The sequence below is a fragment of the Desulfitispora alkaliphila genome, from assembly GCF_050433185.1.
Classification (GTDB): Bacteria; Bacillota; Desulfitisporia; order Desulfitisporales; family Desulfitisporaceae; genus Desulfitispora; species Desulfitispora alkaliphila.
Map to the genome: position 1 here is coordinate 1 of NZ_JBNPXS010000008.1, position 57,671 is coordinate 57,671.

Below are 57,671 nucleotides of genomic sequence, written 5' to 3' on the forward strand. Positions count from 1 at the left end.
CTGTCTTAAATTTGTTGGTTAATTCCTCCATGCGATCTGCAGCATAGGCTTTCCTTGAGCTCACTTTATCCCTAAGAGCTTCAATATCTAGTCCATAGTAAGCATTTTCCCGTGAAATAGTGTAAGCACGCTGAAATCTATCCAGTGCTCCCGTAAGATTCTTGTTTTCCAGAGCCTTATTAACCCCTTGTTTAAAGTCCTTACTCACTTTTCTCACCCCCATCAACAAATACAACTATTAGTCTCTCAGGACCGTGTACACCTATTGTTAAAACTCTTTCAATGTCTGCTGTTCTACTAGGTCCTGTGATGAATGCAACATATCCGGGAACATTTTGGTTTAGTTTTGTCAGATAGTCAGTTATATTTTCAACTAGGTTATTAGTGGATAATACCGCTACATGCACAGTTGAAAGTGACGAAACCATGCGATCTAACACATTGGTAGCATCCTGCCCCAAGGATCCACTCTCAGCTATAGCCACATCTAATTGGGATACCCCTACATATGATGACTCCGCTTCCTTAATAATGTCATCACCGAAAAAAACACCTTGCTCTGCTTCTACTTTTTTAAGACTGTCACCTAATAACTGCGTCTCACTCCAAACTGTTTTCATATCGGTACCTACATCGTCTTTTAGCTCGCTTATAAGTTTTAAAATAAAGTCCGTTGCCTCTTCTGGGCTTTTGCAACGATGCACCTCTGCCGAGACCGCTTCAGCTTTTTGCTTAAACTTTTCATAAAGCTTTTCTTTACTCAAGTTCTCCCCCACCCTTCTTACGAGTATATATTTTTTAAATTTAAAACCTTATTATTATTAAAATAATTTCAAAGAAGACATATTTAATTGATATTCAGTGTATGATTTGGAACTGTTTATATAATGAGTGTTTTAATGGTAGTAAGTTTAAGAGGTATGATTTAGCAGGAAGACACTGAGGTCCTCCTGCTTTTTTCTATTTATAAGCCATATCTAGTATTTCTATGGTGTGATAAACTGGTAGGTCCATTTTTCCTTGATGTAGTCCATCTTCTATTTGCATTCGACAAGATCCACAGCCTGTCACTACAGCGTCTGCTCCCGTAGCTTTAATATTATCATTCTTTCGCTGGTGAATTTTCATAGATAAATCATAATGTGTAATAGTGAATGAGCCAGCACTACCACAGCATTTGTCGTGCTCTTTCATCTCAATAAATTCTAGGCCAGGAATCATTCTGAGAATTTTTCGCGGTTCTGCCTTAACATTCATGCCCCTCACCAAGTGACATGGATCATGATAAGTTACCTTTAGGTTTACAGGCTTTAAGTCTTTTGGGTTTATTTTTAGCTTTTTAACTATGAACTGAGAAATATCGTAAACCTTTTCTGCTATCCCTTTTGCCTTTGGTCCATACACAGGGTCGTCTTTCAACAGATCCACATAATTATGAATGAATGCTTCACCACAAGTTCCACAGTTTACAATAATTGCATCATAATTATCCTTGCTAAAAGTATCTACATGAGATTTAGCCATTTCTCTAGCAGTCTTTCTATCCCCATGAATTAATACAGGTGCACCACAGCAGTGCTGTTTCTTTGGAACTGTTACTTCTATTCCATTTTTAGTTAGAACATTTACTAACGCATGGCCCACGTTGGTGTACATGTAGTTAGTTACACACCCTGTAAAGTAAGCTACTCTCATTTTGAGCCACCCCCTACTGGTTTGTTAACCTCTGAAATGCTATCCCTAAATGTTTTTTTAGCCAGAGGTGGAAATACTCTCTTCGTGTCAAGGCCAACTGGAAATCTAGGTGAGTAGCCCCTTTCAGTTTGTTTTTTTAGCGCTAACCCTTTGAAAATAGCTCCAGTCTTCATGCCAAAATCAAATAACTTAGGACTAGATACCACATTAAAAATAGATTTTTTCAATGGATGCAGTCCTACATCCTCTGCAAGCGCTGCTCTTGTGGCTAAAATAATTTCATCTGGTTTAACACCACAGGGACAAATGGCATTACAAGCTTTACATGTAAGGCAATAGCCAAATTTATTTTGCAGACTTTTGTTTAAATCCAAATCACCTTTAAGCACAGCTCTAGCCAATTGAATTTTACCTCTAGCCGAATTGCTCTCAAGCAATGTTTCTTTATATATTGGACATGCAGCCATACAGTTACCGCACTTCATACACTTTGCAATTTCCTCGTCCACATATTGCAATACTTCTGCCCTTTTACTCATTGCACTACTCCCCCTTCAAAGGTACCATTTTACCCGGATTGAGAATATAGTCCGGATCTAAAGCTTCTTTAACCGTTTTTAAAAGGGCCACCCCTGACTCGCCAATTTCGTCTTTTAAATACTTCATTTTAGCCATACCAATACCGTGCTCTCCTGATAAGGTACCGCCTAATTTTAACGCTGCTGCAAATATTTCATCTACAGCCTTGTGTACACGCTTCATCTCTTCTTCGTTTCTCTCATCACAAAGAATAGTCGGGTGTAAGTTACCGTCGCCCGCATGACCAAATGTTCCAATATTAAGGTTATAGTCCTTAGCAATACGCTGTAGCTCTATTAGCATCTTAGTCAGTTCACTTCTAGGCACTGTAGCATCTTCTAGTACAGTTGTTGGGCTCATCTGAGCTAATGCCGGAAGAGCTGCTCTTCTGGCCGCCCACAGGCCGTCTCTTTCTTCATCAGTTTCTGCAACCTTAATGGTTCCGTTGTTCTTTTTCACCAAATCTACAACTACATTGGCATCCTTTGCTACAACCTCTGAAATACCATCAACTTCTATTAATAAAATAGCGTCCGCATCTGTAGGTAATCCAACCTTTGCGTAATTTTCAACAGTCTTAATTGTGGCGTTATCCATAATCTCCAGTGTAGCTGGTGTAACCTTGTTTGCAACAATATCCACAACTGCGTTACCCGCATCCTCTAGCTTGTCAAATGTAGCAAGCATGCTCTTCTTGTCTTCTGGTGCTGGAATTAACTTTGCTACGATTTTTGTGATTATCCCTAGAGTACCTTCTGATCCCACAAATAGTTTAACCATATCATAGGCCGTCACATTTTTTACAGTTTTACCACCAAAGAAAACCACTTCACCATTAGCTAGAACTACTTCTAAGCCCATAATATAGTGTTTCATCACTCCGTACTTAAGGCCTCTCAAACCACCTGAACACTCAGCAGTAGCACCACCCATAGTTGCTGTTTTAACTGTCCCTGGATCTGGAGGGAACATTAAACCATGCTCTACTAATCTGTCATTTAAATCCTGGATGATTACTCCTGGTTGAACTACAGCATTTAAGTTTTTTACATCTAGCTCTTCAATATTATTCATTTTAACAGTTAGCAACACTATACCCTTTTTTGTAGGTATGGTTCCACCACTTAAATTAGTTCCTGCCCCTCTTGTATAAATTGGTGTTTTGCTCTCCTTAGCAACCTTTACAATAGCCTGCACCTGCTCAGTAGTCTCAGGCATAACTACCGCATCAGGAACTTGACTGGGCATATCAGCTGTAGCATCGTAGGAATATGACACTAGCTCTTCCTTTTCAGTTATTACATTTCCAGGGGGTAAAATCTTTTTCAACTCACTTATAACCTTCTCCATATCTAATAACCTCCAATTCTAATTTTTCATAATTGTCTTTAAATATCCACAAAATTTGAAACGAGGGAGGAGATTTTAGGATCTCCTCCCTCTTCACTTCAGACTAACTAAATAGCTTGTTTTATTTTTAACTGTTCTTTATATCCATATTCCTAAGCCTAGAACATAAATTGCTACTGTTCCTAGAATACCTGCCATAACTAGGTAATAGGTTAATGGAATTAATGTTTGTCTGATGATTTCACCTTCTCGGTCAACTAGCCCAACTGTAGCGCCTGCTGCCACAACGTTGTGAACTGTAATCATGTTACCAGCAGCTCCACCTACCGCTTGTAGAGCAACTACAATTGATTGAGATACGCCGATTTGATCAGCAACACCAAATTGGAATAATGAGAACATCATGTTACTAACTGTATTACTACCTGCAATAAACGCACCTAGCGCTCCAATTACTGCTGCAAAGGCTGGCCATGCTGATCCTGCTATAGCTGCAACCCCTGTAGCTAACTCCATAGGCATACTTTGCAGATTTGCTTCAGTCATACCTGAGTTAATGAATACCCGTACCATTGGAACTGCAAATCCGATTGCCGAAGCAGCACCAACTACTGTCTTAAATGAAAGTCCAATTGCGTCGCTCATTTCACTCCACTTCATACCCTGAATAAAGTAGGTACAGAACACCACTGCCACAAAAATACCAAAAGGCAAGTGTAATGGAGTAATCATATGACCAATGCCAGTACCAAATATATCTGGAATTCCAAAGGAAAAGCTCTGTAATGCTCCTGCAACTGCATCAACAGTTCTACTGATAACTAGGAAAACACCCACAAGAACATATGGCATCCAAGCCTTTGTTAAAGTCATTCCCGCTCTTTCTTCTCCTACTTCACCGGAAACAGTACCCAACCACTTTGGATCCCACTGACTCTTCTCTGGGAAATCCCAAGTCGTCTTAGGAGTTAAGAAGTTGTTCTTAGCTGCAGTTACAACTATAGCCAAACCTATAAGACCACCTAGTAGTGCTGGGAACTCAGGTCCCAATACATAAGCAACGAACATATATGGAACTGTCAGTGCCAAACCAGAGAAGATAGCAAATGGCGCTGCTTCAAATCCTTCTTTGGCAGACTTATTCTTGCCAAACATCTTAGTCAATAGCACTACCATGAATAGTGGAATAAGAATACCTATTAGACCGTGGAAAACTGCTATCTGAAATCCTACTGCATTGATGTAATCTGCAAAGGGCATTCCAGAAGCTACAATTGCCTCTTCAGCCGCTGAGCCCTGAAGACCTCCAGAAACACCTACTAGAACTGGTGTACCAACTGCACCGAAGGAAACTGGCGTACTTTGGATGATAAGCGCTGACACAACCGCTGCCATTGCCGGGAAGCCAAGTGCCACCAATAATGGTGCTGCTACAGCCGCCGGAGTACCAAAACCTGCAGCTCCTTCAATAAATGCACCAAACATCCAAGCTATAATAATTACCTGAACTCTTCTATCTGGGGAAATATCGATAAATCCTCTTCTAATTGTACTAACTGCACCGCTATTTTTAAGTGTATTTAATAATAAAATTGCACCAAACACGATAAGTAAAATCTGCAATGCGAGTAATAGTCCTTGAATAATAGAAGCCCCAACTATTGTACCTGAAACATCCCAAACGGTCAATGCTAACACTGACGTTACCACCAATGCCAGTGGCATAGCGTGCTTAGCTGGCCATCTCAATAATACCAAAAACACAAATACAGTAACAATAGGCGCCAAAGCTAATATTGCGTACATTATTTAACCTCCTCTTAATCTTCAAATAATTTTAAGTAAAAAATAATACCTCATACCTCTTCAATCTTTAATCCCAGCTCTAAAGTCCTATCATCACCTCCTGTAATAACATCTAGCTTGTGAAATTCCTCTACAAAGGTCAGTTGGGCTGATGGTCTGACCGCCCAATTATTAATAATATTCTACACTTTTCTGAAATTTCCTGTCGTTATTTAAAAAATTATCAGAAAACTCACAAAAGCCACAAATGTGTTACTATTAATAGTTGTACTATGCGACATAATTTAATTTTTACAAAAATTTAAAATTAAAAAAAAACTGACCTCAATTACATTTTAAGTTATGAAAAATAAAAAGTCAATCCATAATTTTGCGAACAATCTAAAAAAGCGCTCATATGAGCGCTTTTTCTTGGAAATAGATGTTACTAAAAAATCATGGCTGCAATAAAACCAAATATAATCAAGGGTATATTAAAGTGTAAAAATGTTGGTACCACAGTATCCCAAATGTGATCATGTTGCCCATCTGCATTCAACCCTGCAGTAGGTCCTAACGTACTATCTGATGCTGGCGAACCTGCATCTCCTAAAGCTGCTGCAGTTCCCACTAGGGCAACTATAGCAAGAGGGCTAAACCCTAGAGATAAACCTAGTGGCGCGTATATAACTGCCAATATGGGAATTGTACCAAAAGAAGTTCCTATACCCATGGTAATTACAAGACCTACTAAAAGCATCATAATGGCACCTAATGGCTGGTTTCCAGCAACTATGCTAGCGGTAGCATCTACTAACTCTTGAACACCACCTGTTTCCCTAATTACTGCTCCATAACCCGAAGCCACTAGCATGACAAATGCGATAAAACCCATTAAGCCAATTCCTGAGTTCATTAATTGATTAATCTCTGTCCACCTTATCGTCTGAGTAACCACTAAAATTGTAAGTCCTAGCAATGCCCCGAGCGGCAATGATTCGAATTGAACTTGAACACCAAAAGCTGCTACTGCTGCTAATAGTGCAAAGAAATGTTGCTTATTAAAACTTTGTATTTGTGCTGTTTCATCTTCCACAATATTTATATCACTGTACTGTCTCTTTTTGCTGTATGTAAACAGCACAGCCACTATCAGTCCTACTAGCATTCCTGCCGCTGGTAGCATTAATACTTTCCACACTGAGTTTAGTGCGACTTCTACTCCATTAAGTTTTAATTGTTCTTGAATAATCTCCTGGAATATAATTCCGTAACCTGCCGGTATCGCTATATAGGGTGCCTTTAAACCAAACGTTAGCGCTACAGCTGCCGCTCTTCTATCAAGCTGCATTTTATTCATAGCCCTAAGAAGTGGTGGAATTAGGATGGGAATAAAGGCAATATGCACTGGTATTAAATTCTGAGATAAAGAAGCTATAATTGCAATTATAAATAAAAAGAAATATGTGCGTCCCTTCACCTTTTCAATTATTAATCTTCCCAAAACGCCGGCTATACCAGTTTGGCTTATAGCTACTGCTAATGCACCTAAAAGAATATAGTTTAATGCTGTGCCAGAACCTCCTCCCATTCCACCTATAAGGATATCTATAACTCCATCTATGGTAACTGCTTCACCATCTACTACTGCTTCTGTTTTTACTAATGGGATTTCAGCTAAAAGTCCTGCAACTACAGCAGATACTAACAGTGCTACTATAACATTAAGCTTAGCAAGACTTAGTGCCATCATTACTACAACTGAAACTAAAACTGGATTTGTTAACAATTTTTCTTCCTCCTTTTTTATGTTAATGCTTTATCATAATAAAGCATTAACTAGATTATATGTCTTCTCTATCCATGTGTCAATGTAAAATTTCTACACTACTACCAATGCATACATTTGCTTCAACTGCGCAGAATACAATTATAAAAATTTTTAGGAGGTGTCAACTTGGACTTAATTAACGAAGTTAAATTAGGAGTTACTAAAGGCACTCCTTTAGAGCAGGCTGTAGACATGAATTTTAAAGGCGAAAATACTGAAGTAGGCTTATACCTTGCCATGGCAAGACAAGCTGAACGAGAAGGCTACCCAGAGATCTCTGAATGTCTAAAAACAATTGCGTGGGAAGAAGCAGTTCACGCAGCTCATTTCGCCGAGTTAAACGGTGCTATTTCCGAAAGTACCAAGGAAAACTTGGAAAAAATGTTAGCTGGAGAACAAGCTGCAAACAAAGGAAAGAAGGAAGCTGCTAAACAAGCTAAGGATAATGACATTGATCCAGCCCATGATTACTTTGATGAGTCCTCCCGAGATGAGGCTCGTCACGCTCGTTCCCTAAAAGGACTATTAGATAGATACTTTTGAGAACAGAATTTTTTTCTGTTCTCTTTTCTATTTTTCAGCATCCATGCATATTCATTTAAAAAGCTTTAAACACAAAGGAGGCTCTTCTCATGGAAAAGTTAGCCTTGGGCATGGGTGCCCTTAGAATGCTATCTGGGGCTATTGAAATTTCGGCCGCACTTTTAATTTTTCATTTTGCTACAGTTGAAAAAGCATTTAAAATTAATGCTGTTTTAGCTTTGATAGGCCCCTTAATCCTTATTACTGTTACTAGCCTTGGAATAATCGGATTAGCAGATCAACTCCCCCTCTCGAGAATGTTAATTATATTAGCCGGAGTTGGTCTTATCTTCTATGGAATGAGGGGCTTTTAAAAGAAAAATCTTCTTTCCTGTAACAGCTGTAGTTGCAAATGAATAAATTGAACAGTAACAACTACAACAACACAGGAAAGGAGTCGATTATTTTGGGTGAAACTATCACTAAGGCCTGGAAGGGGGTTTTTACTCCCCCCCTCAAAGATCGCAAATCAAAACTTAGAAATACTGGTATAACTATGCTTATGGACAAAGGGTTGAGTTTAGCCGAAACAGAAAATATCTTATCCACTGGAGCTGATTACATCGATTTTATCAAGTTCGGCTTTGGAACATCCGCCTTTTACTCAAGCCAACTGCTAAAAGATAAAATCAAACTTATACGCGATCACTTAGTAGAGCCTTACCCTGGAGGTACTTTTTTAGAAGTGGCTTTGATGCAGGGTAATTTAGATTTATACTTAGAACGCGCAAGAGATTTGGGCTTTAAGTACGTTGAAGTGTCAGATGGAACTATTAGCATTTCTGACGAGGTGAGAACGTATACCATTGGCAGAGCTATAGAATTTGGGTTTCACGTGATTTCTGAAGTAGGCAAGAAAAACCCTCAGGACAAACTTACTAGAAACAAAATAGTAAAACAGATTGAACAAGACTTAGAGAATGGTGCTAAATATGTGATTTTAGAAGGTCGAGAAAGCGGCAAGGGCGTTGGTATCTATAATCAGAAGGGTGATATTGATGAAAAATCAATGGAGGATATTGTAGAGGGTTTTGATAAGTTAGATAAGTTAATCTGGGAAGCGCCCCATAAAAGCCAACAGCTAGCTTTAATTGAACGTTTTGGAGTCAATGTAAGCCTAGGAAACATCCCCCCCGGGGAGGTGCTCGCCCTAGAAGCACTCCGTGTGGGATTAAGGGGCGATACTTTAAGACACGTGATACATTCTACAGATAATGAGTACAGTTGGAAACTACCTGATCAAGTTGTTTCTAATAAGTAGGTGACTTGACTAATGAATGTGAATACAATAGCTACCTTGGACTACTATAACCCAAAACTTTATAACAGTGACGTAGTTGTAGTTATTGACGTATTAAGAGCTTCCACTACAATGGTAGCAGCCCTCCAAGAGGGCGCAAAAAGTATTATACCATGCTCCACTATATCAGAGGCATTCCAATTAGCTAATAATTATCCTACAGATGTTATCCTTGGTGGTGAAGAAAACTGTGTAAAGCCCCTCTCTTTTAACTTGGGGAACTCGCCCAGAGAGTATACAAAAGAAAGTATTGATGGCAAACATATTATATTTACCTCAAGGAATGGTGCTAAGGCCGTGGTTAAGGCTAAATGTGCACAAAAGCTTCTTTTGGGAAGTATAGTAAATGGATCAGCAATTTCTGACTATTTAAATAATGAGCCTCATAAAAATATTACTATTCTATGCGCTGGCACCCGTGGAAGCTTATCCTATGAAGATACCTTGGCCGCAGGCAAAATTATCACTCACTTAAGCGAAGAGAATAATGTAACTCTTAATGATTTCGGCTCCATGGCAGCTCTTTTGTATCAGTATGCCAAAGGGGATTTAGTAAAACATATTATAAGTAATTCTGAAGCTGCTAAAAGGCTAGAACGTATTGGTTTAGAGCGTGACATCTCATTCTGTGCTTTAGAGGATTCTCATCATGTTATTCCAAAGTTATTTGATGGCAAAATAATTACTTAAATTCTTCTATTCCCTTGTCCCTGAGCATATATTTTCACAAATGCTTAGGGAGAGGGTTTTTTTCATGAATACACCAAATATTATTTTGTTAGTATTGCTTGTACTGGGGGTTGTTAGCAAATCCAATGTAATAGCTGCTGCTGCAGGAATACTTCTAGTTATAAAAATGGTCAATGTACCCTGGTTATTTCCTGTCTTAGAGAGGCGGGGATTAGAGATAGGGCTATTGTTCTTAGTTCTCTCAGTTTTAGTCCCTTTTGCCACAGGTCGGATTCCCTTAAAAGAAATTTCCCTAACCATGACTAGCATTACAGGTTTAGTTGCCGTTTTAAGTGGTATTATTGCAACTCACCTTAACGGAAAAGGACTTGATCTGTTAACCTTAGAGCCTCAGTTGATGATTGGGCTAGTTGTAGGATCTATTATTGGCATAGTCTTCTTTGGAGGCGTTCCAATTGGCCCTCTTATGGCTGCAGGTGTCACCGTTGTGTTATTACAAATTTTGCGATTGTTCGGCATATAACTTTTAATTTGTAAAAATTCTAGTATTTTCTGCGGTATTTATGGAATAATATTGACATAGTGAGTAGAAAAGGATAAGATATTCAGAGAGCAATATGGGGATTTTTAAGGGGGCTTATAATAATGAAATCACTTTTGAAAAAGCTGGGAAATATCAACAAGCTAATCCAGAATCCTTCCGGCGATAAAATTAGCTATTCAGAAATGGCAAAAGTGCTAAGCGATAATATCCAAGCAAATTGTTATATCATCGGTAACACAGGAAAAATCTTAGGTTTTGCTTTCATGGAGGACTTTGGTTGTAGTCAAATGGAGGAAATAGTTACTGAACAACAATTTCCAGAGAGTTACTACAGCGAGCTAGGTCAATTTGATGAAACAAAGGTTAACCTTAAACGACCTGAAAACGACTGTGTTTTTACAATGAACGAAGCATGTATATTTGCCCAAAAGGTAACTACTGTAGTACCTATTACAGGTGGCGGTAGACGCTTAGGCACACTAATCCTAGCGAAGTTTAATGTGGACTTTACTGATGAAGACGTTATTCTTGCTGAGTACGGTTCTACAGTTGTCGGAATGGAAATGTTTAGAAAACACGCTGATCAAATCGAAGAAGAAGCTCGACAAAGAGCCACCGTACACATAGCCTTAGGTGCCCTCTCTTATACAGAGCAAGAGGCTGCCGAGCACATATTTGATGCAGTAGAAGGAGAAGAAGGTGTTCTTGTAGCAAGTAAAATTGCAGATTCTGCAAATATAGCACGATCTGTTATCGTTAATTCACTCCGAAAGATTGAAAGTGCAGGAGTTATAGAAGTTAGATCTTTAGGAATGAAGGGAACATTTATAAGAATTTTGAACCCTTTCTTGAAAGATGAATTGAAAAAATTGCGTCGCTAAAGAAACAAAAAAGCACTAACTCAAAGCTAAAACTTGAGTTAGTGCTTTTTTAATAGGTTATATTAATCCATTGACCACCAGGGATCAATAGATGGGACTCCTGGAACCGATGGAAAAAAGAGCATTATAGAAATAATAATAACCGTTAATATCATTGTAGCTAACAGAATAATTAAGCCCACATCTTCACCTTTTAGTTTTACCAAAAAGAACACCTCCCAGCCAGCAATATATGTTATTATTTGTATTAAAACAAGTAATATACATTAATAAGTCTTTTTATAAAAGCAGGATTCACATCAACTAAATAGAATAATAAACCAATGCATAACTATATTAATGCCAAAGGAGTTATTTATGCACAAAGTACATATTAGTGACGTAAAACCTGGTATGATTGTGGGTAAAACTATATATAGCTTTGACGGTAAGGTCTTATTAGCAAAAGGAGTAACCATTAGAGAAAGTTACATCAAGAAACTACAGCATTTAGGTCTCCCTGCTATTTATATCTCAGATCCAAATAGCCCTGCTGAAGAGGTTTCTGATGTAATCTCTGATAGTACGAGAAATGAAGCAAATAAAAATATTAAAGATTTCTTTTGCAACCTGCAATTCAATGACAAAGTGGATATTAAAAAAATTACATCCTCTGTAAATAATATTATCGACGATCTTCTCAGTCAGAAAAAAATGGTGGTTAATCTTAATGACATAAGAACTTATGATGATTATACCTTCGGCCACTGTGTAAATGTAGGTGTCCTATCTATCATTACGGGCATTACTCTAGGATTCAACCACCTCCAGCTAAAGGAGCTTGGCATCGGTGCCATACTTCATGATTTAGGAAAAACAAAAATTGAAAAAAATGTTTTAAATAAACCTGGAAAGTTAACAGCAGATGAGTTTAATGAGATTAAAAAACACAGTAAATTTGGATATGATTTAATGCGCCAATTAGAAAACGTCTCTGCCCTTTCTTCACATATTGCCTTTCAACACCATGAGCGTTGGGACGGAACAGGTTATCCTCGTGGCTTAAAAAAAGAAGAAGTTCACCTTTACGCTCGAATCGTGGCAGTGGCAGACGTTTACGATGCTCTAGTAGCTGATCGCATATATCGCAAGGGTTTTCTTCCTCACGAGGCAATTGAAATCGTAATAGGTGGTACGTATACTCAGTTTGATCCAAATATTACTGAAGCTTTTTTTAAAAACATATCAGCTTTTCCCATTGGATCTTTAGTGAAGCTGAACACAAATCAAGTAGGTGTCGTAGTAAATGTGCCAAAGGGTTTACCTACCAGGCCAGATGTCCGACTGATTAGCGACAAGGACGGAGCCCACCTACGAGAATGTAAACCTTTAATACTATCTGAGCATCCTACAATCTTTATAACGGAAGTTCTAACACCAAAAAGCTCATCTCAAGTTAATTTAAATGTAAATAGTGGGAGGTAATTAAATTGCTTTTTGAGAACAAAGGACCCGAAAATACGGATCAGGTTATTGAAGCAGTTTTAAAGCGAGCTAAAGAACTAAACATAAAACATGTAGTGCTTGCAACTAAAACAGGCGATACTGCAAAAAAGCTCTTAGGACATGATTTAGACATAACTTGCGTTACCTATCATGTGGGCTTTAAAAACCCCGGAGAAGACTTGTTACCTTTGGAGAATCGCAAGGAATTAGAAAAATTGGGAATGAAAGTCCTCACTACAACTCACTTGTTCGCTGGACTGGATAGAGCTGTAAAAAACAAGTTCAGTGGCATTTACCCAGCAGAATTAATGGCTCATACTTTGAGAATGTTTGGTCAGGGTACAAAGGTTTCTATCGAAGTAGCTGGCATGGCATTAGATGCAGGATTGATTCCTTATGGAGAAGATGTAATTGCCCTAGCCGGTTCCGGCCGCGGTGCTGATACTGCCATTGTCATTCGCCCTTCTCATTCAAATAATTTTTTTGATACCAAGATTAGAGAGATAATATGTAAACCACGGGAATTTTAAAGAGGAGGGCCGGAGCCCTCCTCTTTCGTAATCTTCTATACTATTTATAATTTATTCCACTGTGCAAAGCTTTTCTGTTCAATTCTAAGAACTTTTCAGGTACTACATCTTCCAGTACAGTCTCCCATAATGTTTTCGGTATATCCAAATAGTTAGCTAGAACACCCAAAAGAACAACATTTGCTACTTTCGCACTACCTACATCTTTAGCCATATCCAGTGCATTTACTATAACAGCATTATCTACTTCTGTAGCTATCCTTGAACTTATTTCTCCAGGGTATTCGGCTTTTCCTATAGCAACTGGACTAGGATGAATTTGTTGGCTATTTACGATTATGGTCCCCCCCTGTTTTAAATAGGGCAACCACCGCATTGCTTCAAGCTCTTCAAAGGCAACAATAACATCCGCTTCACCCATATCAACTATAGGGGAGTACACTTTATCCCCAAAGCGCACATGGGTAACAACACTTCCACCACGCTGAGCCATTCCGTGAATTTCATTCATTTTAACGTCATATCCACCAGCCACAGCTAAACGAGACAATATTTTACTTGCCAAAATTGTTCCTTGACCACCTACACCTACTAAAAGAACATTTTTTATATTATTCATTGCCTTCACCTACCTTTATAGCACCAAACTTACATACCTTAATACATAGTCCACAACCTATACATTGGGTTTCATTACACACTGTTTTCTTACCAGAAACAGCTAACCCAGGACACCCTAGTCTTATGCATTGTCTACACCCTACACAAGCATCAGCATTAATACTTATTGGATTAGTCCAACTTCCTTTATCGATTAATGCACATGCCCTCTTAGCAATAACAACTGATGGTTCTTCCGCCTCCAGTTCTTCCTTCATTATCTCCTCTAGCCCTTCTAGATCGTAGGGATCTACATTACGCACACGCTTTATTCCTACAGCTTCAACTAGTTTTACAAAGTCGATTTGAGGAGCAGGTTGCTCAGTTACGCTTTTGCCCGTTCCTGGGTGATGCTGGTGGCCAGTCATAGCTGTGGTACTGTTATCCAGTATCACCACTGTTCCAATCCCCTGATTGTAAACCATATCTATAAGCCCCGTAACACCTGAATGGAGAAAAGTTGAGTCCCCTATAACTGAAATTAGCTTTTTAGCAAAATCTTTTCCACGAGCTTTTTCCATCCCAAGAGCATTTCCTATACTAGCCCCCATACAGATACATGTATCTATACTCTCTAAAGGCGCCATAGCTCCTAGGGTATAACAACCTATATCCCCAGCCACTTTTAGTTTTAGCTTTCTGAAGACATGGTAAGCTCCTCTATGAGGACAACCAGCACACATAACAGGTGGCCTAATTGGAGCATTCCCCTCTATTTGATATCCAACTTCTTCAGTAGCTACAGCTGCTTCTGCTTGAGTCAAATCATCGCTACCAATTTTTATTTTCTCTTGTAACATTTTGGCACTTAATTCACCTACTGTGGGAAGCAACTCCTTGCCAGTAACTTTAATTCCCATAGCTTTAATCTCATTTTCAATAAAAGGCTCCAACTCTTCAGCCACATAAACCTGTTCACAGGTTTCTACAAATTTTGAAATCAAATTTTTAGGCAATGGGTAAGTCATCCCAAGCTTTAATACAGAAACTTTTTCCCCAAAAGCCTCTTTTGCATATTGATAAGAAATTCCATTAGTTATTACTCCAACCGCTTTATTTTCTGCCCACTCAATGGTATTCAATTCTGAACCTTCGGCAAACTGAGCTAGCCTCGCCTTTCTATCCTCTACCACAACATGGCGAGCTCGTCCGTAAGCAGGTACCATTACGTACTTCAACGGATCCTTTTTGTATTCTTTTAGCTCAAAGTTTTCTCGTTCGCCTAATTCTACTAGTGTTTGTGAGTGAGCAACCCTTGTTGTAATTCGAAAAATTACTGGAGTATCAAAATCTTCACTTATTTGAAAGGCCAGTTTCAACAATTCCTTTGCCTCACTGCTGTCACTAGGCTCTATTACTGGCACTTTAGCAGCTCTAGCCAGGTGTCTTGTGTCTTGTTCATTTTGAGAGCTATGCATCCCGGGGTCATCTGCACTCACTAGCACTAACCCTCCGTTTACGCCTGTGTAAGCAAATGTGAATAGTGGGTCTGCTGCAACATTAACTCCCACATGCTTCATACATACTAGTGTTCTTGCACCAGCAATAGATGCTCCGATGCCAACCTCAAGTGCTACTTTTTCATTAGGAGACCATTCAGCGTAAATGTCACTGTAAGTTGCCACATTCTCAGTTATCTCAGTACTGGGAGTACCTGGATATGCAGCGGCCACAGTTACACCAGCCTCCCAGGCACCCCTAGCTATTGCCTCATTGCCCGTTAATAATTTTTTCATCTTCACTCCTCCTAGTACTGCACTTTATCTATATAAGTGCTATTGTAATTATTATAGTTTATATAAGATGCTAATAACAATGAAAATAAGTGGTATTGTTGTCTATGATGTCTTGCGGTAGTCAAAGACTCTCTTAGCTTTCCCTGTGCTACGCTCTATTGTGCCTGGCTCAACCAGGCGTATACGAGGCCCAATTGTAAGCACCGACTGCAATTTACTAGCTATTTCACGCTCTAGATTTTCTAACTCACTAAATTTATCAGTAAACCTGTCTTCAGAAACTTCCACCGCTACTTCAAAGTCATCAAGGTAACCTTTTTTCTTGAGAGTTATTTGGTAATATGGTTCTACACCATTGATTTCCATAAGTACAGACTCAACCTGAGAGGGAAAAACATTGACCCCTCTAATGATAAGCATATCATCAGCTCTTCCGGAGATCTTTTCCATCCTCGCTGTTGTTCTCCCACAGGCACAAGGATCTTCTGTAATTTTAGTCAGGTCCTTTGTTCTAAACCTAATCACAGGAAATCCCTCTTTTGTGATCGTGGTAAACACCAACTCGCCCTGTTGATCAAATCCCAAGCTTTCACCTGTTTCTGGGTCTATTATTTCGGGAATGAAGTGATCTTCACTAATATGAAGCCCATTGTCACTATGGAAACATTCTCCAGCAACACCAGGTCCAATGATTTCACTTAATCCGTAATTATCAGTGGCTTTTATCCCCAATCTACTCTCTAGCTCTCGGCGCATTCCCTCTGTCCAGGGTTCTGCGCCAAACAAGCCTAATCTCAAATTGAGGCTCTTAGGATCTACCCCCATCTTTTCTGCCACTTCCGCAATGTACAATGCATATGAAGGAGTACTCACCAAAACTGTAGTGCCAAAGTCCTTCATTAACATAATCTGCTTTTCCGTATTGCCACTAGATGCAGGTACAACTGTAGCGCCCGCTTTTTCTAATCCGTAGTGAAGACCAAACCCTCCAGTGAACAGGCCGTAACCCAGAGCTACTTGAACCACGTCATCAGCTGTTACTCCTGCCTGAGTAACTACTCTTGCGATTAGATCAGACCATGTATCAAGATCTTTACTGGTATAGCCCACAACAACAGGTTTTCCAGTTGTTCCTGATGAGGCATGGACACGAACTATATCCTTCATGGGAACAGCAAATAATCCATAGGGGTAATGATCCCTTAAATCATTTTTTGTAGTAAAGGGTAGTTTTTCAATATCCTCTAAGCTCTTTATATCCTCTGGCTTAACTCCTACCCTATCAAAAGATTCCTTGTAGAAGGGAACATTTTCATAAACTCGCTTGACCGTCTGTTGCAACCTCTCTAATTGAACACGCTTGAGTTCTTCTCTTTTCATGCATTCAGCTTTATCCCAAATCACTTGTTACCAATCCTTTCTCGCCTTTAGCATTATCTTCATGGCTATTATCTTCGCCAAATACTTTGGCCAAATGAGCTTCTGAATAGCCTTGTGTAACCAAACTAACTGCAGGTACTACTATAAGTGGTATTAGTATTGCAGCTGATCCTATTAAAGGAATATGAGGTGAATTTACCCCAAAGTAAAAGGATAGCGTTACAGATATAGTCAACCCTGAAATCATCCCAGCAAAGGCTCCTGCCTTTGTTGTTTTTGACCAAAATAAACCGTATAGATAAGGAGCCAAAAACGAACCTGCTATAGTCCCCCAAGAAATTGCCATTAGTGAAAGAATAGGTGTAGGTGTTATCGCCAAATACAAAGAAAATCCGATAAATATAAAACATAGAACACGCATTAATAACATCAATTTATCTTTGCCAATCTTAGGCATTAGCCCACCTCGCACTATATCAATGGCTATGGCTGAGCTAGATACTAAGACTAGAGAAGCCAATGTAGACATAGATGCTGACAGTACTAACAACAATATAATTGTTGCTACAAAATCAGGCAATGCAGTTGCTATAATCTCCGGTACAATCAAGTCTGTACTAGGCTGACCGTTAACCATAGGCAGACCCTCCGGAAAGAAAAGAGGACTAAGCGAGCCTGTAAAGTACGCTCCAAAGGTCATAATTATGGCAAAAATAGTTGCCACCGTTGTTGCTATTGGAATATCTTTTTCACTTTTAATGCTGTAAAATTTTTGAACCATCTGAGGCAACGCCCATGTACCTAAACTAGTTAATACCACCAGTGACAACAATGCCAGCCACCCAGGAGGCCCAACTGGTGAAACTAATTGTGGGTTAACCTCAGCCAAACGACTCATTCCCTCAGATAATCCTCCTACTTGAGGACTGTTGATTACAAAAAATAGCATCAAAGCTACTCCAACTATCATAATTAGACCCTGAACAAAATCTGTAAGGGCAATGGCGAGATAACCTCCCATGATCAAGTAAATTGCCGTCAACGCAGTCATCATAAATAGAGCAGCTATATATGGTATGTTGAAAACCTGTTCAAAAAGGTAACTAAGCCCCATGTAGACTGAAGCCGAATAAGGAACCATAAACACAAATATAATCAATGCACTTAGAAATTTTAAGGATTTGCTGTTATATCTAGCTTGAAGAAATTCAGGCATGGTAAGAGTGTTAAGACGAACTGTCATACTTCGCGTGCGTTTCGCCAATACCTTCCAGGCCAAAAAACTCCCTATAAAGGCATTGCCAGCTACCACCCAAAGTGATGAAATACCAAAGTTCCAACCTACACTACCGGCATAGCCGATGAAAAGAACTGCAGAAAAATACGATGTTCCATATGCAAAAGCAGATACCCAGGGACCGATAGCTCGGTCACCTAAAAAAAAGTCATTAACAGTTTTGGCCTTTTTCATGGCTACATAGCCCAGACCAATCACCATTAATGCATACAAAGAAATAATCACAAACTTCATATGCTACCATCCTCCCGTAATACATTTGTTTAATAAATAACCATTCTCCGTCCTACCTACCATCCTACAATCCTACAATCCTACAAAACTTCTTATTTTTAATCATATTCGTCATGACTTCAAAAATTCCTTCTCTTCCAAAAAAAAATAAAAAAATAACCCTTAAGGTTTTACATAAACCTTAAGGGCCAAAGTGCTTATTTAGCTTCCATAGCTGTCCTTACTATTTCAGCTACATCTAATACTTTTACTTCTTCACTTACTCCTTTAGACTTAGTTCCATCATCAATCATTGTTAAACAGAATGGACATCCAGTAACAATTACATCTGGCTTAGTCTCTAAAGCTTGATCAGTTCTCACTTCATTGATTCTATCACCGATGGTCTCTTCTTCCCACATACGACCTCCACCAGCACCACAACAGAAACCTCTCTCCAGATTGCGCTCCATCTCGTTTAGCTTTGTACCCGGTATTGCTTGAATAATTTGCCGTGGCTGCTGATATACGTTATTATATCGGCCTAGATAACATGAATCGTGGTAAGTAATAGCTTTATCCATGCTGTTCTTCATTGTTATTTTACCCTGATCTATTAGTTCTTTAATAAATTCAGAGTGGTGCACCACTTCAAAGTTTCCTCCTAATTGAGGATAATCATTTTTCAGTGTATTGAAACAGTGTGGACATGCTGTAACAATTTTCTTAACACCATACTCATTCATTACTTCCACGTTGGTCTCAGCTAGCATCTGATAAAGGTACTCATTTCCTAGTCTTCGCGGAGAGTCCCCACAACAGGTTTCCTCAGCACCCATAATACTAAAGTTGACGCCAGCCTCTTGCATAATTTTCGTAAACGCTTCACTAATTTTTTGATTTCTTGCATCGAATGACCCAGCACATCCTACCCAATATAGTATGTCTGAATCCGGGTTCTCATCAAGGGTTTTCACACCTAAGTCCTTTGCCCAATCTCCTCTTGTGGCCTTACCCATACCCCAAGGGTTACCTAACTTTTCAATGTTACTTAACGCCCGCTGAGCCTCTGCTGAAACCTCTCCCTCTTCCAAGACTAAGTAACGGCGCATATCAAAAATTTTAGGTAGATGTTCAACCATTACAGGACATTGCTCCATACAGGATCGACATGTGGTACAAGAAGATATAACATCTTTATCAATTACATCGCCAATCATCTCTTTTTCTAGCACTTCTGCTCCCTCTGCGGTTGCAGCTACTTCTTCCTCTGCACCTTCACCTTCCTGTTCTGTAGAAGCCGGAGTTATAAATGGTGCCTTCTCCTTCAAGTGCTCACCAATATCCTGTACCAGCCCTTTTGGCGTCAAAGGTTTACCTGTTAAGTGGGCCGGACAATTATCTTGACATCGACCACACCTAGTACATGCTTCACTGTCATATAACTGTTTCCAAGTAAAGTCCTCAACTTTACTTACTCCATATGCCTCTAACTCCTCATCTTCAAAATCAATTGGCGTTAAAGTTCTGTCATTTTCTAAGTTTGTGAAATATTGATTTGCTGTAGATGTTATTATGTGAAGTAGTTTAGAGTAGGGTAAATAAGCAATAAATCCGAAAGCTAATATCATATGGGTCCACCAGAGGGTTTTATGTAGTGACAATAATGCTTCAGTTCCCATCATACCTCCTAGCATTCCCGCTACTACCATTCCCACAGGAGTCCAAGCTATCCAGTCTACAGGATTTGCAGCTAATCGAGCACCTTCTATCCCGAAGCCAGTTACTAAGACTGCTAAGATTAGCAACAGCCCCCAAAGGTCATCAGGTTTATTGTCTAGTCTATCGGGCTTCACTATGTACCTGCGATATAAGGCCATCAGCACTCCTATAATTGCCAACAAACCGAACAGATCCATTAATAGTGAGTACCCCAAGAAAAACTGAGTTTGCATAATTTGTATACCTAAGTACTTTTGCAACATTACTAATAGGGTTCCTATAAATAAAATTGCAAAGCCATAGAAAATCATTGCGTGCATTAACCCCGGAAAACCATCTCTTAAAATTTTCTTGTGACCTAAAGCGTTTACTAGTACTACCTTCAACCTTTCCCCCATTCGGTCGAAGCGGTCTTCCTCTCTCCCTATTTTCCAGAAATTCCACTTTTGATAAACACCGTAGGCAAAGACCCCCATGGCTATTATCATAAAAACATACAACAGATAATCGCCATCAATGTTCCAGTAAAGTTCACGCACTTCCACTTTACATACCCCCCATTTTTTAAATGTCTTAATATTCATATTAATTCTATTTCTTTAGCGATATTCCTCCTAACTATAGGTATTTTTTTCTATAAACCAACAGACCGACAGTCCAAAAATGAGTGTTGGAACCAGTAACAAAAAGCTGGTTTGCTCATCTATTGATATCTTGTTTAAATCTCCAAATATAAGTATCCCATTATTAATAAGGTGAATAAAACCACCAAAAAGCAATCCCTTTATTTTAATGTATTTCATATCAGTTAGCTTTAAAACTAAATATATAAGTACTCCTAAAAAAGCTGCATAAAAAAAATCATTAATTACAGCATTTAATAAGACTAAAAAATTTTCCAACCCCTTGCTTTCAAAATATCCCCCAGCAATGTGAATATATGTTTTGTTTATTAGCCCTAAATAATAGAGAATAAAAGCCACTACCAACTTAGCTACATTCCCAATCATACCTGCCATTGCGCCAAATATAATTATATCTTTCTTCATATCTGAAAACCTCCATTATTTAAATTGTTAATCTAATTTAAGCAGTTTGAATCTAATAATTAGTGTTAAGCAAAAGTCAATTCCCTATTCAAGAGCATAAAAAAATAGGACGCCTTTACGTCCTATTTTTTAAGAGTAATTTCTCCTTTACCCTTTTCACTTATTTCACCAATAATCGCTGCTTTACTACCTTTATCTGTGAGCTTCTCCATTAATTCTCCGCTTTTCTCAGAGGGAACAGAAATTAATAATCCACCAGATGTTTGAGCATCAGCTAGAAGAAGTCTCTCCCCTTCTTCCCATTGTCCTGGGTTAACAACCGCCTGTTCTACATAGGAAAGGTTTTTCTTTGTCCCTCCAGGGCAAACTCCCTGTTGCAGGAGCTCTCTTGTCCCCTCAATTACTGGGATTTTTTCTGGATATATATTAGCTTTAACCCCACTAGCTCTGGTCATTTCCCATAAGTGCCCCAAAAGACCAAAACCAGTAATATCTGTACAAGAATTAACCCCCACTTCCACCATGACTTGGGAAGATAATCGGTTCAGTTCTGTCATTACTCTGACAGCTTCTGCACTTAACTCCTCACTAGCCTTGCCCCTTTTAATTGCCGTAGCTATTATGCCTAACCCTAATGGCTTAGTCAGTATCAGCTTGTCGCCTACATTAGCTCCCGCATTTGTAATAACCTTATCCGGGTGGATAAATGCGGTCACTGCCATACCGTACTTAGGCTCTTGGTCACTGATAGAATGTCCACCAATAATAACAGCTCCCGCTTCCTTAACTTTGTCAGCTCCACCTGCTAGAATTTGAGCTAACTTTTCCATGGGAACTGATTTTGTGGGGAAGGCTACTATATTGAGCACAGTAGCTGGGACTGCACCCATGGCATATATATCGCTCAAGGCATTTGCAGCTGTGATTTGACCAAATACAAACGGATCATCTACCACAGGTGTAAAATAATCTACTGTCTGCACCAATGCCAAGTCTTCATTAATTTTGTAAACCCCAGCATCGTCTGCAGTACTCGTTCCCACTAGAATATTAGGATCATCAAAAGTGGGAATCTGCGTTAATACTTGTTGTAAGTCCGCCGGACTTATTTTCGCCGCTCACCCTGAGCATTGAACCATTTCTGTAAGTCGCTTTTCGCTACTCATATGACTCACCTCCATCCATGCTTACAATGAACTGCTAGGTTGTTTCTGCTCAACCTTTTTCGCCATTAATGCTATCGCCTCTGCAACAGCTTCTTCTGCTGGGCCACCAGTTACCCTTCTTTCATTGACACAAGTCTCTAAGGTAATGGTACGAAACACATCCTCTTTAAACGCCTCTGAATGAAGCTTGTATTCCGCCATGGTCAAGTCGTCCAAGCCCACTCCTTTGTGCAAACAACAGGCTACCATCTTCCCTACTATCTCATGAGCTTCTCTAAAGGTCAAGCCCTTTTTAACAAGGTAATCAGCCACGTCAGTAGCATTAGTAAACCCGCCTTTAGCCCCTCTCTCCATGTTATCACCATTTACTTTGAGAGTGCTAATCATAGGGGTAAATACCACAAGTGCTTTTTTCACCGTGTCAACGGAATCAAATAAAGGCTCTTTATCTTCTTGCATATCTTAACCAAGGTATAATAATTGACGTGTCTAGTCCGCCCTAATATGCTAGAATTATTTTTTACATTATTGCAGCCATAATCGCCTTTTGTGCATGTAGTCTATTCTCTGCTTCATCAAATATAACATTTTGATATTTCTCTAAAACCTCAGCAGTTATCTCTTCACCTCGGTGAGCAGGCAAGCAGTGAAGTACAATAGCATCTTTCTTTGCACATGCCATCAGTTCATTATTCACTTGATACGTAAGGAATTTTTCCATTCTCTCTTCTTGCTCACTTTCCTGCCCCATACTAGCCCATACATCTGTATATAATACATCCGCATCTTCCGCTGCTTCTTTTGGATTGGATATTAATTCTATTGTGCCACCATTTTCAGCGGCAATGCTCTTAGCCTCTGCTGTTATTTTTTCATCGGGAAAATATGCTTCTGGAGCCGCAATAACCACATTCATGCCCATTTTTGCCCCACCGTACATGAGAGAATGGGCCATATTATTGCCATCACCAATATAGACTAGCTTCTGACCTTCTAGTTTTCCTTTATACTCTTTTATAGTCAATAAATCCGCCAACACCTGACATGGATGTAGTAAATCTGTTAAACCATTAATAACCGGAATAGTTGCATAATGAGCTAATTCTTCCACATCAGCGTGACTAAAAGTTCTAATCATGATTCCGTCAACATATCTTGAAAAGACCCTAGCTGTATCGCAAATAGGTTCTCCTCTCCCAATCTGCAAGTCTCTACTGCTCAGAAATAACGCCTGTCCCCCCAATTGGTATATACCCACTTCAAAGGACATTCTAGTTCTAGTAGAAGGCTTTTCAAATATCATTCCCAGTGACTTTCCCTGTAGCAAATTATGCTTTTCTCCGCGCTTTTGCTTATCCTTTAAGTTAGCTGCAAAGCTCAATAAGTAATTTATTTCACCCTTGGAGTAATCTTTTAGGGATAAAAAGTCTTTACCTTTTAAATTTATGTTTTCTTGCATGGAACGCACCTCCTTTAATTTAAGTATAATTATACACTATGTTGCATAAAAACACAATAAAAAATGACCTCTTCCTAGAGGTCAAAGTACTTTTAGCTGGGATTTTATCGATATTCCTTTTTTACACACTTATCCATAACTACTTGAAGCCCAGCCTGTTCAGCTATCTGTGCAGCTTCTTGGCTTACTACTCCCTCTTGCATCCACAGAACTTTCGCCTTGCGCGCAACTGCCTCTTCAGCTATGGGAGGCACATCTTCCGACTTTCTAAATACATTTACCATATCAACTTGAACATTGTCTGGAATCTGCGCCAAGTCGGGATAAGCCTTTTTTCCTAGAACTACATCAACTCTAGGGTTTACAGGGATAATGTTAAACCCCTTCTCTTGCATGTACCTTGCCACTTGATAGCTAGGCCGCTCTGGCTTGTCTGATAAGCCTACCACAGCTATTGTCTTTATCTTTTTAAAAATCTCATCCATATTTCATCCCTCCGTTTAATGCATTATTCTCTTCTTATTTATATAATATTATATTCTATAAAAACATTTCTAGTCCTTCCACTTTAACCCTGCTCCATTTAAATAGTTGCATTTCTTACCTTGATAGGTATCCCTTTGAAAAAGCTCCTGCTCAATTAGTGAAATTATTTTCCAGCCACTAGTACTCCAGTTTGAAAAAACTGTGCTTTCCTCTGGAGCTCTACCTACAAGCCGTTGAACTGCTATTTGCGGATCTAAATACTCTAGAAAGGTTATTACCCGCTCAATGTACTCATGGCGAGATATTAACTTTAGATCCCCACGATTATAGGCTTCTTCTAAAGGTGTTCCCTTAACTATGTACAAGGAGTGGAGCTTAACCTGAGTAATCCTCAATGCCGACATGAGCTTGGCAGTCTCTACAGTATCTAGCAGGTTGTCCCCAGGAAGGTTTAGGATTAAGTGGGCACAGGTAGAAAAACCCCTTTGCCTGCAGGCTAAAGCTGCATCAATAAATTCTGCAAGTGTATGACCTCTATTCACATTGGTCAATGTGTGATAGTTAACTGTCTGTAAGCCCATTTCAATGGAAATATTAATGTTATGCTCTTGAGACAACTCTTCAAGAAAATCCAAGTACTTATTATTAACACAGTCAGGCCTTGTAGAAATCGCTATTTCCACTACATTTGACTCACATACGTCTCTCATAACTTCCTTAAACTGCTTTAATGGCAAATAGGTATTTGTGTAATTTTGGAAGTATGCTATGAATTTTTTAGCGTTATACTTTTTTGCTACAGCCTCTCTATTAATAGCTAGCTGTTCTTTTACAGGTGTACCCAAATCAAGTTTCTCAAACCCAGCTCCTTCATCTCCACAAAAGGTACAGCCACCAGTGCCCACAGACCCATCCCTATTAGGGCAGGTTAGGGGCAAATTAATTGATATTTTATATACTTTTTCTCCATACTTCTCCCTTAGGTATCTGGAATATTTGTAATACCTTTGTTCTTTGTTATTCACTGTACTCAAATCTATCTTCCTTTCTCTAGGGCAACAGGTACTTCAACTGTAGCTTGCACTTCTTCTGAAAAATAGTTAGTACCCCAGACACCCATAATTATTAGCATTCCTCCCATGCCGTGAAACCAATAAAATGGTTCGCTTAGAATCACCACTCCAGCTAATATAGCTACAATAGTAGTAAGATTTAAGAATACTGATGATTGAACTGCTTGAATCCTGGATAAAGAATAATTTAACAGGAAGAAAGCTATACCCGAAGACAAAATTCCTAAATACAAAATCCCAGTATACGCTTGGGGTTGGAAAATGGCTTTAAAGTATTCAGTTAGATCAGCACCCCCAATAATAGCTTGACCTATTCCTATCGCGTTAAACATTATAGCTCCAAACCACATCATTACAAATGTGATTTCCATTGGCTTAAATTCTTTAGAGTTATGTCTGGACAAAATATTAAAGGCTGCGCCAGCTAAAACTGCTATTAATAATATCATTATGCCCATAAAGTGACTTCCGCCAGTTTGGGCGCCTTGCATAACCACAATCAAAATAACCCCTGTTACCGACATAGCTGTAAACATCACTTGAACTTTAGTAGGATATTCTTTTAGAAAAATAGCTCCAAATATAACTACTGCAACTGGTATCACTGCTAGCATCATCCCTGCTTCACTTGAAGAGGTTAGCTTAACTCCCACTGTCTCCGCTGTAAAGTATAGAAATGGCTGGAACATAACTAATAATCCCAATTTTTTTATAGGTTTTCCCTTTAGGTCAATTTTCAGCACACCTGTGTACTTCAATCCTGTTAAAAATAAGGCTGCAGTTATAAACCTAAAACCCAAAAGCTGAAATGGATTTAGAACCTCAAGGGTTCCCTTAGTAAACATAAAGGAAAACCCAAAGATTAAGGAAACTGCTAAACACGCAATCTGAGGTAAATATCTGTTAAATGTCATTATGCTTCATCTCCAATTATTTTAATGCATAACTAACATTATAACACTTGAAGCTTTAAGAGGTCTATATTTTTTCACTATGAAAAGACTGCCTTTTTTGAAAGGCAGTCTTTTAAACCCTACTATTTAGTTAAATAATATTGTAATGAATTGCACTGAGTTTCCCGCTCTTCCCCCTTTAATACCTTGAGCAGTGCTTTTGCAGTATCAAGAGAAGTCAAACAGGGTACATTGTAATCGGCTGCTGCTCTTCGTAGCTTAAAGCCCATTCGTTCAGGGAGTTTGCCTTTAGTCGGGGTATTGAGAACTAGATTTACTTCTCCCTCTTTGATAAGTTGAATTATCTCCTCTATCCCCTTATCGTCCCCTACTGTTTTACTTACCTCCACACCGCGAGCTTTCATATAATTAGCTGTTTCAGGTGTGGCCATTATTGTAAAGCCCATCTGGACAAATTCATTTATTAAGGGCACCACTTCTTCTTTATCCTTATCAGCCATGGAAACTAGTATCTTCCCACTAGTTGCTATTTCAGTTCCTCCTGCCACCATGGCTTTAAGTAGCGCATTGCCAAAGCTTATATCTAACCCCATCACTTCTCCCGTTGATTTCATCTCAGGACCCAAGGATATGTCCACCTGTCCTAACTTCTCAAAAGAAAATACAGGTGCCTTAACTGCAATAAACGGTATTTCTGGGTATAGCCCTTCCGAATAACCCTGATCTTTTAATGTGGCTCCTAGCAAAATATTAGTTGCCACCTTCACCATAGGAATTCCGGTAACTTTGCTTATAATCGGCACCGTTCTAGAAGCTCTTGGGTTGACTTCAATTATATAAACGCTTCCTTTTTCAACTACAAACTGAATATTGAGAATCCCACGCACTTCCAAAGCCAATGCTATCTTCTTGGTATAGTCCACTATTAGTTCTTGTTCATCCATAGTTAAACCTTGAGGCGGATAAACCGCCATACTGTCTCCAGAGTGGACACCTGCTCTTTCTATGTGCTCCATAATTCCCGGGATAAGGATTTTATCCCCATCAGAAATAGCATCCACTTCAACCTCTTTACCTCGGATATACTTATCTATCAACACAGGGTGTTTAGGAGATACCTTTACTGCATTTGAGATATAATTCTCCATATCACCTTTATCAGAGACCACCTCCATGGCTCTCCCACCAATTACATAAGAGGGTCGTACTAGGACTGGGTAACCTAATTCTTCTGCAATTGCAATGGCTTCCTCTGTCTTTGTAGCAGTTCTCCCCTCAGATTGAGGTATTCCTAGTTCCCCTAGCATCTTTTCAAACCTTTTTCTGTCCTCTGCCCGATCTATGCTGTCTACACTAGTACCCAGGATTGGCACTCCATACTCGCGCAAGCCTGCTGCCAAGTTAATGGCAGTCTGACCACCAAACTGAATTATCACTCCCATGGGTTTCTCCACATCCACAATATTGAGAACATCTTCTAATACTAGTGGCTCAAAGTATAATTTATCTGAAGTGTCAAAGTCAGTACTCACAGTTTCCGGATTGTTATTGACCACAATTGATTCAACCCCCGCACTCTTCAAGGCCCACGCACTATGAACAGAGCAGTAGTCAAATTCTATTCCCTGCCCTATTCTAATCGGGCCAGAACCAAGTACTAATACTTTTCTGTTATGCGAGATAAGGCTTTCTGTACTTTGGTCATAGCAAGAATAATAATAAGGAGTGACTGCTTCAAATTCACCTGCACATGTATCTACTACTTTATATACAGGGGTAACACCCATTTCTAATCTCCAGTTTCTCACATCCCTGGCTTTAACCCCTTTAATATTAGCTATTTGCTTGTCAGAGAAGCCTAACTCCTTGGCTCTCTTTAGCAATTCTCTGCTCATTTCCTCCCTAGCTAATTCTACTTCCATCTGGACTAAGTTCTGAATTTTCATCAAGAACCATCGATCAATCTTCGTCAACTGGGCAATCTCTTGCACAGTCCACTGGCGCCTAAAGGCCTCTGCAATGCAAAATATTCTCTCATCATCAGCAAATTCAAGTTTATACTCCAATTCCATCTCTGTCCAATGAGTTGAATCAAAGGTTTTCAAGCCATAAGCTCCAATTTCTAATGATCGGATAGCTTTCATCAAACCACCCTCAAAACTCCGATCAATAGCCATCACTTCTCCAGTAGCCTTCATTTGAGTTCCCAAGAATCTATCTGCAGTTGCAAATTTATCAAAAGGCCAGCGTGGAGCTTTGACAACGATATAATCTATTGTGGGCTCAGCTGCAGCACTTGTTTTCTCAGTTATAGGATTTTTTATTTCACTTAGCGTCAACCCAATGGCTATCTTTCCTGCCATCTTAGCTATAGGGTATCCTGTAGCCTTTGACGCCAACGCACTAGATCTGCTAACTCGAGGATTAACTTCAATTACTATATACTCCATGCTCTTTGGATTTAAGGCAAACTGAATATTACAGCCTCCCTCAACCTTAAGCTCTCTAATAATGCGCAAGGAAGCATTTCTGAGCATTTGGCATTCCTTATCACTTAAGGTTTGAGTGGGAGCCACCACTATGCTGTCCCCTGTGTGGATTCCAACCGGATCAAAGTTTTCCATATTACATATTGTTATACAAGTATCCGCTGAATCCCGCATAACCTCATATTCTACTTCCTTCCAACCTGCCACACTTTGCTCCAGTAATACTTGACCAATAATACTTGCCTTAATTCCTTTACCTACTACCTCTCTGAGGCTAGCCTCGTCAGTTGCAATTCCCCCACCTGTTCCCCCTAGGGTATAAGCTGGTCGAATAATAAGGGGATACCCAGTCTTTCGGGCAAATTGGAGGGCGCTTTCTACATCACTAATAATTGCTGATTCTGGTATGGGCTCTCCTAGGTCCAGCATAGTTTGACGAAACAACTCTCTATCTTCAGCCTTCTTGATTGCGTCCACAGAAGTACCTAAGAGTTCTACATTGTATTTTTCTAAAACACCTTCTTCTACTAGCTTTATGGCTAGGTTAAGGCCTGTTTGCCCACCTAAACTAGCTAGAATTCCGTCCGGGTGCTCCTTGGCAATTACACGTTCTAGAGTTTTCACGTTTAACGGCTCAATGTATACCGCATCTGCCACATCTGCATCAGTCATTATAGTAGCAGGGTTGCTGTTTACAAGAACAACTTTGACGCCTTCCTCTCTCAGGGCTTTACACGCCTGAGTACCTGCGTAGTCAAACTCAGCAGCTTGACCTATAACAATTGGTCCCGAACCTATAACCAGCACTTTCTTTAAGTGTTCTTTTTTCGGCATCTCTTATCCCCCTAAACTTTAATAACTATTTCATCAAATCAAGGAACTCATCAAAGAGATATCTAGAATCCTCCGGTCCTGGATATGCTTCAGGATGATATTGTACAGAAAAAGCTTTATAACCCCGGTGGACTATTCCCTCAACTGTATCGTCATTTAAGTTCTTGTGTGTAACCACAACCTCTGTTCCCTGGATACTGCTCCAGTCTACTGCATAACCGTGGTTTTGAGAGGTTATGCAAACCTTACCTGTACGCAAGTCCTGGACTGGATGATTTGAACCCCTGTGACCAAACTTTAATTTATAAGTATTAGCCCCCAATGCCAGTCCCATAATCTGATGCCCTAGACAGATACCAAACATGGGCACTTTGCCCATAAGTTCCTTTACAGTTTTAATAGCATCAGGTACATCCTTGGGGTCTCCCGGGCCATTGGATAAAAATAATCCATCGGGTTTTTCTAGCATTATTTCCTCCGCAGATGTATGGCTGGGCATGATTACCAAATCAAATCCAGAGGCCTTTAGCTGGCGAATTATATTCTGTTTAACCCCTAAGTCTAAAACTACCACCTTGGGTCCATCTCCTGCTATCTGATAGGACTTTGGTGTAGTAACACTGGCTACTATTTCGGGCCCACCTAGAATTGCCTTTTTGGCTTTTTCAACAAGAACTTCTAAGGGCTCATCCCCACAGGTTATGACTCCCCCCATAGTACCACTGCTTCTAATAGCCAGAGTTAACGCTCTAGTATCTACTCCTGCAATGCCTACAATTTTGTGTCTTGTCAGATAATTATTCAATGTATCTTGACTTCGCCAATTACTGGGATCACTGCTGTGATGCTTAACTACCATTCCCCCAATCTGAGGCTTGGCAGACTCCACATCCTCATCATTAACACCGTAATTTCCTATTAAGGGATAGGTCATAACCACTATTTGACCGGTATAGGAGGGATCAGTTATTACTTCTTGGTATCCAGACATTCCAGTGTTAAATACTACTTCTCCCGCAGTCTCCCCAGCATAGCCCATGGCCTCTCCTGTAAATACCTTGCCGTTTTCTAAGACTAATACTGCTTTCAAGTCAAATCCCCCCCTAGTTGAATTTTTCTAGTAAAACTTGATACATTATGTTAACTGCTTCATCCACAACACTCTTGGAGATATTTAATGCGGGCAGTAACCTAAGTACGTTACCTGCGGCACAGTTTATTAATAGTCCTTTTTCTTGACAAGCAGTAACTATCTCCTGCCCTGAACAGCTTAACTGGATTCCCCAAATCATGCCTTTTCCACGCACCTCTTCAATTATTGAAAAGTCTGCCGCCAACTGCTTTAGTTTTGCCTCCATATACTCCCCTACTTTTGCCCCATTTTCCAAAACTCCATCCTCTAAAAGGGCATTTACGGCAGCTATCCCAGCTGCTGCAGCCAAAGGATTGCCCCCAAAGGTTGTGGCATGGTCTCCTGGCTTAAAAGCTGCTGCCACTGGGTCCTTGGCCAGAAGTGCCGACATAGGGACACCACCAGCTAAAGCCTTTGCAAGTGTCATAATATCAGGTTCAACATCAAAGTGCTCATAGGCAAACATTGTACCTGTTCGCCCCAAACCTACTTGTACTTCATCAAAAATTAATAGGGCATCATGCTGCTGGCAAAGTTTTTTTACGCCTGTTAGATATTCTTTTGTAGCAACATTTACGCCCCCTTCTCCTTGGATGGGTTCTAGCATCACTGCACAAGTTTTATCTGATATTAGGCTCTCTAATGCTTGTAAGTCGTTTAAAGGCGCATACTTAAATCCCACTGGCAACGGTTCAAACCCCTGATGAAACTTCTCTTGCCCTGTGGCAGTTAAAGTTGCTAATGTCCTACCGTGAAAAGATTTATCTAAGGTAATAATTTCATACTTCTCAGGGTCAAAGTGCTCCTTTGCATATTTTCTAGCCAATTTTATTGCACCTTCATTGGCTTCAGCTCCACTGTTAGCAAAAAACACTTTATTCATACAGGAGTTTTCCACTAGAAGTTGCGCTAAGTCTACTTGGGGCTCGATCCAATATAGATTTGAACAATGCAGTAATTTTTCACTCTGCTCTTTTATAGCAGCAGTTACTTGTTCTGGGCAGTGTCCTAAAGAGGTGACTGCAAGCCCCCCTACAAAATCAAGGTACTGATTCCCCTCTGCATCCCACAGTATAGATCCTTGGCCCTTAACTATAGCCATGGGTAGTCTCCCATATGTGTTCATAACGTACTTTTTCCCTTTATCCATAATCTGTTGGCTATTTGCACTCATAGTTTATTCTCCTTTCTTAAGGCACAACCATTGTGCCAATCCCCTCGTCCGTAAATATCTCAAGCAGAATGGAATGAGGTATGCGTCCGTCAATTATGTGGGTTTTATTGACTCCTTTACCCAAGGCCTCTACACAACACTGAACCTTAGGGATCATTCCCCCAGAAATAATTTCCTTTCGAATGTATTCTCCTACCTTGCCCACCTCTAAAGAAGAAATTAATGTGCTTTTATCATTGTAATCCAAAAAAATTCCCTCTACATCTGTTAACAATACTAATTTATCTGCTCCTAAAGCTTGAGCCAATGCACCAGCTACGTAATCTGCGTTAATATTATAGCTTTCGCCATCAGCACCTACACCTATTGGTGCTATTACCGGAATATATCCTTCCCTAATAACTGTATCTATAAGCTGAGGATCTATCTTTTCCACTTCTCCTACAAAACCCAAGTCCCCATCCTTCTTTCTAGCCTTGATAGTGGCTCCATCCTTACCACAGATACCCATGGATTTCCCCCCATTTTGGTTCAAAAGGGAAACTATTTCTTTGTTTACTTTACCAACTAAGACCATTTCCACTATTTCCATAGTTTCTTTATCAGTTACTCTTAAACCGTTGACGAATTCAGGGTTTTTATTTAAACGCTTCATCATATCTGAAATATCAGGGCCCCCTCCATGAACTAACACTGGATTCATCCCTACAAATTTCATCAAGATTACATCTTGCATCACTGCCCTCTTTAATTCACAGTCAGTCATTGCACTGCCACCGTATTTTATCACTACTGTTTTGCCCTGAAATTTTTCAATATAGGGCAAAGCTTCAATTAAAATACCAGCTTTCTGTAGCGGTGAAATCATGGCAATCCCCTCCATTAAGTACGATAACTTCCGTTTATTTTTACATAGTCATAGGATAAATCGCATCCCCAAGCAGTAGCTTTTTGGTCTCCATCCTTAAAATTCACAAAGACTTTGATATGGTCTTCCTTTAATATCTCTTTTGCTCTATCTTCATCAAATGCTAATCCCGTTCCATCTATGGCCATCGGTTCATCTCCAATGCTGATATCTACCTTTTCCGGATTAAACTTAGCTCCCGAGTAGCCTACAGCACATATAATCCGTCCCCAATTGGCATCTTCTCCAAATATAGCTGTTTTAACTAAACTAGATTTCACCACTGCCATAGCTGCTTTTTTAGCGTCCTCTTTAGTTTTAGCGTTTTTCACTTCTACTTCCAGTAGCTTTGTGGCACCCTCACCATCTCGGGCAATCTGCTTAGCCATCTCTACACAAATGTACTCAAGAGCCTCATAGAATTTTGCGTATTCAAGTGAGTCTAACGTTACTTTTTCATTATTAGCAGTTCCGTTAGCCATTATGGCTACCATATCATTAGTACTGGTATCCCCATCTACTGTTATCATATTAAAGGAATTACCTGTAGCGTCTTTAATAGCTTCCTCTAATGCAAAGGCATCTATATCTGCATCGGTTGTTATAAACCCTAACATTGTGGCCATATTGGGATGGATCATACCAGATCCCTTGCTCATGGCTCCAATCTTTACAAGCTTCCCTCCCAACTCAAACTCTATAGCTATTTCTTTTGAGTAAGTGTCTGTGGTCATTATAGCTTCAGCAGCCTTACAACTACCCTCTTTCGACAAGTTTACAGAAGCTTGCTCTATCCCCTGCTCTACCGCATCCATAGGGAGAGATACCCCAATAACACCAGTTGATGACACAATTATCTCATCTTTGGCGCAACCTAGCTTCTCTGCCGCCAAAGCAACCATCTTCTCCGCATCCTGATACCCCTTCTCACCTGTACATGCATTGGCATTCCCTGCGTTTATAACAAAGGCCCGAGCCATTTTATTTTCTTTCATATTCTTTTTCGTAACCAAAATCGGGGCAGCTTGTACTGCATTAGTTGTGTAAACACCTGCTGCTACTGCTTGTTCTTGAGAGTAAACTATAGCGAAGTCTAGTTTTTCTTTTTTTATTCCGCAGTGTACACCTGTGGCAGTAAAGCCATTAGGTGCAGTTACTCCCCCTTGAATTTTCTTAAATGATGTATTCATGTGAATCTAAATCCCCCTTTTATATGCTATAAATATCTGCTAATCATATTTAAACCTTGATCCTCTGGTAACCCCATCATAATGTTCATATTTTGAACTGCTTGCCCTGCCGCACCTTTAATCAGATTATCAATGGCAGACACTACTATTAATCTATTAGTGCGCTGGTCAACAGTTATACTTATTTGGCAATTATTAGTACCACTGACCCAATTTGTCTGAGGGTTAATTCCCTCAGGTAATACTTGAACGAACTTTTCTTCTTTGTAATACTCCTTAAAAACCTCGCCTATTTGCTCGATATTACTACTCTCGTTTAACACAGCATATGTAGTAGCCAGGATTCCCCTATTCATAGGAACTAAGTGAGGTGTGAACACTACTTTTATTTCGCTGTTTGCAAGACCTGATAACTCCTGCTCTATTTCTGGTGTATGCCGATGACTTGCTATTTTATATGCTTTAAAGCTTTCGTTCACCTCAGCAAATTGACTTCCCAAACTCAGGCTGCGTCCAGCTCCCGATACACCAGACTTGGCATCAATCACAAGCCCATCCATTTTAATCAAATTGTGTTCCACAACTGGTGCCAAAGCTAAAATAGCACTAGTAGGATAACACCCTGGATTGGCAATCAGTTTTGCAGTTTTTATTTTATCCCTATACAACTCTGGCAAGCCATATACAGCCTGCTTTAGCAAATTACTTACAGGTGGCTCACTTTGATACCACTCTCTGTAAATTTCCCCGGATCCTAATCTAAAATCAGCACCAAGGTCAATTGCCCACTTTCCTTTGGAAATAACTGCTTCAACTACATTTGCGGAAAGGCCATGGGGCAAGCATATAAAAACCACATCTGCTTTTTCAGCAACTTCCTCTATATTTTGTGGTTCACAAACTAAATCAGTTTGCCCAGATAAGCTTGGAAATACCCGATCCAACCTCTGACCACTGTAACTTCTAGATGTAGCTGCCACCAACTCTACATTAGAGTGGTGTAACAGAATTCTTATCAGTTCTATTCCAGTGTACCCAGTAGCCCCAACAACTCCTACCTTGATCATAATTTAATGCCCCCTACTTAAATGTTGTTTATAATTATACACATGTTTGTATATTAATTCAACACTTAGTTTGTTTTTATTTCAGTTTACCCCTTTAAAGTTTGTCTAAAATGTCATACTCTATATATATAAGTAATTTAAAAGGAGGAGATAATATGCTACAAGTAGCAGCTATTCAAATGACTCCCATCATGAACGACATAGAAAGCAACTTAAAGCGAGGTCTTCAGCTCATTGACCAAGCTAGTTACCAAGAGGCAGATTTAATCGTCTTCCCTGAACTTTGGACTACAGGCTATTATTTATCCAAAGAAGCATTTACCCATTTAGCTGAAACCCCAGATGGTCAAACCATCACTTCAATTCAAGAGGCAGCATTGAGCGCCAACGCTTCAATAGTTTGTCCTTTTGTTGAACAAGGCTACGATGACAATCTGTACGTATCTGCAGCAATTATAAGCAACAGAGGAGAACTACAGGGTATTGTTCACAAGAGTATGCTCTGGGGGCGAGAGCAACATATATTCACTGAAGGTAAGCTCAACTACCCAGTATTTGACACTAAGATCGGTAAGATTGGAGTGCTAATCTGCTATGAAATGGAATTTCCCGAAACCTCGAGATTGTTAACTCTAGGTGGTGCTGAATTAATCGTATGTCCATCTGTATGGAGTATGGCTGCATCTCACCGCTGGGATATTCAGCTTCCCGCTAGAGCATTAGATAATACTGTTTACGTGCTAGGAGTTAATACAGTGGGCAACAACAGCTGTGGTAAAAGCAAATTGGTAAGTCCATTGGGTGATATTTTGGCAGAGGCGTCTGACAAAAAGGAGGAGCTGCTAGTCAGAGCAATTGATAAAGAGGCCCTTTACTGGGCAAGAGAAGAGGTTCCTTATATATCTGATTACAGAAATAAGCTAACACCTGGCGGCGAAGGATATCCATGTGAGATGGAAAACATAACAAAAGAATAATAAATAATAAAGAAAACAGATAATCCAGCTTTGGATCATCTGTTTTCTTTATTTGATATTTTCACAACTTAGAATATTACTCCAGAATAAATATTTACTGCAAAAAAGGTAAATATACCCACAGCCACAGCATATATAGTAGCTGGAATAAAGTTCTTTTTAATGATTGTTCCTTCTACGCCAACTAACCCCACTGTGGCGCTTGCAGCAACTACGTTGTGTACTGCTATCATGTTTCCAATAGCACCACCTACATTGTGTACACCTAAAATAATGATCTTAGATATATCTAACTGCTCGGCCACACCAAATTGAAATTGTGAGAATAATATATTTGAAACTGTATTAGAACCAGACATAAAGGCACCAAGTACTCCTACAAAAGGTGCAAATAGCGGCCATGTGTCACCTGCTAATCCTGCAGTTGCCGTGGACATGGTTAACATCATACCGTCCATATTGTTCATATTTACATTAGATTGAACCATTACCTGAACCATAGCAACAGCAAAAACTAATGCGATGGTAGCTGGAACTAGCTGTCTAAATGTGCCTACCCAAGCTTCTTTCACTTTGTTTGCTGGCATTTTGTGAATAAATATTGTAATTAGCGCTACTAAAGTAAAGGGAACAGTTCCCGGTAGATACAAGTACTGCAAGGTGTAATCTATTCCAGACCCTAAAATATTGTTCCACTCCAATACATAGCTGGTCAATACGTTCTGGAGCCCTAACTGAGGAATTCTGGTGAACACTAGAATTAAGGCAATAAGCATATAGGGTGTCCAAGCTAGCCATAATGGCATATTGCTCTCTTCTTCTTTATCCTGCTTTACAATCCCAACCCATGTCTTTTCCCATTTTTCTCTAGCTGGGAAATCCCATTTTGTCTTCGGCACTAAGAAGCCCTTTTTAGCTGAAAATAGGATTATAGGCAATGCAATTAATGCTCCAACTAATGATGGAAACTCTGGCCCCAAGTAAACAGCCGTAAGAAAAAATGGAATGGTAAAGGCTAGTCCACTAAAAATAGCAAAGGGCGCAGCTTCTAAAGCCGGTTTAATTGAACGCTCTTCTCCAAAAAATAAAGTTAAAATACCAATTGCTAACAACGGTATAAATGTACCCACCATAACGTGAGGAACTGCACTCCAAATGCCTACTTGAAAAATAAATTCAGCAAAAGTCATATCCACCGGTAATTTTTCAAGTATCTGTGGTGCATTCATTACTGATGCTGTACCACCCACAACAGGAGTTCCCACAGCTCCAAAACTAACAGCTGTACTGTCAAAAATTAGTGCACAGATAACTGCCGCTAGCGGAGGAAATCCTAATCCCACTAAAAGTGGTCCCGCAAGAGCCGCTGGTGTACCAAATCCTGCTGCACCCTCGATAAAGGAACCAAATATCCAACCAACAATTATAGCCTGTATTCTTCTATCAGAGGTAATTCCATAAAATCCTCTGTTGATGGTAGCCATGGCTCCACTCTTTTTAAGAGTGTTTAAGATCAAAATTGCTCCAAATATAATAATTAAAATGTTAAAAGCAGAAAGGAATCCAAATACTGTTGCTGCTACTAGTCTTGTGGTTGTCATGCCCCATACTATTGCACCTACAAGACAAGCAAGAACCCACGCTACTGGCATAACTCTCTTGGCAGGCCAAGAAAATACGGTCATCATTACAATAGTGAATACAATTGGGATAAATGCTGCTGCTGCCAATAAAAATAACTCCATTTTTCTGTTACTCCCCTTTTCTGATTATTTTGCAAATAAAAGCTTACCATGAGAACTGTCACAAAGTCCATCTTAACACGATAAGTACTACAAATATTAAAATTATCAATACTGACAATATTGTGTCTTGAATTAATTTTAACAAATATTAATTAATTAAAAAAAATAGCACTTAAAGAGCTATTTTTATTTTCCCCTCAAATTTTAAATTTTTATTTTGATATTTGTCTCAATTTCATAATAAAGCCAACTGTGAAAACTAAAAACATTAGACCATAAGAAATTAACAAAAATCTGTTATCTACAACTCCTGGATTAAATACCATCCAAACTTGACCACTAATAGCCGCGGTAGGTATGGCATAAAATTGCGATAAAGCAGCTAGATAAATATTTCGAGCTTCTTCAGAAACTATAAAAAATGACCAATAATATACAAGTCCTGAGATAACTGTCAAGCTATTTCCGAGAAAGTAACTAACTCCCTTACCTATACTCATATCGGCAAAAAGCATCCCAACCCAAAACCAAAAAGCTAAAAATAAGCCCGACAAAAATATGGGGAAATTATAGCCAAAATAGGGAGAGCTTACTATAATTCCTAGAGCCATTGGTACAAATATCAATAAAAGAACTTTTAAGTCGCCACTTCTCATATTCCCTTCTCCTCTCGTTTTTACTTCTTTTAAAGTACATTTTACCATCTATTGCTTTAGGGTACAAGAAAAGAGTCCAGCCATAAAGACTGGACTTAAGGACATAAAATCAATTTTCTAGACCACAGACAATCTGCACAAGTGGGACTGTTTCCCCAGCAGTCTAGCTGATTATCATCTACCATAGAGCATCCATCTAAGTATTTACAGTCAGTACAAGATGGAAAGTGGAACTCATTTACTGTAGTTCTGAACTTAAGAAATTCATCACCCATCCATATATCCTTTAATGCCTCATAATCTATATTGCCAAAGTGGTGGGGCTTAACCTCTTTTTTCCGCCCGTAAACAAAGCAACTATAGTGATGCATGGCTGAATAACAAGGGCTTACATTACCCTCCCAAGTTATACTTACAGTTTTGTCATCTACAAAATCACATTTTCTAGTAGTTCTTAGCTTCATTTCCGGTACCTTGGCTCTAAACAACAAGTATGATGAACCAGGGCCAATCATTAGGTCATCCTCTTCCCCATCATAGAGTTCTTGCCCTACCATATCTTCACTGTAGGGAAGCAAGTTTGTTACTATAACAAATCCTGCTCGCAGTTTATCAGCTAGCTTTAACAACTTGGGCAATTTGTGGATATTTTGTTTCATAGCAACAAATTCTATCCCCAATTCCAAGCCTGTAGCCTTTTGCTCCTGCTTCACTCGATTTAGAGTTTCTATGTTTTGAATAACCTGTGAAAATTCAGAGCCTACTCGAATTTTATTGTACTCTTCCTCATCAGGTCCATCTAAAGAAATCACTAAACGGCTTAAGCCAATCCTAGCTAACCCCTTGCACATTTTTTCATCTAATAGATATCCATTAGATATCATTTCTAAGCGCAAACCCTTGTTCTTCAAAGCCTCCAAAAATTCCAGTATTTTCGGATGACTCATAGGCTCTCCAAACCCTCCAAAATGAATTGTCTGCAACTGGGGAAGTTCATCAATTTGTTCTAAAAAATTTGCAAAGGTTTGCTCAGACATGTAACCTTGGTCATTCTTCCATGAGTGTCTTATACAAGTAGTGCAATCGAGATTACAGCGGTTGGTAACTTCTAAGTAAATTTTTTTTACATCTGGTTTCTTTTCAACAACTTTAATAATGTCTCCCTGTTTTATCCTTATCTCCTCTGCCATGAATCAGGTTTTACCCTCCTCCCACAGGCGGAAAAAATCCAATTCTGTCGCCATCTTTTATCTTATGATCTAAGTTCCCTTGAATTCCATTTATCATAATTAGATGAATTTGTACAAATGGAAGTTCCAAGCGCTCTGCCAACTCTCGCACTGTTTCCTCTCCCTGGGGATTATACTTATATACTCCATCAACTGTATCCGGTGGATAATAATCCCTTAGGGTTGCAAAAAGCCTAACCTCTACAGCCATTTTCCTCACCTCTTTGCCTTTATAAGTGGGAAAAAAGAGAGGTCAGACACGTGGCTAACCTCTCTTTTTTGCTTATTTAAACTAAAATCTGTTAACAGTATCCATTTCTTCCTCTGAAACATCGAACTTCACACCGTGAGGTAGCAGCTCCTCTTCCTGGAAGAATTCTGGCAATCTGTCGTGAGCTTTTGTGAACCCAGCTCTATCGTTGAACGCTTTTTCTGCAGTTAAGATTGCCTTTCCTAGCTCAGTTACGTCATCTCCAGTTAAGCTTAAACCATACTGAGCATTTAACATTTCCACTATTGCTTCTAGAGCAGATGCATTGTCCAACACCGCAAAGGCCACAAACAAGCACAATCCAGTTGCATCTACAGCAGCAGTGGCAATTTGTAAATCTTGAGAAAGCTTAACTTGATTGTCAGCTTTCAGTGGGTCAATCTCCCCTCCAACTTTCAGGATGTTTGCAGTAACACTGTATCCCGCAGTATGGTCTGCACCCATAGGTGTTGTGGCATATGTAACACCAACACCTTTAACTGCTCTCGGGTCATAGGCAGGAATACCTTGTCGCTTAACAGTTGGTACTCTTGTCACTCCATAAACTTGACCAACTACCTCTGTTCCACAACCTAACAGCCTACCTAAAGGTGTACCCTGCTTGATGTCCTCAAATAATCTCAATACGCCTTCCTTATCACCAAAAGGAATAATATTGGCTTCCATAGCCACTCCCATGGTAACACCCATCTCTATTGTATCTACACCAATGTCATCACAGTATCTGTCCATCTCTGCGATTGCATCTAAATCGTCAATTTCACAGTTAGAACCGAATGCCCATATTGTCTCATACTCAAATCCAGCTGTTAAGTACTCACCTTTAGCATTGTTGAAAATCTGTGAGCAACCCATAATACACCCTGGGTGACATGCGTGAGAAACCTTTCCACCTCTCTCTTTAATCAAGTCAGTCATGGTCTCTCCGCTAATTTTTTGTGCTGTATCATATCGTCCTGTAGCAAAGTTTCTAGTTGGAAGTCCCCCTGCCTCATTCAAAATATTTACAAGTACTGCAGTCCCATAGTTTCTCAAAGCCTCACCAGAAACTGGGTGTTCTAGAATTGCTTTAGAGAATTTCTTACTAGCTGTTTTAAACGCCTCAGGGTCAGCTAATGGGAGCTCTTCTGTTCCTGCATCGTCAATAATCATAGCCTTAATCTTCTTAGAGCCCATTACTGCTCCTAAGCCACCACGACCTGCATGTCTTGCAGGACGCCCTTCAGTATCTGACACGGCAATACTTGCTGCAGACATCCTGAACTCTCCTGCCTGACCAATAGAAACTATAGTAACTTTTTCGCCGTATTTGGCTCTCAGCTTGTCACCAACTTCGTAGTTGCCAAGGCCTATTAGTTCCTTATCCGCAACTTCGATTTTTACGCCATCTTTATTTACTACTATTACGTAAAAATCATCTCCTGCTGGAATATCTTCAATTACAAGACCGCGAATACCAAGTTTAGCTAGCTTTTGAGCAGCTGTTCCACCTGCGTTACTCTCCTTGATAGTCTTTGTTAACGGAGCCAAGCCTCCTACAGAAAGTCTACCAGAGCTAGGTGCTCTAGTTCCTGATAATAAACCTGGAGCAAAAATCAATTTGTTGTTCTTTCCTAATGGGTGGGCTGTTGCCTTAACCTCATCATTGATAAAAGATGAAGTCATTGCCCTTCCTCCAAAGGCCTGATAAGCCTGTGGCACATCACCAATATTTACATCTAGAATACTCATATTCACTCTCACAAACTTCATTCACTTACCCCCTTAAAAAAATTAGTACGTCCAATTATAATTATAAGAGTTTGTGCTTCCCAGTTCAATAGATATTTCTAAAAACGTTAATATATTACATGGAATTTTTGAAAATTTGAATAACATCTTCTAGTGTTGCTTTTCTTGGGTTAGTCAAGCTGCATGCGTCCTTCATTGCATTTTCAGCCATTACCTTTAAGTCTTTCTCTTTCACATCCAACTCTGCAAGCCCTGCTGGAATGCCAATATCCTCTGAGAGCTTAACAATAGCTTCTAACGCTACATCTGCCGCATCTCTCACCGATAGACCTTCAACGTTCTCACCAAAGGCTTTAGCTATTTCTACAAATCGCTCTGGATTACTTATTAGATTAAATCTTTCCACGTGGGGAAGGAGAATTGCATTGCAAACACCGTGAGGTAAATTATAGAATCCACCGAGCTGGTGTGCCATAGCGTGTACATACCCTAGACTGGCATTGTTGAACGCCATTCCACCCAAAAACTGCGCGTAAGCCATTTTATCCCTAGCCTCAAAGTCATCTCCATTGGCTACTGCTTTGCGGAGGTTTTCTGAAATTAACTTTATGGCCATAAGTGCTGCGGAATCAGTTACCGGAGTTGCCGCTGTAGATACATATGCTTCTATAGCATGAGTTAACGCATCCATGCCTGTAGCCGCTGTAAGTGCCGAGGGCTTTTTCATCATTAGAATGGGATCATTTATGGAAACATTTGGAGTACATCTCCAATCGACTATTGCCATTTTGATATGTCTATCTGTGTCTGTAATAATACAAAAGCGAGTCATCTCACTAGCAGTACCGGCAGTTGTATTAATTGCCACTAGAGGTGCCATGGGCTTTGTAGACTTATCAACACCTTCATAATCTCTGATATTGCCGCCATTACCTGCTACAATTCCAATTCCCTTGGCACAATCGTGGGCAGATCCCCCGCCTAGGGAAACAATAATATCGCAGCCATTTTCTTGAAAAGCTTTTAGTCCTGCTTCTACATTTTTATCTGTAGGGTTAGGCTCTGCTCCATCAAATACCACTACTTCTATGTTTGCTTCTTCAAGAATAGCCTTTATTTCGTCAGCCATACCCATTTTATTTAACACTGCATCAGTTACAATTAATGCCTTCTTCCCACCTATTCCCTTTACCTGCTCTCCCACCTGCTTTACAGCTCCAGCTCCCATTAAGTTAACATTAGGCATAAAGAAACCATACACTTGTTCCATAGTCATTTGTCATTCCTCCTTTTGATTTTACTTACAACAACTATATATAAGCAATAAATATGCCAACTTTCAGTCAAACTGGCTAAAACCCATAATATCAAAGGGAATTTAATAAGTTAAAATTAGAGCACTACTGAATATTTTGAATAAACTAAAATAATTGTTCAAAAAAAGAACAGTTGTCCTACAAATTCGGACCAACTGCTCCAATTATGAACAATTAATACTCATACTAACTTTCATTAATATTCAATTTACTCATTTTTCTATAGAGGGTATTTCTCCCTATACCTAAATCTTTCGCTGCATTTGTAATATTACCTCTACAGCGCTCCAAAGTACTAATTATTAACTGTCGCTCCATTTCTGCTAATGTAATGGGTTTAGTAGCTAACTCTATAGCACTATTATCATTTGTGCTTTCCCCATATGCATAGTCCCTTACTATTTTTTTAGGCAGGTGTTTTGGCAATATTAAGCTTCCTTCTGCCACCACTGCTGATTGTTCAACCACATTAATTAACTCACGGATATTGCCAGGCCAATGATAATCCTTTAGGCTTTCCATTGTTTTTAGAGCAAAACCTTTCACATCTATTCCCTTGTTTTTGACTTTTGTTTGCAATATGTGATGTGCTAAGTCCGGTATATCCTCTTTTCGCTCTCTCAAGGGGGGAATGTGTAATCTCACTACGTCAAGCCTAAAGTATAGATCCTGCCTAAACTTATCCTGGGCTACAGCAGTTTCTAAATCAACATTTGTAGCTGCGATAATTCTTACATCTGAGTATAACTTCTCTCTACCGCCTACTGGAATAAATTCTCCAGACTCAAGAATACGCAATAGCTTTACCTGTATTGCCTGACTAGCCTCACCGATTTCATCTAAAAATAAAGTACCACTATGGGCTAACTGAAAAAAACCTTGCCTGCGCTGATCTGCACCGGTAAAAGCTCCTTTCTCATAGCCAAACAATTCACTTTCTAACAATGTATCTACAACAGCACCGCAATTTAATGCAAAAAAAGGACCATTGCGCCTACTACTACATTGGTGTACAAAACGCGCTAATAGATCTTTGCCTGTCCCTGTTTCTCCTGTTATAAGCACCGAAAGATCTTTGGTTGCTATTTTCACGGCTAGCTTCAGTAACTCCCTAAAATTAGCATTATTGCCCACTACTATTCCTAATTCTTTACACACATCTTGATAATTCTCTTCCAAAAGTCGATCCCTATGGCTTCTTTGAATAGCCTTCTCAATAAGCTTTTCTAATTGCTCAATATCTTCAAAGGGCTTATTGACATAATCTAAAGCACCCAATTGAATGGCCTTAACAGCTGACTTAATGGTACTATAACCGGTCATTATTATGACCTCACAATTGCTGTTCCCTTGCTTGATATATTCCAAAATATCCAGTCCACTACAGTCGGGAAGCTTCAGGTCTAACAGGGCCAAATCAAAGGTGTTTTTATCTAAAAGGCTTTTTGCTTTATTTCCCGATGAGGCCACCTGCAACCTGTAGTTACTCTCCTCCAGTAAATAGGAAAAAAATTTTAGTACTTCCGGCTCATCATCTACAACTAGAACTCTAGGCCTGGCCATAGCTTTCCCCTCCCTCTTTGACAGGAATGTAAACTATAAATGTGCTACCCTCCCCCTCTTTACTTTCCACATGAATTTTACCTCCGTGAGCTTCTATAATTCCCATAGTCACAGACAATCCTAAACCAGTTCCTTGCCCAGGAGGTTTTGTTGTATAGAAAGGGTTAAATATATCTGTCAGCAATTCTTCACTTATGCCAATGCCATTATCCGTCACTGATGTAGTTACACATTTCCCCATAGAAGCGTGGTGCTTCATCCCAGTTCGAAGCCTTATTTCCCCACCTTGCCTATGACTAACTGCATCCTTGGCATTTAATATCAAATTTATCAATACTTGCTCTAACTGCTGACTGCTCCCTTCTATTCGAGGAAGCTCTTTATCTAACTCGACTAGCAGCCTAACATTATTGGAATCAACTTGGTATCTAATTAGATTCAATGCCCGATCTACAATAATATTCATATGAACCATTGTAAAGGGTTGCTGATCTTGCCTTGAAAAAGTCAATAAACCTTCAATAATTTTTTTGCACCTTATTCCTGAATTTACAATATCCGTTGCCAACTTGAATTCTATATTGTTTTCCGATTTGGCTTTTCGCTTTAGTAACTGAGCATCACCTAAGATAGCAGTAAGTGGACTGTTTAACTCATGAGCTATCCCAGCCGCCATTTCACCAATTGCAGCCAGCTTAGCAGATTGTCTTACCTGAGCTTCTATGGCCAGTTTTTTCTTCAACTCATCGTATAACTGAGCATTTTCGATACAAACTGCCAGTTGATCGGCTAACTGTTCACCAAATACCAAATCTAATTTAGTAAAACCTTCCTCATGACCGCTACAGATAGTTAGAACTCCAATCACCTTTTCTTTGGTCACCAGAGGGACCACTATCAGTGCTCTAATTCCCAACTGAGCCAAAACTTGTTCTTCGCAGTATTCATGGTTTTTCACAGAAAATTTAGTTCGCAAAAAACTTCTCTTCTCAGCAACTGACTTCCAAAACAAGGAGTTCCTATCCTCTACACTGCACCGAGTACACTCTAGGCCTCCTACATCCTTTTCAGGTAAGGATACTCTTGTATTTAAATCTTCACCTTCTAATAGATTTAATTCCATAAATTCAAAACTCAATACTTGTCTCAGCTTTTCAGCTACACTTTCCATCATCTCCTGTATTGAAGTATTAACGTTTATGCTCTTTGCAAGTTTATTAATTATTTCAAGCTGAGTATTTTGCTTTTGGGTCTGCAAGTTTTTCTTTTTTAACTCAATATAATAATTTTTTTTGGATGACTTTATACCTGTAAGGTCTTCGATTAAGTTCTTTTTTTGATCATACATCTTGCTTTCCCTCCACAGTTAATGCTTACAATGCTCGATAAAACAACTTCTTTATATCCTCCACACCTGCATCCCGAGGATTAGTTATCAAACAGGCATCTTTTATTGCTTCTTGGCTTAACTCTTCAATTATATCCTTCTTTAAGCCCACCCGGGAAAGATTGGTGGGTATATCTATATCTGAAGCCAATTCTTTAACTGCTTCAACAGCACTCATAGCCAAGTCTCGTTGTGATCTTCCTTGGAAAGGTTGATCAAAGGCAAGTGCTATTTCAGCAAACTTGTCCATAGAGGCAATCATATTATATTCCATAACATAGGGTAACAAAATAGCATTTGCTTCACCATGAGCCATATCTAATACGCCTCCTAATTGGTGAGCCATGGCATGTACTAAACCTAAAATAGCGTTTGAGAAAGCTATTCCCGCTTGCATGCTAGCCATCGCCATTGCTCTCTTTGCTTCTTCATTAGTGCGACTGGCAACTGATTCTCTTAAATTTTTTGCAATAAGTTTAATAGCATTCAATGCGTGGATATCGGATAAGGGCGTACTGGCAACTGAAACATAAGCTTCTATAGCATGGGTTAGCGCATCCATACCTGTGGCTGCAGTTAGCTGGCTATCCTTTGTTGATAGTAACACTGGATCTACTATGGCAATATCAGGAACCAAGGATTTTGAAATCATAGCCATTTTACTCTTCCTATTAGTATCAACAATTACAGAGAATTGAGATACCTCAGATCCCGAACCCGCAGTTGATGGTACTGTGACCATGGGAGGCAAAGGCTTTTTTATTTTATTTACACCTTCATAATCTTTTATTCTGCCACCATTGGAAGTTAATACTGCCACCGCCTTTGCCGAATCAATTGGACTACCTCCACCTATAGCTAGAATAGCATCGCAACCCACTTCTAAGTAGTAATCTCGCCCCTGCTCTACTTCATAATCTTTAGGGTTTGTTGTTACTTGATGCCACACTTCATAGCTCAAACCCTGTTCTTTTAAAAATGGGAGTGCTTTATCAATCCATCCAGCCTCTATTACTCCTTCATCACTCACTATAAATAACTTAGTAGCCCCTAGTCTAGCAGCACTTTCTCCTATTTGGCTAAGTGATTTATCACCGAAAATAATCTCCGGCGTTACAAACTTAGTTATATTCACTAATCACTAATCCCTCCTAGATTTAAATTCACTCCTAATACCACTCATAAGTTCTTTATCTACCATTAAATCAATAGTAGTATAAGCCATTACTTTGGCTGCTCTCATTAATAATCTGCTTCCAAAAACCGAACCAGAAGCTTTTGCAAATTCCTCAGTGTGGGCCATACAGCCTCCAGCCATTTCAAAAGAAAGGTATGGATGAATCGCCGGTACTACCTGGCTAACATTACCCATATCTATTGAGCCACTAGCTTTACTAGGATTAGGAGCTACATCACTCCCAACCTCCCTTAGATTTCGCCGGAAGGCTCCAGCTAACCTCTTATTTGTTACCATTTCGTCATATGAGAGTTCGTAATTCCGGACCTTAACTTTAGCTCCAGCCATCATAGCCGCTCCACTAGCACATTCTATAATGCGCGAAGTTAAACTTTTTAATTTCTGCTTATTAGCGGCTCTTATATACCACCTGGTCACTGCTCTATCCGGTATAACATTAGGCGTATTACCCCCGTCAATAATTACACCGTGAACCCTCATGTCCTCTTCTAGATATTGTCGCATAGCGTTTACGCCGTTATAAAAATTCACAACAGCATCTAAAGCATTAGCACTTATGTATGGAGCTACAGCCGCATGAGCTGATTTCCCAATAAAGGTAAATTCCAAGGCATCCATTGCTAATGATTTAGTTTCAACTGTAGTTGAATCTCCCGGATGAAACATCATGGCTGCATCAATATCTTGGAAGTACCCCTTTTCCACCATAGTGACCTTGCCTCCGCTAGTCTCTTCTGCAGGCGTACCCATTACAACCACTTGACCCTTAATGTTAGTTACATCCAACAATATCTTTACTGCCGTTGCAGCTCCAACAGCAGCTGCTCCAATTAAATTGTGTCCACAACCGTGTCCAATCTCTGGTAGAGCATCATACTCTGCTAAAAGCGCAATCCTAGGCGATCTTCCTGATGCGTACCTAGCTAAAAAGGCAGTTTCCAGCCCGGCTATATTCCTCTCCACCGCAAAGCCTTGTTGACTTAGATAATCCGCAAGTAGCTTTGAAGCATAATACTCTTGATGCCCCAATTCTGGATTTTCATGTATCTTGTCACTTAGCCTTATTATATCACTTTCTAGATCACGCAAAAACAAATCAAGCTGTTTTTTGTACTCATCAATTTTTTTAGACATGAGCTTCCCCACCTCATAAAAACAATTTTTAATTACTTCTACTTCACCTAATGATTTTTCCTGCTTGTGCAAAAATTTAAAATAAATAAAAAAAATAGTATATTTGTCCTAATTATATATTTTATACACCTTCCTGTTTATGATATACTCAAAAAAGGAAATAGAATAGGAAGGGTGACTGTCATGAAAAATATTCTGAGCCAGGGTAAGGAGCTATCCACAGAATTAGACCCCCTTACTGTGAAAGTATTTAAAAGCTTATCTCCCCCAAGCTTGCAAGATAACAGAGGAGATGCAGATCGCATTAGAGCAGTTCTAAGCCCTCATTGCGAAAACTTAGAAATTCCCCTCCCCTTATTAAACAGTTTGCCCAATATCCTGCGCCAGAGTCACTGGCAAGTAACATTGACTATGGGTAAGCTTAAAGGTAGGTATCAGTTGCTTCAAGTGGAACCAGGGGATACCACATCTAACAACTGGGGGGTAGCTGTGGATATTGGTACCACTACTGTTGTTGCCTATTTAGTAGACTTAGTCAGCGGAGAAACTACCCAGATTGCATCTAATTACAATGGCCAGGTGAAATATGGAGAAAACATTTTAACAAGAATTCAGCACAGTTATACTGAAGAAGGTAAACACCAACTACAGCAATCTATTATCGCCACCCTAAACTCTCTTATCGAAGAAGTTGCTCAACTACAAAATATAAGTGCTCGGGACATCACAGCAGCAGCTTTTGCTGGCAACACTACTATGATCCATATGCTGTTAGGCCTTGATGCTTCCCAAGTTTGTAAAGAGCCCTATATCCCTGTCATAAATTCCCCAGATATAATTACAGCATCCCAACTAAACCTTAATATGCTTCCCCATGGACTAATTTATTTTGTTCCCAGCATTGGTAGTTACGTGGGAGGCGATGTAATTGCAGGAGTTCTAGTTAGCGGTATGCACAAGAGCCCAGAAACATCTCTATTAGTGGACATAGGTACTAACGGAGAAAAGATTTTAGGAAATCAAGAGTGGTTAGTCGCCTGTGCTGGAGCTGCAGGTCCTGCCTTAGAAGGCGGTGTAGTTCAGCAAGGAATGAGAGCAGAACCAGGTGCTATTGAGAAAATTCAAATTGATCCCCAGACTAAGAAAGTATCCTATAATACAGTTAACAATATTAGTCCTAAGGGATTATGTGGTTCAGGTTTAGTGGACTGTCTTGCACAGATGCTCTTAAGCGGAATAGTCGACCGTAAAGGCTATTTTAAACAAAATACAAATTCCTACACCCTTGTCTCAGCTGAAGAAAGTGCCAACGGCCTGGATATCTGCATATCTCAATCGGACTTGAAAAATTTAATAAGAACAAAGGGAGCTGTTAACGCCTCTATTTCTGTACTCTTAGAAGCAGTTGGTTGTCCTATGGAGGACATCAAACACTTCTATACAGCAGGAGCTTTTGGTAACTACCTAGATACTGAGTCAGCTATTACAATCGGTTTATACCCAGACTTGCCACGAGAGCGCATAGTTAAGCTGGGAAATAGTTCTGGGACGGGAGCTAAATTAGCTCTGTTATCTCAACAAAAGCGCCAGGAACTTGAAGAAATAGCCAGAAGAATTACTTATTTTGAAATGAATGCTAACCAGGATTTTATGAATAAATATACTTCAGGATTGTTTCTCCCTCACAGTAATTTAGAGCTTTATCCTAGTATTAAAGAAAAGCTTAACAGAAACCCAAAATAACCGAATTTTTAAAGGATGCTTAAACTTCTAAGCATCCTTTAAAAGTATAGAACTGAATTCTCCTAAACCTCTTTTATAATAATCTCCTCTAATGACAGTCTAGGCCTCTGGTTAGGATGCTGATCCGGATATCCAATAGGTAACAATGCCACAACGTGATATCTATCCTCTAGCTCAATTGCCTGCTTTACTTTACCCTGACTGAACATCATCACCCAACAACTTCCTAGCCCCAAGTCTTCCGCCCTCAAGGTGATATGGTCTATTGCAATAGCAGTATTTAGACTCATATACGCCATAGCAGCATGTTGTTCCATCTTTTGCTTTTTGTCTGCATAATTCTCTGGTTCAAATCCTTCTAAGTCAGTTCCCACAAATGCCCCCGATTCTTTCAATTCTGTCGCTCTATCCATAATCGCATTCTTGGTTAAGATTTGGGTGTCTACACAACAGACAATAACCACAGGTGCTTTGCTTACAAAAGACAAGGGTGTGGCTTTTGCTAGCTTAGCCCTAGACTCTGAACTCTTTACAACTACAAAACGCCACGGCTGTAAATTCACCCCAGACGGAGCAAGTCTTGCTGCTTCCAGTAATTCGCGAACCAGCTTATCAGGAACCGGGTCCTCTTTAAACTTCCTGATACTTCTTCTAGCTCGAATAGCATCAATTAATTCCATATAATCACCTCACAAGATTTAGTATTACCCAATATTTTTTACTTCCACAAAATGTTTAGGATTCCTCTGCAGCTTTTCCTTGACATCTCCTGCTACTAGTGATAAATTTAAATAAATTTAATATATTCTTATAAGTATCTCTTATTAAGAGCGGTGGAGGGACTGGCCCAGTGAAGCCCGGCAACCAGCACTACTAGTGCAAGGTGCTAATTCCTGTAGGTTATATTAACCTAGAGATGAGAGAAAAGTATTGCAATTAACATCTCCTTCATCTCAGGGAGAGTTTTTTTATTTTATAGATTTAGGAGGTGCTTTCTATGCCTGTAAAAATACCAGATAATTTACCCGCTACAGAAATATTAAGCCAAGAAAATATTTTCGTAATGAATGAAAACAGAGCTCAAACCCAGGATATTCGTCCTTTACGCGTAGCTATATTAAATCTTATGCCCACAAAAATAGCTACAGAAATTCAGTTGTTGCGACTAATAGGTAACACTCCACTGCAAGTAGACGTGGTATTATTGCATCCAGCTACCCATACATCAAAAAATACTCACCCCGAGCACTTGCAGACTTTTTACAAGACTTTTTCTCATATTAAAAATGAAAAATTTGACGGAATGATAATCACAGGAGCGCCAGTTGAGCAATTGCATTTTAATAAAGTAGATTACTGGAATGAACTAAAAGACATTATGGATTGGACTACAGAAAATGTTACGTCCACTTTCCACATTTGCTGGGGTGCTCAAGCAGGCCTTTGTCATCATTACGGTATCCCTAAACACTCTTTAACAGAGAAAAAATTTGGTGTATTTCCCCACATAACTTGCAAAAAAAATGTTAAGTTACTTCGAGGTTTTGATGATCTTTTTTATGTGCCTCACTCCAGGCATACCGAAGTGAGGCTAGAGGACATTGAAAAAGTACCTGAATTAGAGGTATTATCTGTTTCTCCCGAGGCCGGAGTTTATATGGTGGGGTCTAAAGATGGGCGTCAAATATTTGTAACAGGACACTCGGAATATGATCCAGAGACATTGAAACTAGAATATGAGCGAGATATAAATCAAGGCAAAAACATTACTGTGCCTAAAAACTACTTTCCTAATGACGATCCTTCTGCAGACCCTTTGGTAACTTGGAAGGCTCATGCCAATTTGCTATTTGCCAATTGGTTAAACTACTATGTATATCAAGAAACTCCTTACGATGTTACTAAGATATCCAGTCTCCGAAAACCAAAAGTTACTTAATAGGTAATATAGCTATAGCGGCTCCTCGAGGAACCGCTATATTTCATACTAATCAATACCAGCCATTTTAATCAAATACATGGCATTCCTGGTTGTAGAGATGCCCGACCGCAGTTTATAATCAAACTGTATCTTACCACCTCGGTAGTACTCACGAAAATGGAAATTAATTACACACCCATTGGTTTCTTGCTCGAGCTGTCCTAACTCTAAATCGTGAGTAGATACCAAGCCCATTGCCCCCATCTTTTTCATCTTTTTTATGAGCATCTTTGCCCCATCATGTCTATCAAGGGAATTGGTGCCTTTAAAGATTTCATCTAATAAAAAGAATACTTTCTCACTTTTAGATGCTTCTACAATTTTCTTTATCCGCAATAATTCTGCATAAAAAGAAGACGTACTCTCTTCTAAATTATCACTTACGCGCATGCAAGTATAAACATTCAGCAATGGACATTGAAACTTGCGCGCACATACAGGCGCTCCCGCGTATGCTAGCACAAGATTAATGCCTATAGTACGCAATAAAGTACTCTTCCCTGACATATTGGATCCGGTTATTAGCAGGATATCTGCTGGAGGCTTTATTTCTAAGTCATTACATACCCGCACCTGTCTAGACAATAAAGGATGTCCCATATTTTCAGCAACTATACCGATCTCATCCTGGTTCAGCTTTGGCATTTCCCATTCAGGGTTATCGTATTGTAGTAAAGCCAAACTATTCAACCCTTCAATCTGAGCTATTGCATCTAGCCAATTCTCCAATAATCGCCCTGAATTCACCTTCCATTTCTCTAAGGCAAACATAAAGCGATAGTCCCATAATATCAGTAAATTAATTACCATAAAAATTGAGCTCTGGCGATTAGAAATGGACTGAATTATTTTACTTAGCTCCTGCAATTGCTTCGCCGACAACTCTCCCTTTTCATTCAGCATTTGAACTTGTAACTTTTTCAAGTAAGGGGACTTAAATTTCTCTCTCTCTAAAAGAGCCAACATTTTTTCATAGCTTTTTATGCTATTATTGAACTTGGAAGCAGTAGCCAAAACTTGATTCCTTACACCACTATTAAAAGCCAGGATAGCCGCTTGAATAGCAACCGCAACAAGCAAGAAATAGTAAGGTGTTGCTCCAAAAATGAAAAAGGAAATGGCCAAACTAAATGTTACCACTGGCATAATCTGAATTAAAAGCTTTAATCCTTTGCTTTGATATAATGGTAATCGTTCTCCCCCCCACTTTAATAAGGGTTCCGGATCATCCATATCTCCTTGGCTCAACATCCCCATGGCTTGAAACTCCTGTCTCCACTTGTGCTTTTGAGCTAACTCTAAAACCGCCTCCTGCCTCGAATAGATAGTTTCAATATCATTTTCCTGTTGAGTTAAGTCATCAGCTAACCTTCTGCGCCCTAAAGGAGTTACAGCAGTAGTAATCATTTGAAAAAGAGACCCTTTTCCCACAACATCTAAATCACTGCTGTATGGATGCTCTTCATCTACCAAATCTGCTCCAGTATCTGAGAATTTGCTCCATTCATGATCAAGACGCTTTAAAGCATCGGCATTAATCTGTTCTAGGGCAGAAGCTTTGTCCCGATGTTCAATTTGCTTGTTATGGGTAAATACAAGGTATATAAATATTGCCAGAGCTATAATCAATACTCCTATACTCATATAAAGCTCATCTTGAAATGATAAATATGCAGCTGTTCCAGCACCTAACCCAAAAACACCTAACCGCAAATTACTTATTGCATTTACCCTGTTGTGATGTTTTTCTCTCTGGCCCTTAAAGCGTTTGTGTCTGCGCTCATATTCTGTGCGCAGCTCAAAAGTACTAGTCATTGCTTTCCTCCTAATTCACATTTGCTGATTAACTACATAGTATATTCAAAGGCAATATGCCTTAACGCGATTATGTAGAGGTGAATACCAATGTCTCATAAGTGTCCTGAAATAACACAGCCCTATACTATTAAACCGGGCGATACCTTCTTTAAATTATCTCAGCGCTTTAATACTACTGTTGCTGCAATTCAAAGTGCAAACCCCAACGTTAATCCTCTTAACTTGCAGATAGGTCAAGTTATTTGTATCCCTAAAAAACCAGCACCTACGCCTACACCAGTTCCCACACCAACTCCCAGACCGCCATTTCCTGAATGTCCTCCTGATAGCATCTTTTTCGAAGTAGACGAAGGAGATACTCTTGCAACCATTGCCGATGAATTTGGGCTATCTGTGCGGATATTAATAGCTGCTAATCCTCATATAGACCCAAGTGTTCCCCTAGTGCCAGGTGAGATTTTATGCATACCACCTGTACCAGAATGCCCAGAAAATACAACCCTCTATCTGATAGAGGAGGGTGATACATTTGCCACAATAGCAGAGCTATTTGGTATAGAATTAGAAGCACTTATTGATTTAAACCCTCATGTTGACTCTGCAAACCCTGAAGTTGGTGTAGTTATCTGCTTACCCGTTGATTTCCCTGATCCGGGATATGGCTAAATACCGCAAGGTAATTTTTCCTTGCGGTATTTAGGTTAAAAACCAGTCAACAATGTACTGGAATGTATTAAAAAAAATAGCCCATAACGAGGTTACTATGATTAATTCCATCACTTTCTCTTGCTTAGGCACATCTTTTTTCTTTTTTATAAATACTAAATACCATATAATAGCAAATACAATGGCCCCCACTGCTGTTCCCAGAATGTTCCCCGTCATATTTATCCCCCCTAGTCATAATAATCCTGCTTCTGAACTGTCTTCCAGACGGCAAGTGACGAGTAATGCATTACCCAGTATACAAACATCCCGATAATAGGAAGGGAAAAAGATACACAAAACCATAGTACTGGAGAAGTCCCCCGCAAAGCAAATACTTGGCGCCGCTGAGCATCCTGATACACAAAAATAGAAAGGGATAGGTGCGTAGGTATAAACACCACAATCCATGTTATCCATAAAATATGCAAAAATAACTCCATTAAAAATCCTCCTTACCCATTAGGCCACTTCCTATTTTAAGAAAAATAGTTTACTAATAATATAACCATCGGAGCTACAAATAACATTATAGCAGCAAATTTCAGGTTGTATTTAAAAGTAACATTTGTTGGTTTATCTTCAATTACATCAGCTACTACAACCGGAAATGGAACTAAAGGCGAAATAATCATAGCCATGTACCAACAAGTCAATAACGTAAGTGCAAAGGCATTATTTGACAAACCGATAGTTTCAGGTGATACGCTAACCGCTAAAGCAGTTACAGTTATCATCATATGAACACCAATCAAACTCAATCCCATTGTTAATATAATTAATAACTGAAGTATTAAATACAATGGCAACACATTTAAAGCAGTTAATACTATTTCAATATAGTCTTTTAAAGGTGTATATGAAGCCATTGATCCCAAAAATCCAGCGCCAATTATAAATGGTAAAAAGCTCTTAAAGTTTAATAGGTTCTTGCTATAATCCTTTAATTCCTCTTTTAAGCTATTAGTTACTTTTAAAGTTAAGCACCAAAATATTGAGTAAATAATTATTATCAGTGTAATTGTATAGAGTGAATTGGAAAAATGAATAAAGTGATCCCCTACAAATGCTAAAAATATTAACATAAATATATGCAATAGCAATTCATAAACTTTCTTGGCAGATTCTGTACTTTCAATTGTTTCCAAACGTTCATCCACCTTTACTTGCAGTTCTTTATCAAATCTAACAAGCAAGGAAGACACTAATATAATTGCAAATACCATAGCAAGGCCACTAAAAAAGTATTCCGAATAGCTTGCAGAGGCGAATAAGATCATCATTTGCACTACCCCATCATAAGGTGAAAAGGATACATAAGAGGCATATCCAGCAGTATATATTCTAGTAAGGTACTCTTTCGGCAAGTTTATCTTCTCAAGTAGGCCTTGTAGTGTATTAATTGCTCCAATATTCAAAGCAATAGAAAGAGCCACGTGGAGAACTGCTAGAAAAGAAAACAGTATTCCCGGTTTATCTTTTTTGATATAAATATAGCTTTCTAGGGAATTTAAATAATTTCCATATTTTATAGGAATTGAAACTAGTGGGACTGCTACAAACAATACAGGTATTCCCATTCCGTTAGTTATATTTTCGTACCAAATCTGGAAATCTAGATTATATGCATATAAAATTATATGTCCTAAGAAGAGAGATATAATAGAAACATAAAGCAAAAATCCCCTTGTCATAGATATAGTGGAAGCCAAAAGCAGAACCATCCCTAATGATGTTAGTACCACAAAAAAGGTTTCATTTATTGGTAACAATTCGCCTAAATAAACAATAATAAAAAGTAAATACATACTTAAAAAATACATTTTTTTCATTAAAGTTTCCCCCACGTGTATAAATACTTTGTTTATATGCAATAATATAAATAAACAATCTATTTAATTATACCATAGAAAATTTAATATCGTCTAACCAATTCTATTGACAGATTGTAAAAGTAATGGTAGAATGAGTTAAATCGTATAGATGAAGTCTATAATTCACATATTATAAAGGGTTATCGCTTCACTTAAGATTGATAACTCTCTATAATATGTGAATTTTTTTTTCACATACGATTAAAAAACAATTTATGTTGGAGGTTTTAAAAACATGCAAACAGGTACAGTAAAATGGTTTAACTCAGAAAAAGGTTTTGGATTTATCGAAGTTGAAGGTGGAGACGACGTATTCGTACATTTCTCTGCTATCACTGGTGAAGGCTTTAAGACTCTTGAAGAAGGACAACGTGTTGAATTTAATGTTGTTCAAGGTAACAGAGGTCCTCAAGCTGAAAACGTTGTAAAGTTGTAGAAACTGACTTCTAATAGCATACAACAAAAATTTAAATAAATAAAAGGCCCTTGACTATGTCAAGGGCCTTTTATTATTCTGTTTCTAAAACTTAGCTTTAATTACCTTTATTGTTTCTTAGCACTAACTAGCTTCACACATAGACAGAAAATTTCTATTGCCTTTTCCAGTTCTTCCAATGATGGAAATGTGGGTGCAAGGCGGATATTTCTATCCCGAGGATCCTTACCATATGGATATGTGGCTCCTGCTCCTGTAAGGGTTACACCAGCTTCTGCCGCCATTTGCACAACTTCCTTAGCACAACCATCTAACGTATTGAGACTAATGAAGTACCCTCCCTTTGGCTTACTCCAAGTGGCAATGTTTCTATCACTAAGTTCTCTTTCCAATATATTTAGCACCATATCAAACTTAGGCTTTATTATTGCTGCTTGCTTTTTCATATGAGCTTCTAGGTTTTCAAATGTTTTAAAGTAGCGCACATGCCTCATCTGGTTAATCTTATCAGACCCTATTGTTTGAAACGCAAGCTGCTTTTTTATAAAGTCCACATTCTCTTTGCTAGCAGCCATCATAGCCACACCTGAACCGGGAAAGGTTATTTTTGATGTGGAACCGAAAATAAATACTCGGTTCGGGTTTCCAGCTGCTTTACATGCTTCAAGAATATTTTTTAGCTGTTCTGGTTCATCTGTTAAATGATG

At 39.2% G+C, this 57,671-nt stretch carries 55 protein-coding genes and 1 riboswitch (1 of these 56 running past the window's edge); of the genes, 13 read left to right on the forward strand and 42 right to left on the reverse strand.

Going from position 1 to position 57,671, the window contains the following annotated elements; all coding sequences use genetic code 11:
* The 7 genes from GGQ84_RS04445 to GGQ84_RS04475 form a co-directional block, all read right to left on the reverse strand.
* A partial coding sequence (locus tag GGQ84_RS04445; protein WP_429159703.1) for a hypothetical protein occupies positions 1–208 on the reverse strand: 208 nt, incomplete at its 3' end.
* Positions 201–764 carry a LutC/YkgG family protein gene (locus GGQ84_RS04450; protein ID WP_429159706.1) on the reverse strand — a complete coding sequence of 188 codons (564 nt, stop codon included), beginning with the start codon at positions 762–764 and terminating at the stop codon, positions 201–203. The genes GGQ84_RS04445 and GGQ84_RS04450, both read right to left, overlap by 8 nt.
* A 196-nt stretch (positions 765–960) precedes the next feature.
* Positions 961–1,695: a (Fe-S)-binding protein gene (locus GGQ84_RS04455; RefSeq protein WP_429159708.1), complete on the reverse strand. Its 735-nt coding sequence runs from the start codon at positions 1,693–1,695 to the stop codon at positions 961–963.
* A complete protein-coding gene (locus tag GGQ84_RS04460; protein ID WP_429159711.1) occupies positions 1,692–2,234 on the reverse strand; it encodes a 4Fe-4S dicluster domain-containing protein in 543 nt (180 codons plus the stop codon). The genes GGQ84_RS04455 and GGQ84_RS04460 overlap by 4 nt, the downstream gene beginning before the upstream one ends.
* Positions 2,235–2,238: 4 nt before the next feature.
* The gene (locus GGQ84_RS04465; RefSeq protein WP_429159714.1) at positions 2,239–3,624 is read right to left on the reverse strand and encodes an FAD-binding oxidoreductase; all 1,386 of its coding nucleotides are present in this window, start codon (positions 3,622–3,624) and stop codon (positions 2,239–2,241) included.
* 138 nt (positions 3,625–3,762) lie between these two features.
* Entirely contained in the window at positions 3,763–5,430 is a 1,668-nt protein-coding gene (locus GGQ84_RS04470) for an L-lactate permease (protein WP_429159717.1), read from the reverse strand.
* Between the two features lie 427 nt (positions 5,431–5,857).
* Entirely contained in the window at positions 5,858–7,198 is a 1,341-nt protein-coding gene (locus GGQ84_RS04475) for a Na+/H+ antiporter family protein (protein ID WP_429159720.1), read from the reverse strand.
* 168 nt (positions 7,199–7,366) lie between these two features.
* Between GGQ84_RS04475 and GGQ84_RS04480 the strand changes: the two genes are divergently transcribed.
* From GGQ84_RS04480 to codY, 6 genes are all read left to right on the forward strand, one after another.
* On the forward strand, positions 7,367–7,783 hold the full coding sequence (locus GGQ84_RS04480) for a ferritin-like domain-containing protein (protein ID WP_429159723.1): 417 nt from the start codon (positions 7,367–7,369) through the stop codon (positions 7,781–7,783).
* An 89-nt stretch (positions 7,784–7,872) separates the two neighbouring features.
* Entirely contained in the window at positions 7,873–8,136 is a 264-nt protein-coding gene (locus GGQ84_RS04485) for a YqhV family protein (protein WP_429159726.1), read from the forward strand.
* Positions 8,137–8,174: 38 nt separating this feature from the next.
* On the forward strand, positions 8,175–9,083 hold the full coding sequence (gene comA / locus GGQ84_RS04490; protein WP_429159728.1) for a phosphosulfolactate synthase: 909 nt from the start codon (positions 8,175–8,177) through the stop codon (positions 9,081–9,083).
* A gap of 12 nt (positions 9,084–9,095) precedes the next feature.
* Positions 9,096–9,812: a 2-phosphosulfolactate phosphatase gene (locus tag GGQ84_RS04495; RefSeq protein ID WP_429159731.1), complete on the forward strand. Its 717-nt coding sequence runs from the start codon at positions 9,096–9,098 to the stop codon at positions 9,810–9,812.
* 64 nt (positions 9,813–9,876) lie between these two features.
* Positions 9,877–10,335: a DUF441 domain-containing protein gene (locus GGQ84_RS04500; protein WP_429159734.1), complete on the forward strand. Its 459-nt coding sequence runs from the start codon at positions 9,877–9,879 to the stop codon at positions 10,333–10,335.
* Positions 10,336–10,457: 122 nt separating this feature from the next.
* Positions 10,458–11,237: a GTP-sensing pleiotropic transcriptional regulator CodY gene (codY, locus tag GGQ84_RS04505; protein ID WP_429159737.1), complete on the forward strand. Its 780-nt coding sequence runs from the start codon at positions 10,458–10,460 to the stop codon at positions 11,235–11,237.
* Between the two features lie 62 nt (positions 11,238–11,299).
* On the opposite strand, the gene GGQ84_RS04510 is transcribed toward codY, so the two are convergent.
* On the reverse strand, positions 11,300–11,443 hold the full coding sequence (locus GGQ84_RS04510) for a hypothetical protein (RefSeq protein WP_429159739.1): 144 nt from the start codon (positions 11,441–11,443) through the stop codon (positions 11,300–11,302).
* A gap of 151 nt (positions 11,444–11,594) precedes the next feature.
* On the opposite strand from GGQ84_RS04510, the gene GGQ84_RS04515 reads away from it, so the two are divergent.
* Positions 11,595–12,701, forward strand: coding sequence for an HD-GYP domain-containing protein (locus GGQ84_RS04515; protein WP_429159742.1), 1,107 nt, complete (start codon positions 11,595–11,597; stop codon positions 12,699–12,701).
* Between the two features lie 5 nt (positions 12,702–12,706).
* Complete coding sequence (locus GGQ84_RS04520) at positions 12,707–13,252, forward strand: pyruvate kinase alpha/beta domain-containing protein (protein WP_429159744.1); 546 nt, start codon at positions 12,707–12,709, stop codon at positions 13,250–13,252.
* 40 nt (positions 13,253–13,292) lie between these two features.
* On the opposite strand, the gene GGQ84_RS04525 is transcribed toward GGQ84_RS04520, so the two are convergent.
* From GGQ84_RS04525 to argC, 18 genes are all read right to left on the reverse strand, one after another.
* Positions 13,293–13,871, reverse strand: coding sequence for an indolepyruvate oxidoreductase subunit beta (locus GGQ84_RS04525; protein ID WP_429159747.1), 579 nt, complete (start codon positions 13,869–13,871; stop codon positions 13,293–13,295).
* Positions 13,864–15,648, reverse strand: a complete 1,785-nt coding sequence (gene iorA, locus GGQ84_RS04530; protein WP_429159750.1) for an indolepyruvate ferredoxin oxidoreductase subunit alpha — start codon at positions 15,646–15,648, stop codon at positions 13,864–13,866. The genes GGQ84_RS04525 and iorA overlap by 8 nt, the downstream gene beginning before the upstream one ends.
* 102 nt (positions 15,649–15,750) lie before the next feature.
* Positions 15,751–17,052, reverse strand: a complete 1,302-nt coding sequence (locus tag GGQ84_RS04535; RefSeq protein WP_429159753.1) for a phenylacetate--CoA ligase family protein — start codon at positions 17,050–17,052, stop codon at positions 15,751–15,753.
* A complete protein-coding gene (locus GGQ84_RS04540) occupies positions 17,039–18,559 on the reverse strand; it encodes a sodium:solute symporter family transporter (protein ID WP_429159756.1) in 1,521 nt (506 codons plus the stop codon). Before GGQ84_RS04540 ends, GGQ84_RS04535 begins: the two co-directional genes overlap by 14 nt.
* A gap of 197 nt (positions 18,560–18,756) precedes the next feature.
* Positions 18,757–20,805 carry a heterodisulfide reductase-related iron-sulfur binding cluster gene (locus GGQ84_RS04545; RefSeq protein ID WP_429159759.1) on the reverse strand — a complete coding sequence of 683 codons (2,049 nt, stop codon included), beginning with the start codon at positions 20,803–20,805 and terminating at the stop codon, positions 18,757–18,759.
* A gap of 69 nt (positions 20,806–20,874) precedes the next feature.
* Complete coding sequence (locus GGQ84_RS04550) at positions 20,875–21,309, reverse strand: hypothetical protein (RefSeq protein WP_429159761.1); 435 nt, start codon at positions 21,307–21,309, stop codon at positions 20,875–20,877.
* A 122-nt stretch (positions 21,310–21,431) separates the two neighbouring features.
* On the reverse strand, positions 21,432–22,475 hold the full coding sequence (selD, locus tag GGQ84_RS04555; RefSeq protein ID WP_429159764.1) for a selenide, water dikinase SelD: 1,044 nt from the start codon (positions 22,473–22,475) through the stop codon (positions 21,432–21,434).
* A 21-nt stretch (positions 22,476–22,496) separates the two neighbouring features.
* On the reverse strand, positions 22,497–22,934 hold the full coding sequence (locus GGQ84_RS04560; RefSeq protein ID WP_429159767.1) for a hypothetical protein: 438 nt from the start codon (positions 22,932–22,934) through the stop codon (positions 22,497–22,499).
* A 61-nt stretch (positions 22,935–22,995) separates the two neighbouring features.
* Positions 22,996–23,934 carry an ornithine carbamoyltransferase gene (gene argF, locus GGQ84_RS04565; protein ID WP_429159770.1) on the reverse strand — a complete coding sequence of 313 codons (939 nt, stop codon included), beginning with the start codon at positions 23,932–23,934 and terminating at the stop codon, positions 22,996–22,998.
* A 104-nt stretch (positions 23,935–24,038) separates the two neighbouring features.
* Complete coding sequence (locus tag GGQ84_RS04570; protein ID WP_429159773.1) at positions 24,039–24,419, reverse strand: CoA-binding protein; 381 nt, start codon at positions 24,417–24,419, stop codon at positions 24,039–24,041.
* 69 nt (positions 24,420–24,488) lie between these two features.
* Positions 24,489–25,445: a tRNA modification radical SAM protein MnmL/YtqA gene (mnmL, locus tag GGQ84_RS04575; RefSeq protein ID WP_429159775.1), complete on the reverse strand. Its 957-nt coding sequence runs from the start codon at positions 25,443–25,445 to the stop codon at positions 24,489–24,491.
* An 11-nt stretch (positions 25,446–25,456) separates the two neighbouring features.
* Entirely contained in the window at positions 25,457–26,407 is a 951-nt protein-coding gene (locus GGQ84_RS04580; RefSeq protein WP_429159778.1) for a DMT family transporter, read from the reverse strand.
* A 122-nt stretch (positions 26,408–26,529) separates the two neighbouring features.
* On the reverse strand, positions 26,530–29,730 hold the full coding sequence (gene carB, locus GGQ84_RS04585; protein ID WP_429159781.1) for a carbamoyl-phosphate synthase large subunit: 3,201 nt from the start codon (positions 29,728–29,730) through the stop codon (positions 26,530–26,532).
* A 25-nt stretch (positions 29,731–29,755) separates the two neighbouring features.
* Positions 29,756–30,820 carry a glutamine-hydrolyzing carbamoyl-phosphate synthase small subunit gene (carA, locus tag GGQ84_RS04590; protein ID WP_429159783.1) on the reverse strand — a complete coding sequence of 355 codons (1,065 nt, stop codon included), beginning with the start codon at positions 30,818–30,820 and terminating at the stop codon, positions 29,756–29,758.
* A 13-nt stretch (positions 30,821–30,833) separates the two neighbouring features.
* Positions 30,834–32,036: an aspartate aminotransferase family protein gene (locus tag GGQ84_RS04595; RefSeq protein ID WP_429159785.1), complete on the reverse strand. Its 1,203-nt coding sequence runs from the start codon at positions 32,034–32,036 to the stop codon at positions 30,834–30,836.
* A 16-nt stretch (positions 32,037–32,052) separates the two neighbouring features.
* Complete coding sequence (gene argB, locus GGQ84_RS04600; protein WP_429159788.1) at positions 32,053–32,904, reverse strand: acetylglutamate kinase; 852 nt, start codon at positions 32,902–32,904, stop codon at positions 32,053–32,055.
* Between the two features lie 14 nt (positions 32,905–32,918).
* Positions 32,919–34,133 (reverse strand): bifunctional ornithine acetyltransferase/N-acetylglutamate synthase, encoded by a 1,215-nt coding sequence (gene argJ / locus GGQ84_RS04605; protein ID WP_429159790.1) that lies wholly within the window; start codon positions 34,131–34,133, stop codon positions 32,919–32,921.
* Between the two features lie 26 nt (positions 34,134–34,159).
* Entirely contained in the window at positions 34,160–35,200 is a 1,041-nt protein-coding gene (gene argC / locus GGQ84_RS04610; protein ID WP_429159793.1) for an N-acetyl-gamma-glutamyl-phosphate reductase, read from the reverse strand.
* A gap of 155 nt (positions 35,201–35,355) precedes the next feature.
* Here argC and GGQ84_RS04615 point away from each other — a divergent pair, with 155 nt between their 5' ends.
* Positions 35,356–36,177 (forward strand): nitrilase-related carbon-nitrogen hydrolase, encoded by an 822-nt coding sequence (locus GGQ84_RS04615; RefSeq protein WP_429159796.1) that lies wholly within the window; start codon positions 35,356–35,358, stop codon positions 36,175–36,177.
* 68 nt (positions 36,178–36,245) lie between these two features.
* Here the strand turns inward: GGQ84_RS04615 and GGQ84_RS04620 are convergent, their stop codons facing one another.
* The 10 genes from GGQ84_RS04620 to GGQ84_RS04665 all read right to left on the reverse strand — a co-directional run bounded on the left by GGQ84_RS04620 (position 36,246) and on the right by GGQ84_RS04665 (position 48,407).
* Positions 36,246–37,922 (reverse strand): L-lactate permease, encoded by a 1,677-nt coding sequence (locus GGQ84_RS04620; protein ID WP_429159799.1) that lies wholly within the window; start codon positions 37,920–37,922, stop codon positions 36,246–36,248.
* Between the two features lie 212 nt (positions 37,923–38,134).
* Positions 38,135–38,578 (reverse strand): hypothetical protein, encoded by a 444-nt coding sequence (locus tag GGQ84_RS04625; RefSeq protein WP_429159802.1) that lies wholly within the window; start codon positions 38,576–38,578, stop codon positions 38,135–38,137.
* 95 nt (positions 38,579–38,673) lie between these two features.
* Entirely contained in the window at positions 38,674–39,768 is a 1,095-nt protein-coding gene (locus GGQ84_RS04630; RefSeq protein WP_429159804.1) for a tungsten cofactor oxidoreductase radical SAM maturase, read from the reverse strand.
* Between the two features lie 10 nt (positions 39,769–39,778).
* Entirely contained in the window at positions 39,779–40,018 is a 240-nt protein-coding gene (locus GGQ84_RS04635) for a MoaD/ThiS family protein (protein WP_429159806.1), read from the reverse strand.
* An 81-nt stretch (positions 40,019–40,099) separates the two neighbouring features.
* Positions 40,100–41,830, reverse strand: a complete 1,731-nt coding sequence (locus GGQ84_RS04640) for an aldehyde ferredoxin oxidoreductase family protein (RefSeq protein ID WP_429159811.1) — start codon at positions 41,828–41,830, stop codon at positions 40,100–40,102.
* A gap of 94 nt (positions 41,831–41,924) precedes the next feature.
* On the reverse strand, positions 41,925–43,085 hold the full coding sequence (locus GGQ84_RS04645; RefSeq protein WP_429159814.1) for an iron-containing alcohol dehydrogenase: 1,161 nt from the start codon (positions 43,083–43,085) through the stop codon (positions 41,925–41,927).
* Between the two features lie 226 nt (positions 43,086–43,311).
* Positions 43,312–44,688 (reverse strand): sigma-54-dependent transcriptional regulator, encoded by a 1,377-nt coding sequence (locus GGQ84_RS04650; RefSeq protein ID WP_429159817.1) that lies wholly within the window; start codon positions 44,686–44,688, stop codon positions 43,312–43,314.
* Positions 44,675–46,036 carry an ATP-binding protein gene (locus tag GGQ84_RS04655; protein WP_429159820.1) on the reverse strand — a complete coding sequence of 454 codons (1,362 nt, stop codon included), beginning with the start codon at positions 46,034–46,036 and terminating at the stop codon, positions 44,675–44,677. The genes GGQ84_RS04650 and GGQ84_RS04655 overlap by 14 nt, the downstream gene beginning before the upstream one ends.
* Positions 46,037–46,061: 25 nt before the next feature.
* Positions 46,062–47,210: an iron-containing alcohol dehydrogenase gene (locus GGQ84_RS04660; RefSeq protein WP_429159823.1), complete on the reverse strand. Its 1,149-nt coding sequence runs from the start codon at positions 47,208–47,210 to the stop codon at positions 46,062–46,064.
* A 6-nt stretch (positions 47,211–47,216) separates the two neighbouring features.
* On the reverse strand, positions 47,217–48,407 hold the full coding sequence (locus GGQ84_RS04665; protein WP_429159825.1) for a M20 family metallopeptidase: 1,191 nt from the start codon (positions 48,405–48,407) through the stop codon (positions 47,217–47,219).
* A 183-nt stretch (positions 48,408–48,590) separates the two neighbouring features.
* Here GGQ84_RS04665 and GGQ84_RS04670 point away from each other — a divergent pair, with 183 nt between their 5' ends.
* Positions 48,591–50,150, forward strand: coding sequence for an ASKHA domain-containing protein (locus tag GGQ84_RS04670; protein ID WP_429159826.1), 1,560 nt, complete (start codon positions 48,591–48,593; stop codon positions 50,148–50,150).
* A 62-nt stretch (positions 50,151–50,212) separates the two neighbouring features.
* Here GGQ84_RS04670 and GGQ84_RS04675 read toward each other — a convergent pair whose 3' ends face one another.
* Entirely contained in the window at positions 50,213–50,830 is a 618-nt protein-coding gene (locus GGQ84_RS04675; protein WP_429159829.1) for a nitroreductase family protein, read from the reverse strand.
* A 138-nt stretch (positions 50,831–50,968) separates the two neighbouring features.
* Positions 50,969–51,073, forward strand: a riboswitch (SAM riboswitch).
* A 74-nt stretch (positions 51,074–51,147) separates the two neighbouring features.
* Here GGQ84_RS04675 and metA point away from each other — a divergent pair.
* Positions 51,148–52,089, forward strand: a complete 942-nt coding sequence (metA, locus tag GGQ84_RS04680) for a homoserine O-acetyltransferase MetA (RefSeq protein WP_429159831.1) — start codon at positions 51,148–51,150, stop codon at positions 52,087–52,089.
* Between the two features lie 48 nt (positions 52,090–52,137).
* Here metA and GGQ84_RS04685 read toward each other — a convergent pair whose 3' ends face one another.
* Positions 52,138–53,946 carry a MutS family DNA mismatch repair protein gene (locus tag GGQ84_RS04685; RefSeq protein ID WP_429159833.1) on the reverse strand — a complete coding sequence of 603 codons (1,809 nt, stop codon included), beginning with the start codon at positions 53,944–53,946 and terminating at the stop codon, positions 52,138–52,140.
* Between the two features lie 90 nt (positions 53,947–54,036).
* Between GGQ84_RS04685 and GGQ84_RS04690 the strand changes: the two genes are divergently transcribed.
* On the forward strand, positions 54,037–54,615 hold the full coding sequence (locus GGQ84_RS04690) for a LysM peptidoglycan-binding domain-containing protein (protein WP_429159836.1): 579 nt from the start codon (positions 54,037–54,039) through the stop codon (positions 54,613–54,615).
* A 30-nt stretch (positions 54,616–54,645) separates the two neighbouring features.
* Here the strand turns inward: GGQ84_RS04690 and GGQ84_RS04695 are convergent, their stop codons facing one another.
* From GGQ84_RS04695 to GGQ84_RS04705, 3 genes are read right to left on the reverse strand one after another with little or no spacing between them, the layout of a single operon-like run.
* Positions 54,646–54,834: an LPXTG cell wall anchor domain-containing protein gene (locus GGQ84_RS04695; RefSeq protein WP_429159838.1), complete on the reverse strand. Its 189-nt coding sequence runs from the start codon at positions 54,832–54,834 to the stop codon at positions 54,646–54,648.
* 11 nt (positions 54,835–54,845) lie between these two features.
* Positions 54,846–55,097, reverse strand: a complete 252-nt coding sequence (locus GGQ84_RS04700) for a hypothetical protein (RefSeq protein ID WP_429159841.1) — start codon at positions 55,095–55,097, stop codon at positions 54,846–54,848.
* A 36-nt stretch (positions 55,098–55,133) separates the two neighbouring features.
* Positions 55,134–56,486 (reverse strand): hypothetical protein, encoded by a 1,353-nt coding sequence (locus GGQ84_RS04705; RefSeq protein ID WP_429159844.1) that lies wholly within the window; start codon positions 56,484–56,486, stop codon positions 55,134–55,136.
* 277 nt (positions 56,487–56,763) lie between these two features.
* Here GGQ84_RS04705 and GGQ84_RS04710 point away from each other — a divergent pair, with 277 nt between their 5' ends.
* A complete protein-coding gene (locus GGQ84_RS04710) occupies positions 56,764–56,964 on the forward strand; it encodes a cold-shock protein (RefSeq protein ID WP_429159846.1) in 201 nt (66 codons plus the stop codon).
* A gap of 107 nt (positions 56,965–57,071) precedes the next feature.
* On the opposite strand, the gene GGQ84_RS04715 is transcribed toward GGQ84_RS04710, so the two are convergent.
* Positions 57,072–57,671, reverse strand: partial view of an aspartate aminotransferase type Ic gene (locus GGQ84_RS04715; RefSeq protein ID WP_429159848.1) — the final stretch only. The gene runs 669 nt beyond the window's last position; only the last 600 of its 1,269 coding nucleotides appear in the window; its start codon lies off the right edge, out of view; the stop codon is at positions 57,072–57,074.

Excerpts from the sequence above, each read along its gene's own strand:
- GGQ84_RS04625 (WP_429159802.1), bottom strand. The coding sequence starts at position 38,578 with ATGAGAAGTGGCGACTTAAAAGTTCTTTTATTGATATTTGTACCAATG.
- GGQ84_RS04560 (WP_429159767.1), bottom strand. The coding sequence starts at position 22,934 with ATGCAAGAAGATAAAGAGCCTTTATTTGATTCCGTTGACACGGTGAAA.
- argC (WP_429159793.1), bottom strand. The coding sequence starts at position 35,200 with ATGATCAAGGTAGGAGTTGTTGGGGCTACTGGGTACACTGGAATAGAA.
- GGQ84_RS04500 (WP_429159734.1), top strand. The coding sequence starts at position 9,877 with ATGAATACACCAAATATTATTTTGTTAGTATTGCTTGTACTGGGGGTT.
- argB (WP_429159788.1), bottom strand. The coding sequence starts at position 32,904 with ATGATTTCACCGCTACAGAAAGCTGGTATTTTAATTGAAGCTTTGCCC.
- GGQ84_RS04460 (WP_429159711.1), bottom strand. The coding sequence starts at position 2,234 with ATGAGTAAAAGGGCAGAAGTATTGCAATATGTGGACGAGGAAATTGCA.
- GGQ84_RS04705 (WP_429159844.1), bottom strand. The coding sequence starts at position 56,486 with ATGAAAAAAATGTATTTTTTAAGTATGTATTTACTTTTTATTATTGTT.
- GGQ84_RS04655 (WP_429159820.1), bottom strand. The coding sequence starts at position 46,036 with ATGTATGATCAAAAAAAGAACTTAATCGAAGACCTTACAGGTATAAAG.
- GGQ84_RS04645 (WP_429159814.1), bottom strand. The coding sequence starts at position 43,085 with ATGACTATGGAACAAGTGTATGGTTTCTTTATGCCTAATGTTAACTTA.
- GGQ84_RS04710 (WP_429159846.1), top strand. The coding sequence starts at position 56,764 with ATGCAAACAGGTACAGTAAAATGGTTTAACTCAGAAAAAGGTTTTGGA.
- GGQ84_RS04695 (WP_429159838.1), bottom strand. The coding sequence starts at position 54,834 with ATGACGGGGAACATTCTGGGAACAGCAGTGGGGGCCATTGTATTTGCT.
- GGQ84_RS04640 (WP_429159811.1), bottom strand. The coding sequence starts at position 41,830 with ATGAAGTTTGTGAGAGTGAATATGAGTATTCTAGATGTAAATATTGGT.
- GGQ84_RS04665 (WP_429159825.1), bottom strand. The coding sequence starts at position 48,407 with ATGTCTAAAAAAATTGATGAGTACAAAAAACAGCTTGATTTGTTTTTG.
- GGQ84_RS04635 (WP_429159806.1), bottom strand. The coding sequence starts at position 40,018 with ATGGCTGTAGAGGTTAGGCTTTTTGCAACCCTAAGGGATTATTATCCA.
- argF (WP_429159770.1), bottom strand. The coding sequence starts at position 23,934 with ATGCAAGAAAACATAAATTTAAAAGGTAAAGACTTTTTATCCCTAAAA.
- GGQ84_RS04615 (WP_429159796.1), top strand. The coding sequence starts at position 35,356 with ATGCTACAAGTAGCAGCTATTCAAATGACTCCCATCATGAACGACATA.
- carB (WP_429159781.1), bottom strand. The coding sequence starts at position 29,730 with ATGCCGAAAAAAGAACACTTAAAGAAAGTGCTGGTTATAGGTTCGGGA.
- GGQ84_RS04580 (WP_429159778.1), bottom strand. The coding sequence starts at position 26,407 with ATGACATTTAACAGATATTTACCTCAGATTGCGTGTTTAGCAGTTTCC.
- codY (WP_429159737.1), top strand. The coding sequence starts at position 10,458 with ATGAAATCACTTTTGAAAAAGCTGGGAAATATCAACAAGCTAATCCAG.
- GGQ84_RS04690 (WP_429159836.1), top strand. The coding sequence starts at position 54,037 with ATGTCTCATAAGTGTCCTGAAATAACACAGCCCTATACTATTAAACCG.
- GGQ84_RS04455 (WP_429159708.1), bottom strand. The coding sequence starts at position 1,695 with ATGAGAGTAGCTTACTTTACAGGGTGTGTAACTAACTACATGTACACC.
- GGQ84_RS04700 (WP_429159841.1), bottom strand. The coding sequence starts at position 55,097 with ATGGAGTTATTTTTGCATATTTTATGGATAACATGGATTGTGGTGTTT.
- GGQ84_RS04515 (WP_429159742.1), top strand. The coding sequence starts at position 11,595 with ATGCACAAAGTACATATTAGTGACGTAAAACCTGGTATGATTGTGGGT.
- GGQ84_RS04630 (WP_429159804.1), bottom strand. The coding sequence starts at position 39,768 with ATGGCAGAGGAGATAAGGATAAAACAGGGAGACATTATTAAAGTTGTT.
- GGQ84_RS04470 (WP_429159717.1), bottom strand. The coding sequence starts at position 5,430 with ATGTACGCAATATTAGCTTTGGCGCCTATTGTTACTGTATTTGTGTTT.
- GGQ84_RS04650 (WP_429159817.1), bottom strand. The coding sequence starts at position 44,688 with ATGGCCAGGCCTAGAGTTCTAGTTGTAGATGATGAGCCGGAAGTACTA.
- GGQ84_RS04540 (WP_429159756.1), bottom strand. The coding sequence starts at position 18,559 with ATGAAGTTTGTGATTATTTCTTTGTATGCATTAATGGTGATTGGTCTG.
- metA (WP_429159831.1), top strand. The coding sequence starts at position 51,148 with ATGCCTGTAAAAATACCAGATAATTTACCCGCTACAGAAATATTAAGC.
- GGQ84_RS04620 (WP_429159799.1), bottom strand. The coding sequence starts at position 37,922 with ATGGAGTTATTTTTATTGGCAGCAGCAGCATTTATCCCAATTGTATTC.
- GGQ84_RS04550 (WP_429159761.1), bottom strand. The coding sequence starts at position 21,309 with ATGAAGAAAGATATAATTATATTTGGCGCAATGGCAGGTATGATTGGG.
- GGQ84_RS04485 (WP_429159726.1), top strand. The coding sequence starts at position 7,873 with ATGGAAAAGTTAGCCTTGGGCATGGGTGCCCTTAGAATGCTATCTGGG.
- GGQ84_RS04465 (WP_429159714.1), bottom strand. The coding sequence starts at position 3,624 with ATGGAGAAGGTTATAAGTGAGTTGAAAAAGATTTTACCCCCTGGAAAT.
- GGQ84_RS04595 (WP_429159785.1), bottom strand. The coding sequence starts at position 32,036 with ATGAGTGCAAATAGCCAACAGATTATGGATAAAGGGAAAAAGTACGTT.
- GGQ84_RS04495 (WP_429159731.1), top strand. The coding sequence starts at position 9,096 with ATGAATGTGAATACAATAGCTACCTTGGACTACTATAACCCAAAACTT.
- argJ (WP_429159790.1), bottom strand. The coding sequence starts at position 34,133 with ATGAATACATCATTTAAGAAAATTCAAGGGGGAGTAACTGCACCTAAT.
- GGQ84_RS04675 (WP_429159829.1), bottom strand. The coding sequence starts at position 50,830 with ATGGAATTAATTGATGCTATTCGAGCTAGAAGAAGTATCAGGAAGTTT.
- GGQ84_RS04525 (WP_429159747.1), bottom strand. The coding sequence starts at position 13,871 with ATGAATAATATAAAAAATGTTCTTTTAGTAGGTGTAGGTGGTCAAGGA.
- iorA (WP_429159750.1), bottom strand. The coding sequence starts at position 15,648 with ATGAAAAAATTATTAACGGGCAATGAGGCAATAGCTAGGGGTGCCTGG.
- GGQ84_RS04685 (WP_429159833.1), bottom strand. The coding sequence starts at position 53,946 with ATGACTAGTACTTTTGAGCTGCGCACAGAATATGAGCGCAGACACAAA.
- GGQ84_RS04670 (WP_429159826.1), top strand. The coding sequence starts at position 48,591 with ATGAAAAATATTCTGAGCCAGGGTAAGGAGCTATCCACAGAATTAGAC.
- comA (WP_429159728.1), top strand. The coding sequence starts at position 8,175 with ATGAATAAATTGAACAGTAACAACTACAACAACACAGGAAAGGAGTCG.
- GGQ84_RS04570 (WP_429159773.1), bottom strand. The coding sequence starts at position 24,419 with ATGGATGAGATTTTTAAAAAGATAAAGACAATAGCTGTGGTAGGCTTA.